Annotated in this window: 50 protein-coding genes and 1 tRNA gene (2 of these 51 running past the window's edge); 30 read left to right on the top strand and 21 right to left on the bottom strand. The window is 46.4% G+C overall.

Annotated features, from left to right (window positions below):
* Window positions 1-1,843 carry the 5' portion of a prolyl oligopeptidase family serine peptidase gene (locus J2T16_RS18045; RefSeq protein ID WP_499018952.1) on the bottom strand. Its footprint begins 179 nt before the window's first position, so only the first 1,843 of its 2,022 coding nucleotides appear in the window; its start codon is at window positions 1,841-1,843; the stop codon falls past the left edge of the window.
* A gap of 233 nt (window positions 1,844-2,076) precedes the next feature.
* Here J2T16_RS18045 and J2T16_RS18040 point away from each other — a divergent pair, with 233 nt between their 5' ends.
* The 6 genes from J2T16_RS18040 (at window position 2,077) to J2T16_RS18015 (ending at window position 5,486) form a co-directional block, all read left to right on the top strand.
* On the top strand, window positions 2,077-2,634 hold the full coding sequence (locus tag J2T16_RS18040; RefSeq protein WP_221787704.1) for an STM3941 family protein: 558 nt from the start codon (window positions 2,077-2,079) through the stop codon (window positions 2,632-2,634).
* 139 nt (window positions 2,635-2,773) lie between these two features.
* Window positions 2,774-3,169: a GntR family transcriptional regulator gene (locus J2T16_RS18035; protein ID WP_336120956.1), complete on the top strand. Its 396-nt coding sequence runs from the start codon at window positions 2,774-2,776 to the stop codon at window positions 3,167-3,169.
* Complete coding sequence (locus tag J2T16_RS18030; RefSeq protein WP_336120955.1) at window positions 3,162-3,860, top strand: ABC transporter ATP-binding protein; 699 nt, start codon at window positions 3,162-3,164, stop codon at window positions 3,858-3,860. Before J2T16_RS18035 ends, J2T16_RS18030 begins: the two co-directional genes overlap by 8 nt.
* Complete coding sequence (locus tag J2T16_RS18025; RefSeq protein WP_336120954.1) at window positions 3,857-4,594, top strand: hypothetical protein; 738 nt, start codon at window positions 3,857-3,859, stop codon at window positions 4,592-4,594. Before J2T16_RS18030 ends, J2T16_RS18025 begins: the two co-directional genes overlap by 4 nt.
* A gap of 207 nt (window positions 4,595-4,801) precedes the next feature.
* Window positions 4,802-5,299, top strand: coding sequence for an LURP-one-related/scramblase family protein (locus tag J2T16_RS18020; protein WP_336120953.1), 498 nt, complete (start codon window positions 4,802-4,804; stop codon window positions 5,297-5,299).
* A gap of 7 nt (window positions 5,300-5,306) precedes the next feature.
* Entirely contained in the window at window positions 5,307-5,486 is a 180-nt protein-coding gene (locus tag J2T16_RS18015; protein ID WP_221787709.1) for a hypothetical protein, read from the top strand.
* A 24-nt stretch (window positions 5,487-5,510) separates the two neighbouring features.
* On the opposite strand, the gene J2T16_RS18010 is transcribed toward J2T16_RS18015, so the two are convergent.
* Together J2T16_RS18010 and J2T16_RS18005 are read right to left on the bottom strand one after the other, a co-directional pair.
* On the bottom strand, window positions 5,511-6,353 hold the full coding sequence (locus J2T16_RS18010) for a WYL domain-containing protein (RefSeq protein ID WP_221787711.1): 843 nt from the start codon (window positions 6,351-6,353) through the stop codon (window positions 5,511-5,513).
* Complete coding sequence (locus tag J2T16_RS18005; RefSeq protein WP_221787713.1) at window positions 6,301-7,656, bottom strand: helix-turn-helix transcriptional regulator; 1,356 nt, start codon at window positions 7,654-7,656, stop codon at window positions 6,301-6,303. The genes J2T16_RS18010 and J2T16_RS18005 overlap by 53 nt, the downstream gene beginning before the upstream one ends.
* 201 nt (window positions 7,657-7,857) lie before the next feature.
* Between J2T16_RS18005 and J2T16_RS18000 the strand changes: the two genes are divergently transcribed.
* From J2T16_RS18000 to J2T16_RS17960, 9 genes are all read left to right on the top strand, one after another.
* Window positions 7,858-7,957: transfer RNA gene (locus tag J2T16_RS18000), tRNA-Asn, on the top strand.
* 153 nt (window positions 7,958-8,110) lie between these two features.
* A complete protein-coding gene (locus J2T16_RS17995; protein ID WP_336120951.1) occupies window positions 8,111-9,604 on the top strand; it encodes a TROVE domain-containing protein in 1,494 nt (497 codons plus the stop codon).
* A 28-nt stretch (window positions 9,605-9,632) separates the two neighbouring features.
* Window positions 9,633-10,427 carry a nucleotidyltransferase domain-containing protein gene (locus tag J2T16_RS17990; protein WP_221787716.1) on the top strand — a complete coding sequence of 265 codons (795 nt, stop codon included), beginning with the start codon at window positions 9,633-9,635 and terminating at the stop codon, window positions 10,425-10,427.
* Between the two features lie 61 nt (window positions 10,428-10,488).
* Window positions 10,489-11,997 carry a 3' terminal RNA ribose 2'-O-methyltransferase Hen1 gene (locus J2T16_RS17985; protein WP_499018950.1) on the top strand — a complete coding sequence of 503 codons (1,509 nt, stop codon included), beginning with the start codon at window positions 10,489-10,491 and terminating at the stop codon, window positions 11,995-11,997.
* Between the two features lie 59 nt (window positions 11,998-12,056).
* A complete protein-coding gene (locus J2T16_RS17980) occupies window positions 12,057-14,690 on the top strand; it encodes a polynucleotide kinase-phosphatase (protein WP_499018987.1) in 2,634 nt (877 codons plus the stop codon).
* 230 nt (window positions 14,691-14,920) lie between these two features.
* Window positions 14,921-15,475, top strand: a complete 555-nt coding sequence (locus tag J2T16_RS17975; RefSeq protein ID WP_090917803.1) for a GNAT family N-acetyltransferase — start codon at window positions 14,921-14,923, stop codon at window positions 15,473-15,475.
* Between the two features lie 229 nt (window positions 15,476-15,704).
* On the top strand, window positions 15,705-16,460 hold the full coding sequence (locus J2T16_RS17970; protein WP_499018949.1) for a pentapeptide repeat-containing protein: 756 nt from the start codon (window positions 15,705-15,707) through the stop codon (window positions 16,458-16,460).
* 175 nt (window positions 16,461-16,635) lie between these two features.
* Window positions 16,636-16,887 (top strand): RNA-binding protein, encoded by a 252-nt coding sequence (locus J2T16_RS17965; protein ID WP_090917806.1) that lies wholly within the window; start codon window positions 16,636-16,638, stop codon window positions 16,885-16,887.
* A gap of 1,181 nt (window positions 16,888-18,068) precedes the next feature.
* Entirely contained in the window at window positions 18,069-18,623 is a 555-nt protein-coding gene (locus J2T16_RS17960; protein ID WP_154959822.1) for a hypothetical protein, read from the top strand.
* A 582-nt stretch (window positions 18,624-19,205) separates the two neighbouring features.
* Here the strand turns inward: J2T16_RS17960 and J2T16_RS17955 are convergent.
* Window positions 19,206-19,391: a hypothetical protein gene (locus J2T16_RS17955; protein WP_221787721.1), complete on the bottom strand. Its 186-nt coding sequence runs from the start codon at window positions 19,389-19,391 to the stop codon at window positions 19,206-19,208.
* A gap of 202 nt (window positions 19,392-19,593) precedes the next feature.
* The gene (locus J2T16_RS17950; protein ID WP_499018986.1) at window positions 19,594-20,514 is read right to left on the bottom strand and encodes an AEC family transporter; all 921 of its coding nucleotides are present in this window, start codon (window positions 20,512-20,514) and stop codon (window positions 19,594-19,596) included.
* A gap of 120 nt (window positions 20,515-20,634) precedes the next feature.
* Here J2T16_RS17950 and J2T16_RS17945 point away from each other — a divergent pair, with 120 nt between their 5' ends.
* From J2T16_RS17945 to J2T16_RS17935, 3 genes are all read left to right on the top strand, one after another.
* Entirely contained in the window at window positions 20,635-21,150 is a 516-nt protein-coding gene (locus tag J2T16_RS17945; protein WP_339836146.1) for a mismatch-specific DNA-glycosylase, read from the top strand.
* 170 nt (window positions 21,151-21,320) lie between these two features.
* On the top strand, window positions 21,321-21,890 hold the full coding sequence (locus tag J2T16_RS17940; protein ID WP_308722374.1) for an RNA polymerase sigma factor: 570 nt from the start codon (window positions 21,321-21,323) through the stop codon (window positions 21,888-21,890).
* On the top strand, window positions 21,871-23,508 hold the full coding sequence (locus tag J2T16_RS17935) for a hypothetical protein (protein WP_308722375.1): 1,638 nt from the start codon (window positions 21,871-21,873) through the stop codon (window positions 23,506-23,508). Before J2T16_RS17940 ends, J2T16_RS17935 begins: the two co-directional genes overlap by 20 nt.
* A gap of 81 nt (window positions 23,509-23,589) precedes the next feature.
* On the opposite strand, the gene J2T16_RS17930 is transcribed toward J2T16_RS17935, so the two are convergent.
* The gene (locus J2T16_RS17930) at window positions 23,590-24,651 is read right to left on the bottom strand and encodes a LacI family DNA-binding transcriptional regulator (RefSeq protein WP_308722376.1); all 1,062 of its coding nucleotides are present in this window, start codon (window positions 24,649-24,651) and stop codon (window positions 23,590-23,592) included.
* Window positions 24,652-24,918: 267 nt separating this feature from the next.
* On the opposite strand from J2T16_RS17930, the gene J2T16_RS17925 reads away from it, so the two are divergent.
* Window positions 24,919-26,238: a glycoside hydrolase family 125 protein gene (locus J2T16_RS17925; RefSeq protein WP_499018948.1), complete on the top strand. Its 1,320-nt coding sequence runs from the start codon at window positions 24,919-24,921 to the stop codon at window positions 26,236-26,238.
* Window positions 26,239-26,301: 63 nt separating this feature from the next.
* Here J2T16_RS17925 and J2T16_RS17920 read toward each other — a convergent pair whose 3' ends face one another.
* From J2T16_RS17920 to J2T16_RS17910, 3 genes are all read right to left on the bottom strand, one after another.
* On the bottom strand, window positions 26,302-26,847 hold the full coding sequence (locus J2T16_RS17920) for a GNAT family N-acetyltransferase (protein WP_499018947.1): 546 nt from the start codon (window positions 26,845-26,847) through the stop codon (window positions 26,302-26,304).
* A gap of 22 nt (window positions 26,848-26,869) precedes the next feature.
* Window positions 26,870-27,937, bottom strand: coding sequence for a Gfo/Idh/MocA family protein (locus tag J2T16_RS17915; protein ID WP_308722379.1), 1,068 nt, complete (start codon window positions 27,935-27,937; stop codon window positions 26,870-26,872).
* Window positions 27,938-28,088: 151 nt separating this feature from the next.
* Entirely contained in the window at window positions 28,089-28,976 is an 888-nt protein-coding gene (locus J2T16_RS17910) for a sugar phosphate isomerase/epimerase family protein (protein WP_154890742.1), read from the bottom strand.
* Between the two features lie 130 nt (window positions 28,977-29,106).
* On the opposite strand from J2T16_RS17910, the gene J2T16_RS17905 reads away from it, so the two are divergent.
* Window positions 29,107-30,003, top strand: a complete 897-nt coding sequence (locus tag J2T16_RS17905; RefSeq protein ID WP_499018946.1) for a helix-turn-helix transcriptional regulator — start codon at window positions 29,107-29,109, stop codon at window positions 30,001-30,003.
* 146 nt (window positions 30,004-30,149) lie between these two features.
* On the opposite strand, the gene J2T16_RS17900 is transcribed toward J2T16_RS17905, so the two are convergent.
* Window positions 30,150-30,833, bottom strand: a complete 684-nt coding sequence (locus J2T16_RS17900; RefSeq protein ID WP_499018945.1) for a serine/threonine protein kinase — start codon at window positions 30,831-30,833, stop codon at window positions 30,150-30,152.
* A gap of 717 nt (window positions 30,834-31,550) precedes the next feature.
* On the opposite strand from J2T16_RS17900, the gene J2T16_RS17895 reads away from it, so the two are divergent.
* Window positions 31,551-32,468, top strand: coding sequence for a RecB family exonuclease (locus tag J2T16_RS17895; RefSeq protein ID WP_090917829.1), 918 nt, complete (start codon window positions 31,551-31,553; stop codon window positions 32,466-32,468).
* A gap of 157 nt (window positions 32,469-32,625) precedes the next feature.
* On the opposite strand, the gene ald is transcribed toward J2T16_RS17895, so the two are convergent.
* Window positions 32,626-33,759, bottom strand: coding sequence for an alanine dehydrogenase (ald, locus tag J2T16_RS17890; protein ID WP_154890745.1), 1,134 nt, complete (start codon window positions 33,757-33,759; stop codon window positions 32,626-32,628).
* 189 nt (window positions 33,760-33,948) lie between these two features.
* Between ald and J2T16_RS17885 the strand changes: the two genes are divergently transcribed.
* On the top strand, window positions 33,949-35,619 hold the full coding sequence (locus J2T16_RS17885) for a PucR family transcriptional regulator ligand-binding domain-containing protein (protein ID WP_154890746.1): 1,671 nt from the start codon (window positions 33,949-33,951) through the stop codon (window positions 35,617-35,619).
* Window positions 35,620-35,674: 55 nt separating this feature from the next.
* Here the strand turns inward: J2T16_RS17885 and J2T16_RS17880 are convergent, their stop codons facing one another.
* The gene (locus J2T16_RS17880; protein WP_154890747.1) at window positions 35,675-35,962 is read right to left on the bottom strand and encodes a hypothetical protein; all 288 of its coding nucleotides are present in this window, start codon (window positions 35,960-35,962) and stop codon (window positions 35,675-35,677) included.
* Window positions 35,963-36,264: 302 nt separating this feature from the next.
* Here J2T16_RS17880 and J2T16_RS17875 point away from each other — a divergent pair, with 302 nt between their 5' ends.
* Window positions 36,265-38,337, top strand: coding sequence for an nSTAND1 domain-containing NTPase (locus J2T16_RS17875; protein WP_499018944.1), 2,073 nt, complete (start codon window positions 36,265-36,267; stop codon window positions 38,335-38,337).
* A gap of 578 nt (window positions 38,338-38,915) precedes the next feature.
* Here J2T16_RS17875 and J2T16_RS17870 read toward each other — a convergent pair.
* Both J2T16_RS17870 and J2T16_RS17865 read right to left on the bottom strand, forming a co-directional pair.
* Window positions 38,916-40,856, bottom strand: coding sequence for a sigma-54 interaction domain-containing protein (locus tag J2T16_RS17870; protein ID WP_499018943.1), 1,941 nt, complete (start codon window positions 40,854-40,856; stop codon window positions 38,916-38,918).
* A gap of 510 nt (window positions 40,857-41,366) precedes the next feature.
* Complete coding sequence (locus tag J2T16_RS17865; RefSeq protein WP_090917839.1) at window positions 41,367-42,290, bottom strand: proline dehydrogenase family protein; 924 nt, start codon at window positions 42,288-42,290, stop codon at window positions 41,367-41,369.
* A 447-nt stretch (window positions 42,291-42,737) separates the two neighbouring features.
* Between J2T16_RS17865 and pruA the strand changes: the two genes are divergently transcribed.
* Window positions 42,738-44,285, top strand: a complete 1,548-nt coding sequence (gene pruA / locus J2T16_RS17860; protein WP_154890751.1) for an L-glutamate gamma-semialdehyde dehydrogenase — start codon at window positions 42,738-42,740, stop codon at window positions 44,283-44,285.
* 122 nt (window positions 44,286-44,407) lie between these two features.
* Window positions 44,408-45,712, top strand: a complete 1,305-nt coding sequence (gene rpoN / locus J2T16_RS17855) for an RNA polymerase factor sigma-54 (RefSeq protein ID WP_499018942.1) — start codon at window positions 44,408-44,410, stop codon at window positions 45,710-45,712.
* Between the two features lie 155 nt (window positions 45,713-45,867).
* Here rpoN and J2T16_RS17850 read toward each other — a convergent pair whose 3' ends face one another.
* On the bottom strand, window positions 45,868-47,301 hold the full coding sequence (locus J2T16_RS17850) for an aspartate ammonia-lyase (RefSeq protein WP_154890753.1): 1,434 nt from the start codon (window positions 47,299-47,301) through the stop codon (window positions 45,868-45,870).
* Between the two features lie 334 nt (window positions 47,302-47,635).
* On the opposite strand from J2T16_RS17850, the gene J2T16_RS17845 reads away from it, so the two are divergent.
* The 3 genes from J2T16_RS17845 (at window position 47,636) to J2T16_RS17835 (ending at window position 50,933) form a co-directional block, all read left to right on the top strand.
* Window positions 47,636-48,913, top strand: coding sequence for a methyl-accepting chemotaxis protein (locus J2T16_RS17845; protein WP_154890754.1), 1,278 nt, complete (start codon window positions 47,636-47,638; stop codon window positions 48,911-48,913).
* A gap of 223 nt (window positions 48,914-49,136) precedes the next feature.
* A complete protein-coding gene (locus J2T16_RS17840; RefSeq protein ID WP_499018940.1) occupies window positions 49,137-49,982 on the top strand; it encodes a hypothetical protein in 846 nt (281 codons plus the stop codon).
* Window positions 49,983-50,225: 243 nt separating this feature from the next.
* A complete protein-coding gene (locus J2T16_RS17835) occupies window positions 50,226-50,933 on the top strand; it encodes a stalk domain-containing protein (RefSeq protein ID WP_090917854.1) in 708 nt (235 codons plus the stop codon).
* A 148-nt stretch (window positions 50,934-51,081) separates the two neighbouring features.
* On the opposite strand, the gene J2T16_RS17830 is transcribed toward J2T16_RS17835, so the two are convergent.
* Window positions 51,082-52,056 carry a ring-cleaving dioxygenase gene (locus J2T16_RS17830; RefSeq protein ID WP_253496602.1) on the bottom strand — a complete coding sequence of 325 codons (975 nt, stop codon included), beginning with the start codon at window positions 52,054-52,056 and terminating at the stop codon, window positions 51,082-51,084.
* 310 nt (window positions 52,057-52,366) lie between these two features.
* On the opposite strand from J2T16_RS17830, the gene J2T16_RS17825 reads away from it, so the two are divergent.
* On the top strand, window positions 52,367-53,143 hold the full coding sequence (locus J2T16_RS17825; protein ID WP_499018939.1) for a YwaF family protein: 777 nt from the start codon (window positions 52,367-52,369) through the stop codon (window positions 53,141-53,143).
* 111 nt (window positions 53,144-53,254) lie between these two features.
* Here J2T16_RS17825 and J2T16_RS17820 read toward each other — a convergent pair whose 3' ends face one another.
* The 3 genes from J2T16_RS17820 to J2T16_RS17810 form a co-directional block, all read right to left on the bottom strand.
* Complete coding sequence (locus J2T16_RS17820; protein WP_154890757.1) at window positions 53,255-54,049, bottom strand: SDR family oxidoreductase; 795 nt, start codon at window positions 54,047-54,049, stop codon at window positions 53,255-53,257.
* 237 nt (window positions 54,050-54,286) lie between these two features.
* Window positions 54,287-54,553, bottom strand: coding sequence for a YqkE family protein (locus tag J2T16_RS17815; RefSeq protein ID WP_090917861.1), 267 nt, complete (start codon window positions 54,551-54,553; stop codon window positions 54,287-54,289).
* A gap of 434 nt (window positions 54,554-54,987) precedes the next feature.
* Window positions 54,988-55,650, bottom strand: coding sequence for a peptidylprolyl isomerase (locus J2T16_RS17810; RefSeq protein WP_154890758.1), 663 nt, complete (start codon window positions 55,648-55,650; stop codon window positions 54,988-54,990).
* A gap of 257 nt (window positions 55,651-55,907) precedes the next feature.
* Between J2T16_RS17810 and J2T16_RS17805 the strand changes: the two genes are divergently transcribed.
* Window positions 55,908-57,119, top strand: a complete 1,212-nt coding sequence (locus J2T16_RS17805) for an MFS transporter (RefSeq protein WP_090917867.1) — start codon at window positions 55,908-55,910, stop codon at window positions 57,117-57,119.
* Window positions 57,120-57,375: 256 nt separating this feature from the next.
* Here J2T16_RS17805 and J2T16_RS17800 read toward each other — a convergent pair whose 3' ends face one another.
* Window positions 57,376-57,552 carry a hypothetical protein gene (locus tag J2T16_RS17800; RefSeq protein ID WP_186809741.1) on the bottom strand — a complete coding sequence of 59 codons (177 nt, stop codon included), beginning with the start codon at window positions 57,550-57,552 and terminating at the stop codon, window positions 57,376-57,378.
* A 43-nt stretch (window positions 57,553-57,595) separates the two neighbouring features.
* Window positions 57,596-57,671, bottom strand: partial view of a hypothetical protein gene (locus J2T16_RS17795; RefSeq protein ID WP_186809756.1) — the end only. Its footprint extends 296 nt past the window's final position; only the last 76 of its 372 coding nucleotides appear in the window; its start codon lies beyond the right edge, outside the window; it ends in the stop codon at window positions 57,596-57,598.

Raw genomic sequence — 57,671 nt, 5'->3', positions numbered from 1 at the left:
CCTGTTCGCCATGAAGGATAAGCAGTGGTGTCTGCATATTGCCCACATAAGCCAGCGGAGAATGTTTCCACAGTTTTTCCGTGTCTTCCCATGCATTACCGCCAATCTGATCTTCCGTAAAGAAATATCCAATATCACTGACGCCATAGAATGACAACCAGTTGCAGATGGAACGCTGGGTAACAGCGGCTTTGAAGCGGTTCGTATGTCCCACGATCCAGTTCGTCATGAACCCGCCATAGCTACCGCCGGTTACGCCCAGTCTGGATGGGTCAATGAAGGCATAATGGGACAAAGCATAGTCCACAGACTCCATCAGGTCTCGGTAATCGCCTCCGCCATAATCTTCCCGACAAGCATTCACGAACTGTTGACCATATCCTAATCCTCCACGCGGATTGAGATACATCACAGCATAGCCCTGAGCGACAAGGAGCTGGAACTCATGCATAAAAGTATAACCATACATCATATGCGGGCCGCCATGAATTTCAAGAATCGTCGGAACCTTGACACCATCAACGATGCCGTGAGGTTTCATGATCCACCCTTGAAGCTGTAGCCCATCCGACGAGTCAAACCAGAAGGTTTCTGGCGTACTAAGCCAAATGTCCTGTTCTAACTGCGGGTTACTGTTCGTGAGACGGACAGATTTGATTTCGGGGTTCCACGGTTGTTCATACAGATACAAGTCACCGGGATGTTGTGTATTCGCAACAGCCGCGACGATCTGGCCCTGTGCCAGCTCTGCAAACTGATAGATCTCGCATTCATCTGGCAAAATGTAATCGGCACCACTTCCATCTAATGCGAATCTAGCTATACGCACGCTGCCATGTATCGTAGCAAGACACAGAATGGAAGAGCCATCCCGTGAATATAGCGGACCTGTCGTGACGAGGTGAGAGCGCATATCACCAACAAGGTTATGATTCAACTGTACATCCCAATCTGCACTTAGGCATTCAGGTGTTCCACCCGATATCGGGAGTGTATACAACTTCGCCAAGGTAGCATTGCCATAAGAGCGGTCACTGGCGAGAAGGGCCAGAGATTGCGCGTCAGGTGCATAACTAAGCCGATAGAAGGTATATCCTTCCGGGGTTAGTTGCTGTAGATCTGATCCATCAGGTCTGGATGTATACACATGATTGGTCAATTTAAAGTCGCTATGATCCGCGCCCTCTTCAGGCATTTCAGTAATCCAGGCGATGCGTTTTCCATCCGGAGACCAAGCATAGTCCCCGATATCATAGTGACCCGTCGTAACAGGAATAGCCTCTGCGCTGATTGGCGCGATAACAAAGAGATGAGAGCGTTTGCCATTACATAATCCGCCACTATCCGATTTCATGCGAATTCGGTCCACGATGATTTCTTGAGGCAGTGAGTTTTCCTTATGATCTGTGTTGTAGCCTTCCGCGGACATTGAATCCGGTTTTTTATCTATCATTTCCACAGAAGACTTTACAAGCAGAGTCCCGCCATCTGGCGCCCATAAGAAGGAACTGACGCCATGCTGCAGGTGACTGATCTGCTGTGCTTCTCCGCCATCCGAAGCCATGAGCCATACCTGGGATTTTCCCTGCACTTCGCGTATAAAAGCAAGCTGAGCCCCATCCGGCGACCAAGCTGGGGAATGATCATTTTCTCCAGAAGTGAAAGGTCTGTCCTTTCGACTATCCAGATGAAGTAGTCTCAGGTGTGAGCGATAACCATCGTGTTTTTCATTTACTTGCCGGCTAACATACACCAGATGTCCACCTTGAGGAGAAGGGACCGGATCATTAACCCATGTAAGCTGGTACAAATCTTCCGATGTCATGCCACGTTGCTCGTTCATCGCTTGTCCTCCCACTAGTATTCAGATTGGATAATTTCCTAAGCTTTCCATTTATATTAACGGAAAGACAAGTACAGGACAACAACTTGCCGAATGGAATGACGTTAAGTTTTTTTACAAGGAAGGAATAGACGCACAGGAAATGTTTAGGCCTAGCCCGAATGGTTTAATGTACAATGCAATTCCTGTTTTGAACTGCACATGATTTAGTCACAAGAAGGAGGAAGTTATGCTTGAATACATCTTATGAACAGCATGTGGAATATCCGAGCAGGAAACGAATGGCTTTGATTACGGCAGGGGCATCGCTTTTTGTGAGTGCCGGATTCTTTCTGATGTTTGACCGATCTTCAGGTGCAGGTACTTCCATCATATCCAGTGTTCTTGGTCTGTTGTCTGTCCTCTTTTTTGGCACGTGTTTCTTCTATAGCCTGGTAAAGATGATCCGAAAAGAACCTTCCTTTGTCATTAATGAACAGGGGTTTGTCGATTCTTCCTCTTATACCTCAGGCGGGGCAGTGGCCTGGAGGGAAATTGAACATATGTTTATGTATGAGCTGATGGGGCAAAAAATGATTGGGGTTAAACTGCAGGATGAGAAAGCATTTATGGAACGTCATAACGGGATGAAGCGCAAGCTGATGGCGGCGAATAGCAATATGGTGGATGCAACCATCAGTATTGCGCAAAGTAGTATCACTTTGCCAATCGACGAACTGTATCTTATGATGATGAATCATTGGCAGCATGGTAAAGGCGGCAGGATTTACGTTTTGAACGGGAGGAAATAATACATATGGCTTAGAACGGCAGGTCTTTGAGACCTGTTTTTTTGTGTGCTCAAATAACAACTGAAAATAGGCTTTACAATACTAACTACCTAGTGTACTATGTAACTAACACACCGATACAGAAAGGAGCGAGAACATCTTGCCTATCGAATTTGATAACAATTTACCGATCTATCTGCAGATCATGCAATATATCAAACGACAGATTGTAACCGGCGCCCTCAAGGCAGGAGATAAAATTCCTTCGGTTCGTGAACTGGCTGCCGAACTGCAGATTAATCCAAATACAGTACAGCGTACGTTCCAGGAGCTGGAGCGTGAAGAAGTGGTTGAGACGAAGCGGGGTTTGGGCAGATATGTGACAAGTGAGGAGAGGAAAATCATGATGATCAAGAAAGAAATGGCCGGCGAATTGCTGGATCGTTTCCTGACCGGAATGCAAGAGCTTGGAATCGAAGAACAGGATATTGTGTCCATCGTGACGGATGCTTTGGCAGAAGGTAGTCAGAGGAAAGGAGAGGAGACACATGAGTAACATTCTTGAACTTAATCAGGTCAACAAGACATATGGGCGTAAACAGGCGTTACACAATGTCTCCCTGAATATTGCTCCAGGACGAATTGTAGGTCTCCTAGGTAGCAACGGAAGTGGAAAGAGTACACTAATGAAACTGGTCGCAGGTTTGCTACATCCCGCTAGCGGTAGCATTCAGGTTACAGGTAAGGCGATTGGACTGGAGACGAAGTCACTCGTTTCATTCATGCCGGATCGTCCGTTAACCGAGAAGTGGATGAAGGTTCGTGATGCGATCGCGTACTACCGTGATTTTTATGCCGATTTTGATGAAGAAAAGGCACGGGAGATATTGGAGTTTATGAATCTTTCAGTGGATGAGCGTGTTAGTCATTTGTCCAAAGGCATGAATGAACGACTGCAGTTAACACTGGCATTGTCTCGCAAGGCACGGCTCTATTTGCTGGATGAGCCGATCGGCGGCGTGGACCCGGTAGCCAGAGGTAAGATTCTGGACGCGATCGTTAAATTTTACGATGAAGACAGCAGTCTAATCATTTCTACACATCTGGTGAATGATATTGAACGCATTTTCGATGAAGTGGTCTTTATTCGGGAAGGCAAGGTAGTTATGCATGAGGAAGTCGAGACAATCAGGCTGAAGCATGGAAAAAGTGTGGATGAGATGTTCAAGGAGGTCTATGCAGAATGATGACATTGTTGAAGTATGATTTTAGAAGAAGCTGGAACACCCTGCTGGCAGGGCTAGTCATCCTGATTATTGTTCAACTGGGTCTGATGATATTTTTGTCCGGTGTCACTGCAAATGTGCTTGGCATCATGGCATACGTCGGAGCAGGAGTAGCCATCTATGTGAAGACGATAAAAACCTACGCTGCGAATATCCGCTCCTACAATCGTCGTCTGATCCCGGTCACGGGTCTGTCTCATGTGTTATCACCTATCATTTTTGGTACAATTTGCGGACTGGGCTTGCTGCTGATAGGCTTCCTCCACGCTTACCTCTACATTACGATGAAACTGGGGCTTGATCTGTCTGCTTATATTGGTGTCAACATAAGTGTAGCTGAGATATGGAGTACTTTGTTTTTTGCAGGTTGGATTGTTCTGTTTATGACGATCATGATCTTTTTCTCCATTAGTGTAGCGGGAACGTTCCGCTGGAAAACAGGCCCATGGATCGGGATTGTCACGTTCATTGTTCTGATTAACCTGCTTAGCTGGTTGGAAAATGTTATTTTTTCAGGAAAGTTCAGTCCGAATGATCTGTTTCAGTTCACCGAAGAAAGCACGGGTATCTCATTTTCAGCCAACGGTGTTATATGGGCGGATGGACGGTGGGGGACCACGGTGTTTGAAATGGCACTTGCCGCGCTTCTCGTATGGGGTATTATTTATATGAACACGAAAAAAGTGGAAGTCTGATCCCTGCTTTAGCAAAAGAATACAGAATGGATACAACGGGTGGCAGAGCTGCTCGTTTTTTCTTTTGGCAGAAATGAACGGATATATGCACCCTATTCCAGTTTGAATACGTAAATATATGTATAATAACCGCGAATAGGGTAATTAAAGATGGATTCGCATGATGAGCATCATTAGACATTACAACATCGGGAAGGGGAAAGCGATATGCAATTGTACTTCAGAGATAACTTTTTCAACGCCGGATATACGGAAATCATGAATGCCGATCAGGATCGGGCGGGACACCTGGATTTAAAAAGTGTATTTGGATCATCACTCGATGTATCGGATGAAAATGGCCTGGTCTGTAGCGGCAAATTCCGCATGTTGACGAATCGCTGGGACGTGACCGCAGCAGATGGCACACATCTGGGGGTGCTAAGAGCGAGATTCAGCTTTTTTAGCAAAAAGTATGAGTACGATGCGGGCTCACGTGGCATACATGATGTATCTGCTCCTGCATTTTCGCAGGAATATGATGTGACTGATGGATCGGGCCGCGTTGTAGTAAGCTTCCGTCGTACCAGCGGTTGGTTTAGTTCAGGAGCGTTTGTGCTGGATAATCAATCCGAATACTTGGACACTTATGAATTGGTTGCTGTGGTCATGGGCGTGCACGCGATTAACAAAAGACGGAACGCAGCCAGTAGCAGTAGTTCGTAGACCCGGAATGTATAGGGATGTAGCTCTCAAAATTACGTTCATCTACAAGGACGAAGTTGAGGCGATTGATCTGTTCCATGCCGATGGAGTAGCGGTCAGGTCAGATGAATGCCTACATCATTTCGTCCTTTTTACTGTGTATCGTGCATCCAACAGAGAAGATGAGATCGAGGAGTTTGCTAAGTGATAGCTCTTAAAGCGCTGGTTCGTGCTAATCACCTTGCGCAGCCGTTTCACCACCCGGCTGTATGGACTCGGAATGCGCATATCGTGCCAGTACCTTGGCAGCAGTCTCGGACATGCGCTCCTGCAGGGCCGAATGATCGATGATCCGAACACGTTTGCCGAGAAAACGCATTTTGGACAACACGTAATCGACCTCGTTTCGCGGAATCGTCAGCAGAATCCGGTAGATATGGTTTGCTTCGTTATATATAACCTCTCTCTCAAAGCAGGAGAAGGCATACAGTATTCGGGACAACTCCGCATTGAACTCAGGCAACACCTCGATGGTGATCGACGTTTTACGTTTTTCCGTGATCAGGGCGATGCTAGCTTTGTATCGTGATGCGGCCTCCGGTTTAATGGATCTGGCCTCAAGCTTGGTGATGCTATGCAGCTTGGTAGACATTAACCTGGCAAAGTGCGGGGCATACCAGAGCACATACCATTCCTTTTTGACCATGGAATATTCCAGTTTATACGGGAACCCGAACTGCTCCTGGCTTGTGCGTCCGCTACGGATACGACCTGTCATTTGAAAACCTTCACCGTTCAGGATCATCTGCCGTAACGGCCTCAGCAGGGGATGAGAGACGCTGCTCTCCTCACTTTTGGCTTTTTCCGTCAGGTAATCTTGCAGATTCAAGTGCTTTTCCCCGTCCAGCATATGGTTTAGTTTGGTCAACGTTGGCGGGCTTAGCGCTTCTTGTGCAGCCGGATGTTCCATCATCATACGAAGCCAGGCTCGCTCCTGCGAAGTCCAGGTGAACAGTCCGGTTTCATTCAGTCTCGTCATGATCTGGTAGTTGAACATTTTCTCGAACAGGTTCATAATACGCCGCAATCTCCTTCCATTCTTCGATCATTTCCTCACGTAGCTTACGCGGAGCCAGAATCTCACAGCTTGAGCCAAAACTGCGTAGCCAAGGTTTAATCTCTGTTGTTCCGTTGACCTGAATTTCATACAAAAAGCTATGATCCGTTTCGGGCGTTATGGTTCCCCATTGTCCTTGCAGCTGGACGCGATCCAGAATAAAGTTGCGTTGACCATCTCCCGGGTGGAAAAAGCGTGCTTGCACCGTTATGGTGCGGCCTGTATCGACAAGCCAGCTGTACTGGCTGATGTCAGCCCATTCTTTTTTCAATGCAAGCATATGCTCTTCTTCAATAGGCTGAAGCTCCTCCAGCTGGGTGATGCCCTCCATCCGAAACTTCACGAATCTCCGCCGACTCTGATAACCGATGACATACCAGCGCCCATACTGGTGATCATAAACGACTTCAATCGGGATGATCCGATTGGAGCTTCCGCCAGCCTCGCGTTCAAACTTTGGATTCGTATTTTGCGAGCTATAGCTGGACGGTTTCTTCGGTGAAAAATACTGAAACTGCACACGTCTTCGCTGACGGATCGCTCCAAGCAGGGTGTACAGATGGGCTTCGTCCAGAATGCGTGAGTAATAATGATACTTATAAATATATGGCTCCGTCGCTTCTTCTTGCGGATAACTGGCTTTAATTACTTTTTTCATACTATCCCGCAATAGATATCCTTGCACCGATGGAACCTGTGTGTTCGCCATCATATCAACGAAGTCGTATAACTCCAGCTGTTCTTCCGGGGTAAGCCGTGTCAGCACATCCTGCTGTAACGAATAACGATAAGGACGTCCGCCCGGCTCTTTACGAATAACACCGACTTCCTCCAAATACTTGAGATCCGAACGGATCGTTTTCTCATCCGGCAGGGCCAGTTCTTCCGGCAAATCGGCACAGCAGGCATCCAGTAATTCCATCGCGGTCAGAGCGGAGTCTTGAAGGGTATGTAAAATGACGGATAAGCGCTCCACTTCGGTTTCTTTCATGGATTTGGCACGGAAAAGAAATAGTAGCAGAGGCTCGGCAGACTCACCGTACTGGAAACGAACAAGGTCGGTCATCTCTGAGCCCATTTCACTGTCTGTGCGTTGATTGGTCAAGCTCTGACGAATATCTCGCAGCTTGCGCTGTGTTTTATCAAAGGTATGTACAGAGATGCCAAGCCGTTTGGCATACTGCTGACGGTTATATGCGCCGCTGGTCAGAGACAGCATACGCAGGAACTGAATTTCTTTATCAAAGCTTTCTTTAGCCATGTGTCTCACTCCCGATTGGACTATGTATTTTTCATTGTATCAAGATAAACGCCTGTTTTCATGGCAAAGTTGCTTGAAATTGTTCTAAGTTACGTCAATTCACGCCAAGTTACTGCAACTCACTCTAATTCACACCAAGTCGCCATACTTTCACCATGTTCGTGGTTGATGGTTTCCATGCATAATAAGGATGTGAAGCGGGGCAGTGAATTAGCTCGGCTGATCTGATTTCCGAGGCGCCTGGGAGGGTTACTTCGACTGTTAATCGACCAGGTCGTTGGTTCGAATCCAATCGCCGCCGGTTATGGCGGTGTAGCTCAGCGGTAGAGCAGGTAAAACCTTCCCCCTTTTTCCTCGGAAACCTTTTATTAGAAACGAAGAAACGTTGACCAACAACGTTAGATGTTCCACATAGATGAAGCACAGCATTTTACGCGTAGGGAGGTTATGTGCGATGAGTAGAGCCAAATCATTATTTAATACACCTCAATCTGTAGTACATAATCATGATGGATATGCAACTTATGAGCGATTGGTCGAGGAACAATATGTACAGATGTTGACGACGAATACGCTTAACAATACGTTTTATGCGGATGAACAACAGCTGATGCAAGAAGCGGGGAGCAGCCATCAGGAGATGGCGGAACTGGATGCAAACTTCATGGCGAAGGCTTTGGTATATGCTCGAAATGAAGGTTTCATGCGGCTTCAGCCTTTGTATGGGCTCGCCGTATTGTCCAAGATTAATCCGGAGCAGTTCGCAAAAGTGTTTGCTCATGTAGTGAAGACGCCAGCGGATCTGGCCGATTTTCTGACCATCCTCAGAGGAAGCGGGCGGGGAGAGGGAGGGCGCGCAGTGAAACGTCAAGTCAATCAGTTCCTGAACGAAATCAGCGAATACTGGGCCATAAAATACAATGGACGAGGGCGTGGATACAGTCTGGGAGATATGATCGCTACTGCACATCCTAAGCCAAAGGATGAGAAGCAACAAGCTTTATTCCGTTATTTGCGGGGGCATGAGACCAGTCTGGTGGACCTTCCGCAACTTCAGGCACTGGAGAAACTAAAAACGACACGTAACCCTGCCAGTCAGCTTCACCAGATTGAAAAAGGGAAACTACCTTATTCGGTCGTGACCTCGATCCTTCAGCCGACGCGTCCGATTTGGGAAGCTTTGATGCTCCAGATGCCGATGTTTGCGCTCCTGCGTCATTTAAATGCGATGGATCGTGCCGGAGTTTTTGCCAAAAAGAAAAATATCGCTTACGTCACGCGTCGTCTGACGGATGCCGAGGCACTGCGTCAATCGCGGATATTGCCTTTTCGCTTCGTCAAAGCGTATGAGATGGTTGAGCGGTCAGAACTCCGGGAAGCGTTGCAACAGGCCGTGGAGCTATCCGTGCACAATCTGCCACGGTTGCCGGGAAGAACGGCTATTTTCCTTGATCGCTCAGGCTCAATGCAGGGAGACTACCTACGTATCGGTTCGGTGCTTGCACTGGCGCTATACAAACGAACTGAGGGCAACTCCTTGTTCTGGTTGTTCGATCAACAGGTCGAAGATGCCCGCCCCAAGCTGGACGAGGGTATTCTGGCGCAGGCATATCGAATTCGTGCACAAGGCGGAACCGATACAGGAAGACCTGTACGAGAGCTAAGAGAGTCTCAAGAGATGGTGGATCGCATCATTATGATTACGGATGAGCAACAGAATGAGGGGAGTCCAATGTATGCCGAGTTAGAACGATACCGACGCGCCATGAATCCGGGGCTGCAGGCATTCATTGTAGATATTACCCCTTACCGGCAGGCCATGGTTCCGCCGCGGGATGGTCAGACTTTTTACATCTATGGCTGGAGCGAAGCCGTACTGACATATATTGCAGAGACAGCAACAGGGTATGAGACGATTGCCGAGCGTGTGCGAAAAATAACACTTTAAATCAAGGCAGAGAAAGGGGATCCCAGATATGACCGATGTAGATCAGGCGATGAGAGAGATCATCGCGAAGCAGCTAACGCAGATCGAGCAGGAAGAGCAAGTTCGCATTATTTATGCCTGTGAGTCAGGCAGCCGGGCGTGGGGATTTCCTTCGCAGGACAGTGACTACGATGTGCGTTTTATTTATGTCAGACCGTTGGAGTGGTATCTGTCGATTGAAGATCAACGGGATGTGATTGAACGTCCGATCAGTGACCAGTTGGATATTAACGGATGGGATATACGCAAAGCGTTGAAGCTGTTCCGCAAGTCCAACCCGCCGCTGCTGGAGTGGTTACAGTCCCCGATTCAATATGATGAGCAATATAGCGTAGCAGGGCAGATTCGGAGTCTGTCGCCGCTAACGTTTTCACCGAAATCATGCTTGTACCATTACCTGAACATGGCTAAGGGAAACTTCCGTGATTACTTGCAGGGCGAGCAGGTGAAGATCAAAAAATACTTTTATGTGTTGCGCCCTTTGCTGGCCTGTGGCTGGATTGAACGTTATGAAACCATGCCGCCGATGGCTTTTGACAAACTCGTTGAGACCTTGGTTCCAGCGGGCACACCTCTGTATACGGAAATTCATGATCTGTTACGCCGGAAAAAAGCCGGAGACGAACTGGATATGGAGCCGCAGCTTCCGGCCATTCAAGCGTATATTACGGCTCAAATTGCACATGTAGAGCAACTGGCTACCGAGATTCAAGGACAAGCGACTGTGGAGATTGAGGTCTTAAATCGGATATTTCAATCAGCTGTACAAGAAGTTTGGGCATAAATGAATGGATGGGATTAGAACTCACAAAATGGGTTGAAGATCAACGAAAGGAGGAGAAGATATGCATTTGATTCTAAAAGCAAGTGGAGTGAACGCAGGGGTTGTATCCCATCTGCTCGCCAAAAATCCGAATAATGTGTATGACCGGACAGATAAAGGTGTGCGTGTTCGGATGGTCTACACCAAAGCGAGTGAGCAAGAGACGGAGGTGTTGATTCATGCCGAGCCTGATCTGGTCGATCTCGTTAGAGGCACACCGGATGGATATGATATCACACAATACATCAATGACCGTGAGTTTGTGACCAGCAGTTTATTCTGCTCTTACATACGGAATGCGCTGGGCACAGCTCTGAATGGCAAACCGAAGGAAGACTATGTGCGATGGGTGGATCATGCCTTTGAACTGGAGCTGAAGTTTGGCCCGGTTGCCTCTGATCTGCCTGACCGTGTGGTGGAGGAGTTGTTCTCCTGTTTGGGATATGACATTACTGTGGAACGGGGAGAGTCGGCGTATTCGTTTGACCTGAAAAATCGAAGTACAGTTCGTCACATCACCCTGCGAGGTAAGCAAACGATACAACAGGCTTTACGTCAGCTATTTCTGCTCATTCCGGTGCTGGATAACTACAAGCATTATTTCATCAGTGAAGATGAGATTGATAAAATCAACCGTTATGGTGAGGGCTGGTTAGACTCCCACCCCCTTAAGGGACTTATCGTTAGGCGTACGCTTCATTTTGCCGAACTGATTCGGACGTATGAACGTCAGCATGGCGCGTTGGATGATCGGCCTTCACGATTAGAACAACAAGCTGAGGAAGCAGAAGGTGATCTGAAAAAAACATTAAAATCGGAGTCGGCAATATCCAGGCATGAGGATAAGAATCCGAATGCAGACACAGTTCAGGCCACAAGTGCAGATCGAGCTGATGACTCGTCCGAAATACCTGCACGATTAAATGATCTACGTTACCGCGCGATCACGGACATTGTGGATTCTTTGCCTGAAAAACGCCGTATTGTGGACATGGGGGCAGGTGAGGGGAAGCTGTCTGCACGTCTCGCTTATATTCCGGGAGTGGAATCAATCCTTGCTGTTGAGCCATCGGGTCAATCACGTTTGCGGGCGATGGAACGTTTCGCCAAAATGCAGGATCGGGCAGGGGTTCAGGCCATGCCGGAACCGATGCTTGGTTCTCTGTTTTATTTTGACGAGCAGTTACAGTATCAGGATGTCATGATCTTGTGTGAAGTGATTGAGCATATTGAGGCATATCGTCTGAATGGCATTATGGAAACGATTCTGAAAGAGTATCGGCCGCAAGTGCTACTGGTTACTACTCCGAATAAGGAATATAACGAAGTGTATGCGATGGAGCAAGAGCAGTTCCGTCACCATGATCACCGCTTTGAATGGACACGGGAGGAATTCAATGGCCGATGTGCGGAGTGGGCAGAGAAAGGCAATTATGCTTACGAGATCAGGGGTATTGGTGAGGAAAAGGAAGGCTACGGAAAGCCGACACAATTGGCTGTGTTCACACGGGGAAAGGAGGAGCATGTATGAGAAACGAAAGGCAAACAGGTGCGGGTGATCACAAGCGTTCGCACAACGGAACAGATGGAATGCAGCGACAAATCGCAAGCCATACGCAGGATAGACAGCGAGAGATTCAACTGCCGCATACAGGCATCGTAGTGCTGATTGGTCCATCGAACAGCGGAAAGAGTACACTGCTTGCAGAACTTGTGGAAAAGGATGTCATCCGCGCTACCGAGATCGTCTCGTCCGATCAGTTCCGCATGTTGGTAGGCGACGACGAGTATGTGGAATGGAGGCATCGGCCTCGTAGTGAAGCGGATGTGTTGTATGCAGATTACCAGCAAGTATCGGCCAAAGCATTTGAAGCGATGGAAGCCATACTCGCCACACGTTGTCGTCTGAACAAGCTGACCTGGGTGGATGCGACTCATCTGTATCCCGAGGATCGCGGACGGTTAATCGAGCTGGCACGCAAATCCCATGTCCCTGTTATCGCGGTAGTACTGGATGTACCGGAGCATGTATTACTTGAACGTGATGATCAGCGTAAACATCCGCGTGGCCGTCAACGCGTAAAACAACAGGCACAGCAATTCAAACGTACGCTGCGTGCGATCCGTGATGAAGGATTCGATGCCAGTTATGTGCTGAAACATCCATATCCTGTGACCTTTGTACGCACAACGAATCCGTTGATGTTAGACATGGGAGCGGGGATTGATATCATTGGCGATATCCACGGTTGTTATGATGAAATGATAGAAGTTGTTCAACGTCTGGGATACGTCGCTGAACAGGAAGATGGCCTGATGCGCCATCCCGAAGGGCGGAAGCTCGTTTCCGTCGGGGATGTAAGCAGCCGTGGACCGGAATCGTTAAAATGTTTGCTTTTCTGGCAACAACACTGTTTCGCAGGTCTTGCTTATATGGTTGACAGTAACCATGGCTGGAAAATTGCACGTTATCTGGACGGCCGTGATGTCACCTTAAGTCATGGGGATGAACGGGTGGAAGCTGAATTGCTCCAGCTTGAACAGGAACAAGGCAGTGAAGAGGCCAAAAGGGTATGGGAATCGTTGAAGCATTTTCTGCTGAATGCACCTTCTCATCTAGTGTTTACACGGAATGGAGTAAGACAAGTGGTTGTCGCCCATGCCGGGATACGGGACCATTTTATCGGCAAACAGTCCAAACGCATTCAGGATTACTGTCGATATGGCGATGTGGAAGGAACGGATGATAAGGGCCGGCCTGTACGTAAAGACTGGTACGTGGATCATACGTCCGGTGAATGTATTGTCTGGGGACATGATCCAAGGCCATACCCTACGATTGTGAATGATACGGTGAATATCGATCAGGGTGTTGTGTTTGGCGGTATGCTCACGGCGTGGAGAATGCCGGAACGGGAGAGTGTTAGTGTACCGGCGAAGCAAGACTATGCCCAAGATCCAGACAGTCCGTTGAAACGCTGGAATCAGCAACGGTTTGCACCGCCCAACATCCGCAAGTTCAAGGACGGTTTTACCGTTCAGACGGGTTCGCGGTTGAATGTCGCTGTGCAGGGAGAAGTGGCGCAGACGGCACTGGATACCTTTTCTCATTTTACGGTGCCACTGGAGGAACTCGTCTATATCCCGCCAACGATGAGTCCACCGCCGGGTGAATGTTCGGTAGAAGGTTTTATGGAGCATCCGCGAGATGCATTCCGTTATTATCGTTCTCAGGGCGTGACCCGTATGGTAGCAGAGAAAAAACATATGGGTAGCCGAGCGATACTGCTTCTGTTCCGCGACGAACAGGTTGCATCGCAGCGAGTAGGCAGACCGATGTTGGGGAGCATCGTGACACGTACAGGCCGATCCTTTTTTGATCCCGATAGAGAACAGAAGGTGCTCACCAGATTACATGCAGACTTGACCGTAAGTGGTTATTTTGAACGGTATTCCACCGAATTTGTATTGCTGGATGCAGAGATTGTACCTTGGAACCTGAAAGCGCGGGAGCTTATTGCATCTCAATATGCGCATGTCGCTGAGGCAGCGCAGATGGATCGCAGCATTGTGATGGACAAAATTCGCGAGGCTATGAGCGCGGGCCGCCACGTTGCGGACTGGTTACAGGAAACAGAGGTTAAACTGGCGAATGCGCAGACATTCCGGGATGTGTTCCAATATTATTGCTGGGATGTGCAGGATATTGCTGACATTCGCATTGCACCGTTTCATACGCTGGCTCACAGTACGGGAACCTTCTGGGAGCGTACACATGAGTGGCACATGCTACAAAACCGTGAGCTGGCTCGGTTGTCGTCGCTGATGATGGAGACGGAATACCGGATTATTGCGGATGAAACGGATGAGGAAGAGGTCATTCGCTGGTGGGAGGAAATGACGGCTGAGGGACATGAGGGGATCGTCATCAAACCGGAGACATTCCGCAGCTGGAATGGTAACAAAATGATGCAGCCTGCGCTCAAAGTTAGAGGACGTGCCTATTTGCATCTCATCTACGGCATGGATTATTTGGCTCCTGAGCATGTGTCCCGTCTTCGCAAACGTAAAACGTCCAAAAAGGAGCGACATGCTCTACTTGAAAGTGCTTTGGGCATGGAAGGGATCGAACGTTTTGTGCGAGGAGAGTCCGTAGAACGAATTCATGAATGTGTGCTCGCCACATTATCGCTGGAATCGGAACGCGTAGATCCACGTTTATAGGTCGTGGTTCATGAACGAACTTGAAAAGGAATGTAATTGGATGATTTTCCATCCAGTTCCATTCCTTTTTTGCGTTGTACAGTTTTATCGGTATATACCGTTTGTGCTTCGCTTTCTTTCTTTGTTTGGTGAAGCCTGGTGTTGGTGTTTTTGTATACATAGCAACTTTACATGCACCGATAGTAATGGTGAGTTTTCCAATAAAAGGACTCAGAAAGGAAGCGAAGACCATGTTTAAACGGGTAGAAAATGAATTGGAGTTTGCCATGTTCAATGGGATATGGACAACGGTATGGAATGAGAAAGGATTTGAGTTTGAGTTCTCAGAGGTGTTTCTGGAAAGATATGTGGTGGTTACGGAGGAAGGCCATTATGTAGGTTCGATTGAAATCAAACCTTACGCCGAAGATAGTTCCATGAACGAAATCGGTCCCTTCCTGGAGCATCCATTGATTCAGGCAGAGATGGGGCATATTGCAGAGATCGATAAACTTGCTATTTTATCTACCTTTCGGGGGCGATATGTTACTGATTTATTATCTGCGATCGTTCATTATGCAGAGAAGCACCAGATTAGTTATTATGCCATGTTACTTGAACCGGTGCTGATGAGAGCTTTGCGCATCTCTTACCATGTGCCGATTCAGAAAGTCGGGGGAAGAGTATTCTATAAGGGGGAGGATGTGATCCCATCTATTGTGAATGCTCGGGAAGTATATATGAATAAGGAACGGTTTACATGGCTCATTGATCCAAGACATAATGTGATAAAAAAATACAAATAACTTCATATAACAACATTTATTCGACATTATTTTTGTTGTGTTTAGTGTATATTTTCATTAAAGTCGCTATTTCAGCGACTTTTTTTCGTTCCCAGACAACAGTGCTTATCTCAATATATAAATTGCTTTATGGTATAATAACGAGTTAAGAACAGGAATTTTTTGGTCAAGACGTTTTTTTTCTAAAAGTGACGGGTTAAACTCTGGATGAAATGATAGGGTGATCGGGATGAGAAGACTTGAGTCTGGTATGTCAGTGGACAACGAATGTTTTTCTGATATTTTAAGGTATGAAAACGAAACGATAAGCGGAACGACCGTAACAAACTCGAATGTTGGTTCGCCTATATTCTGGAACTGCACGCTGCATCAGCTTGTATTTGATACCTGTGATCTTACGAATGCGAGATTTTTTGAAGGTAGCACAGTGGATCAATGTACATTTATTCGGTCCGACTTGCGCTCTGTTGGCATTGGCAAGAACGAAGCCGTGTTCACCAATTGTGAATTTACCTCCTGTGATCTGAGGGGCATGACATTGGAGAATGCTACGTTTATCGACTGTACCTTTGTTAAATGTAGATTCAATGATCGGATTTTACAAGCAGCAAATATCGTCAATTGTTCCTTTACCGGCAAGTTAGTGGATATTACGTTTGAGGGAAATGGCAAACAGAAGTTAATCGTCAATTTAGAAAACTGCATCCTTGACGGTGTTCGTTTTGTAGGCTGTGACCTGACGCAATGTATTCCGCCGAAGTCCAAAAACCATCTGTATATGGAACAGGTATCTGCACGTGTGAAAAATGCTTTAATGAAGATTGATGATGACCTTGATCTATCTGATGATGATCGGAAAATACTGGTACGCAGTCTGCGCAAGCTTGACGGTATGGAACAATATATTTTTAACACGGCACATATGAAGAAAATATATGGTGATGTTTTTGTTGAGCGATTTTTCAGTAGTCTGGAATCAAATTAGTTGCATGGTATGATGAAAATGGAGGCCTAAGGGCCTCTTTTTTTGTAGCAAAGATGGGATTATGGAATCAGTCTAATAAACCAAAGCCCTATATCTAATCTTTCTATTCTAGGTAATAATTATAAGAGGATTGAATAGCATTGGAATCTCACTACGTAACGAGGGGGTAACCTGTATGGCGTCATTGATTTTGCTGGTGAAACAGACGGAGGACGATGAAAAGGTTATTTATCGATTCGGACCGAATGAGCGGAAGATGGGACTCATTGAGATGAACAAGATCAAGGAAAGTGTGAAGGAACTAGAGCCTGTGCAAGTGGATGGAATCAGTCCCAGCTTTTTTTTCAATAAGGCAGCTCAGTGGCTGGTAAGATGTTTGTTCAGAGAAGGCGGCAAGTTTCCAGACCGAACCACGGTTGAATCATAGTCTTTCGTAAGTCTTCTCATAAGAAGGCCGACAGACCATTGGGATAGTATCAGGCGATAACTGAATTGGCGTATCATAGAAGAAGTTCAAGTGCAACGACTCATCGCTGCGCTTGGACTTCTTTGTATTAGATATACTTTAATGATGAGAGACAGGGGATGCAAAGCGATCGATCCAAGTCCGCAATTTATGACGAAAGGATGGTTTGGAAATGCTTTAAATTGTTTAAAGAAATGAGGCAATCAGCTAAAGATGATGATCTTGATAGATTCACCGGATGGAAGCTCGTGGCTGATCGGATTACCGAAAAGGCATATTTGGAAGAGATGAACATTAGGAATGGATCCTATCACGGGTGGCTCACCAGTGATTTATGGTAAATGGAACGAGAGTGTGTACCGAAGAATCACTAACGTTATGTGAGTTTTTTGCTGTAAGAACTTACTTTGGGAAGTAATTGGAGATAGTGTATACATAAAATTGGAGGGGATAATTTGTTGAAAAGAAAGTCAATTAAATCATTTTTTCGTATTAAAGCTCTAACCATGGGTCTGGAAATTATCAGAGAAGATGATTCTATAACAACTGACATGAGTGCTAACCCAACCAAACTATATTTTACATTTATATAATAATATATAATATTATATAAATTATAAATTTGATTATTTAAATAAGAGCAGCTAATCCTATTGATCAGCTGCCTTTATATTTCTTGTCGAGCTAACTTTCCCGTTAGCTCAATAGGGCCACGAAAGAGTTATTTTTATATTGAACTTTTTTGTTGTGATTGGTGAAACTCTTGTTTATCTGGAACATTTTTGTATGGACAGACTAAAAACTACTTTTGGAAATTGCGGGATTTTTTCTCCCTTATGCTTAAGAACAGTTGAGTAAGCACCAGTAAAACACCAATAATCAATAGAGTTACAGGGAAAAGGGTGTATTTAAAGGCGAAATAATTTAAACTTTCTTCTCCACCAGCCCCCAAAATACCAATAGGATAAATATTAGAGAGTAACCTCAATATAAAAAACATAGAGACAGAAAAAGAAATACATACAAATCCAGAAATAAGAAACAAATTATCAATTCCTTTCTTTTACACTATTGTAATTATTAAGGAGCAATGTTATGGTTATATATGTATAATGACATATAATAATGTGAGGAGCAAGCAAATGAAGAAAAAAATGACTGTAATTGCTTTAACAGCTGTATTCTCTCTCTCATTAGGAACTTCTGTTTTTGCTCAAGAGGTACCTAGTCAAGATGCAACGTCAGAATCAATTAATTTACAAAACATTCCTACGAGAGAGGGAGGAGAGATTACAACTCTCGCTCTTTGGAATGTCGTGACCAATCAAGGATACCAAGGTTTATCATATGGTGCATGGGTTGATGGAGTTTCCGGCCCCGGACCAGGAACATTAACACTCTCAAAAACTGTCTCAGTGAGCAATACTTACTCCGGAACACTGACTGCAAAAGTTGATGATATTACTGCTGCAGTAGGTTTTAGTATCTCAGCAACCAATAGCACAACGGCTTCTTACTCTATTAAAGTACCTAATGGTAAAAAGTATAAAATTAGATATCGACCAGTATATCAGATGTACAAAGCTACTCAATATACTTACAGCACTGATGTCGGAAGCTCAGTATTACTCAGTACGGACGTTATTTACCCTAAGAAGTATGCTTATTTAGAATATGATTATGTTGAAATTAAATAATCTATAAAATAATGAAAATGAGAGTAGGGCTATCGAGCAAAAAACGCTAGCCTTACTCTCACTTATTTTTTCAAATATTACATATGTTTAATAGTGTAAAATGTTCAGAAAAAGTGATGAAAATTGTGTTGAATGTGATATGCTTCGTATTTGACTATCCTTGTAAAAAAATAGACTGTTATTAATGGGACAGAATAGTTTAAATTGTTTTTCTAAGATATTTGTTCTGTCTACTCTTCACATACTTAGAGTATACATAAAATCATAAGAATCAATGACACGTTGGTATAAGGTAGGCCATTTACCTCGAAACTCATATACTAACGATTACTCAATAACGAATACTTCTGTTGTCATCAGTCAGATTAGATATTAAAATCTGATGATTACCTCCCTTATTTTCACTCATTTTTATATATGGATAACCTTTATGAACTTGAAACTGTTCAAATCCATTGATCTACAGTTCCTTTCCATAAATTCCAATAAGTTTCATTTCTTTGTATCTGAAAGTAACCTCCTGAATCATAAATGGTATACTGACAACCTCTTTCACCCAATCCTGCGATGAAAACCTAATATTCAATTTAACCTATAACCCATCAATCTTTTGGCCATTTCTTTAGGTGGGAGATCCGGAAGTTCTTCAACGTACTGCAGCAAAGCTTTTTTCCTGCTTAATCGATTTAATTCATCCAACATTAAGTAATCTCTACAGCTCACTTTGTCCTGTTTATCCTTGCCAGTTTCAGTTAGAGGGTTATTCATATCAATAGTTCCTCCCCAAAGAAAAAAATCAGAGGTGAAACGGGATTTCACAACGAATAGTAACCTTTTGACGCGCGAAACAGTTCTAAGGTTGGATCAGAAATGATATGGCCTTAAGACTTTATGTCTATAACCGGGACGAATGAAGCTAAATGAAAAAAGCCCACTAACTCTAATAAGGATGTAAGCTTACGTTAATTATTTAGAACGTTTTGGCATACGAAATCAGTGCCGTAATCGTAATAATGTTAAGTAGAGTGGAGATCAGCACCGTCTGGGCTGCAAAATCAGGCTCGTTGTCATATTCCTCGGCAAGAATGGAAGAGTTGACGCCGGTAGGCATGCCCGATGCGATAATGAGTGCCTGAGCCGCTATGCCTTCCAGTCCGAGCAGCAGCACAATGCTGATGCCGATTGCCGGACCAATCAGCAGGCGTAAAAATGTGCTAATATACACATCAAGACGATATAAGCGAATCGGGTATTTCACGATTTGTGCCCCGAGTGTCAGTAGTGCAACGGCAACCATGCTTTGCTGTGCATAGGTGAGTGGCATGGACAGAAATGTAGGCAAAGGCAGCTTCCACGCCTGAAACAAAATCCCTAGCAAGAGCGCATACGGTACAGGCATTTTCAGAAATCCAATGATGACTGCGCGGTAGTTTCCCTTGAGTTTCGCACCTTGGATCGACAAAACACCATAAGTGAAGGTGAGCAGAGCCTGCAAGGACATGACCAGTGCCTGAATGGAAGAGGCGAGCGGGTCACCCCGGAATACCAGTGCGTTAATCGGTAGACCATAGTTGCCTGCGTTATCCAGCATGATACTATTGTTGAAGGCGGCTTTCATGCCTTTGTTCATACGGAACGAGCGGGATACCACAGAGCCTATAATATAGAAAATGAGTACATAGATCGCGTAAAAAAGCGTAACCGTGCCAAGCAGCTCACCGGACATATTTGAGTGATACATGCTCATAAAGACGGCTGCGGGGGTAATACAATAGAAATTGATTTTGGCGAGGGTGTACAAGTCCAGCTTGAACACCTTTTGCATCCAGGACCCGACAGCAATCAGGAGAAAGACGGGCAGGACGACTTCTAACATGATGTCTGCAATCATTGGTTCAGCTTCCTTTTTCATGAAAATTTCAGTTCTTTACGGAAAACACTTCGATCATTATATCATTTTATACACAGCTACAAGGAGATTTGGTCAAAAAAGTTCAGGAGGTGTTTCCTTATGATCCCGGATCATCTGGATACTGGCTTATCGATTTTGTTTATTGGATTCAATCCCAGCATTACCTCGGGAGAGACTGGTCATCATTATGCGTACAAAGGCAATCGTTTCTGGCGCATTCTGGAGCGTTCCGGGTTAACCCCGCGTTTATATGATGCAACAGAGGATGGTGAACTATTGAAGCTGGGATATGGTTTCACCAATATCGTAGCCCGTCCAACGAAAGGCATTGAGGATATTACGAAGGAAGAGTATGCGGAAGGGCGCGAGATTTTGCGGAAAAAGCTGGAAACATACCGGCCGGATATCGCTTGTTTTGTCGGCAAAGGTGTATACACCCAGTACAGCAAACGCTCCAAAGTTGAATGGGGATTTCAGGATGACCCGGTTGTGAAAGAGATTCAGGAGTTCGTTGCGCCTTCATCCAGTGGACTTGTACGCATGTCGATGGATGACATTGTGGCAATCTATGCCCAGCTTGCGGATTTTGTGGCTGAGAAGAACGGTGCAGAATAGGAAAAATCGGCGTACTTCACGATATCATTCGTAGATTTGAGTTCACCCCGTTCGGCGATGGCCGGAGAGGGTGGATTCTTTTTTTTGACGATAAAGTGAGAGATTTAGGGAACAGCTTCCGTCTATATAGTACAGAACCATGCATGGACGCTGTAGAGAAGGGGGATTACATGACACATCTGATACCAGAGGAGGAACTGATTCAGCGCATTATAGATGGGGATAAACAGCTGTTCAGCGTGCTCGTGGATCGATATAAAAATAAAGTCTACGGCATCATACGCGGAATGGGCGCAAGTCACCCGGATGCGCAGGATCTCGCACAGGACACATTTATTCGGATCTATCGATATATGCCGACCCGTAGAGAAGGCAGCAGTTTCTCGGCTTGGGTGTATACCATAGCAGTGAACATCATGAGGGATCATATGCGGAAAAAGAAACCGATGATGACCGCCGATCAGGAGATCGAATCCGTCAGTGAAGACACACCAGAGAAAAGCTTGCTACACAAGGAGATGAAGCGGGAAATCCATCTTCAGCTTGAACAGTTGCCGGAAACGTACAAGCTTGTACTGCTCTTGAAATACACCAATGAGTTGACCTATGAAGAGATCGCCACAATTACAGATATGAGTGACGCACAAGTGCGTAATGCACTCTATCGAGGGAAGAAAATGCTGAGAAAGCAGATGGAACGTAAAGGAGGTTTATCGACCTATGAAGCCTATTTCAAGTGAGCAGGACAAGAAGCAGGATCGCAAGTGGGAAGAGGAGCTGTTTCGCGAGGGGCCGGATGTAGATTTTACATTACAAGTGATGCAGAAGCTGGATCATGTGTCTATGGAAGAACCTGATGTGCAGGTACCATGGGAAACCAAAAAGTCGCATAAGAGGAAATGGATTTATCGAACGGGAATCGCCGCCGCGGTTGCGGTACTGATTGCAGGAGGAGCTTGGGCTGCTTGGGATCAAACAACGGAAAAGCCAGTTCAGCCGCCTGTAAACGCCGTAAATATTCCTCCTTTGCCCAACATTCCCGTCCCGAAAGTTCTGAGATATGCCAACTTGTCAGACGACTACAAACGGCTTCAACCGCTTGGGCTTGTCGTGAACCCGAACATTGATATCGATGATCAGGGGTACCAACTCAAGATTGAAGATGTGCTTGTAGACGGTTCCCAACTTATACTTATGTTACAGCAAACGGCACCTGATGGCACAGGAATGTATCTGCTGGGCTCGAAAGTAGAGGATATCCACATTACAGATGAAAAGGGGAATAATGTTGCTGAGCTTGCGCGTGATACAAGGCAAGGGAATGGTTCTTTGAATAAACTGGTGTTTCAGTTAGATCGAGACATCCCTGATGAAATCACGGTTCGTGGAGATTTCGGGCATTTAGATGTAGGAGATGGCTATGGCTATGATGTGAATACCAAAACCTATACGGACAAAAAGGTCTCCGTAGACTGGAGCTTTCAGTTCAAACTGGATATGACCCAAGCAAAAGTGATGTCCAAAGAAACCCCGATGAATGCGTCCTATACAACACCGGAAGGGCTGGAACTGGCTATGACGCAATTGGTGCAGACGCCAAACGGAACCCGGCTTGATCTGGAAGTGAATCTGAACGACGAGCTTCGCGCTAAAGCAGGAGAAGATTGGGCAAGGGACATGGATATTCTGTATCATATTGAAGTGAAGGACACGGGGGAGTATCGTATTTTCAACGGGGGCAGACCCAATGCGCGACAGGCCAAATTCCGTTATCGAGATTTAAGTCAAGTGAGTTCAGGAGGCCCACTTAAGATATCGGAGACGTGGGACCCGTCTTTGGTGACACTGAATGCAGACAATATTCGCTTTGTCCTGGACGGTTACACGATACCTGTGAAAGAGGGACAGACGATGGACGTTGATCTGGATAAGGCCAAGAAAGACGTCAACTTCCATACGTTTGCTTCATTTAATCACCTTGGGGATCAAATCGAATTGTACCGGTTTAATTATCAGCGTGGACTGTCATCGAATGGCCAAACAACGGGTGGATCGGGGAATGAAACTTCTCTTGTGCTGGAAGGAAGCGCTTTGTTCCAAAATGAGTTTTATGGTGATGAGTGGGTCGCAACGGACTCAACAGGGAAGGAGTATCCCGTTGAGATCATGGGGACTAGAAACCCAGCCAATCTGAATGAACAGTATGTTATCGATGAAGTGAAGCTGATTGTTATTGGTTTTAACAAGGATAAGGGGACGAAATTGACGTTGAAACGAACCGTGGTGCATCGTGATTTCGGGGATGTGGACTGGAAAGTAAAACTTGCGAGTGATTCAAGTATGCCTTGGGATCAATAAACATCTTCAATTATGAATTATAAAGAAAAGAGCCTTGCATCATTAATAATGCGAGGCTCTTTTTTTGACGTAGATAGAAAATTAAGCCGAATCCCTTGGAATCAATGTGGTTGATAACATAACCGTCTCTTTCGGTGTACCTAGGCGTTCGATTCGACGCTTCAAAGCCTCGACGGCTCGTTGCCCAAGTTCCTCTTTGCACAAATGTACCGTAGTCAGCGGGGGAGATGAGGTGGCAGCGGTGTACACATTGTCAATTCCGATGACCAAGCAATCCTTAGGCGTGGATAATCCCATATGCTGAAGTTTGTGCATCCATTGTAAGGCGATATCGTCATTCGCGCCAATCCACGCATCGGGGCGTTCTTCAGCAGGAAGTCGCTCGATGGTGTCAGCGAGCTTGTTCACCCATTCTCCGTTTTCATAGGCTACATTCCAAGCTTGAAAGTCCACTTCTTCCCTTGCCTCGGTATAAAAATGATTCAAAGCCAGCTCGATTCCAATCTTACGCTGTGCAAAACTTGCGGCACGTCCGTCATCGGTAATCAGACCGATGCGTCTGCATTGCTTCGACAGGAGATATCTGGCCGCAGTAATGCCAGCTTCCAGATTATCATGACTGATCGTATCACAGTTCAGCAAAGGCTCCTGATGATCGACCAAAATCATGGGGTGGCCTGTCTGTACCAGCGTTTGCAGCACGGTATGCGGAAAAGCGCCCATAACGATAATTCCGGCACAACGTGTCCAGTCGAGATGAGGTGCGATGGCTTTTTCAGGTGAAATCTCCTTGCCCGGTAAGTCCAGTGAAGGTGACACAATGACGTGATGCCAGCCTTGCTCGTTACAGCCAGAGATGATGCCTGACAGCACACGCTGCCAATAGTGCGGCTCACCCCGGTTAAGCTGATTCATACATATTAGGACAAATGGAGGTTCGATTGCATGAGCCTTATTGGTATTGGCAGTATGGCTCGCCGAGCCGGGTATATTCTGGCGATACCCGAGTGCACGGGCAAGTTCCAGAACCCGTGCACGCGTAGATTCGCTGACACCGGTTTTACCGCTGAGTGCGCGGGACACGGCATATTTGGATAACCCCAGCTGGTCAGCTAGCGTCTGGATCGATACTTTTCGAGACATATGATTACTCCTTTTATGTACAGATGGATAAACCTGATTTTATCAGTAGGTAAATGACTTGTGTCATATGGGTAGCCGATTGAATAGGAAACTGATTAATTGTGAATTGACGTGCTTACATGGAACAGGTAAACTTACAGGATAATAACGTTATTATAAATTATAATAACAAAAATAACAATAGTCCTATTGAAAGGTTATTCTGTCATTGGAGTGCAGATGTAAACTCTTTAGTTGGGCTAACTTATAAAAAAGGAGAGGACTCCCATGGATCAGTTCAGATTACCTAAAATTCCGATGCCCGAGTTGGAATTACCCCAAGCTGTTCGTGATGTTTTGGCTGAAGCGGATGAGCATTTGAAGCACAGACCGAAGCTGCTGGCTCAGTTCCATAATTGTTTTCCGAATACGCTCGAAACGACCACCAAGCTGTTAGATGACGGTACAACCTTTGTTATTACGGGAGATATCCCCGCCATGTGGCTCCGGGATTCGGTGGAGCAAGTGACCCATTACGTTCCGCTGGCGAAGCATGACGCGCAGTTGCAAAGGATTATCGGTGGGCTGATTAAACGGCATACGTTCTATGCAGATATAGACATCTATGCGAACGCTTTTAACGAAACGGCCAATGGCTGGCACTGGGACGCGAATGATGAGACAGAAATGTCACCTTGGGTATGGGAACGGAAGTTTGAACTGGATTCGTTGTGTTTCTCCATGAAGCTGGCTTATACATACTGGCGTGAGACTGAGCTTACAGACATCTTTGATGAACGTTTTAAAAAGGTCATGGAGCAGATCGTGCACCTGTGGGAAACGGAGCAGCGGCATATAGAGCAATCCCCGTATCGATTCATGCGGCGTAACTGCCCGGCGCACGATACACTGCGTAACGAGGGAATGGGGATGCCAGTAAACTATACGGGAATGATCTGGTCGGGCTTTCGCCCAAGCGACGATGCCTGTGATTTTCACTACAATATTCCGTCCAATATGTTCGCCGCGGTGACGCTGAGCCAGATGGGGAAGATTGCAAAATGGGTGTTCCGTGACGAACAGCTGGTGAGCCGTATGGCGCGCCTGGAGGAGGAGATCCGGCACGGCATTGCCCTGTATGGTACCTACCGTCATCCGGTGTATGGTCAGATTTACGCTTATGAAACGGACGGGTATGGCAACGTCTGTCTAATGGATGATGCGGGCACACCAGGACTGATGTCGATTCCGTATATCGGATATGTTTCCGTGGATGATGTGGTGTATCAGAATACACGGCGTTTTATTTTGAGTAAAGAAAATCCGTATTACTATGAAGGAACAGCGGCCAAGGGCATCGGTAGCCCGCACACGCCTCCAGGGTATATCTGGCATATGGCATTATCCATGCAAGGACTGACGGCAGACAATGACGCGGAGATGCTCGCCATGATTGATTTGCTGGAGAACACCGACGCGGGAACGGGGTATATGCACGAAGGTTTTCATGTCGATGATCCGGATAGGTATACACGCCCATGGTTCGCATGGTCCAACAGTTTGTTTGCGCAATTGGTGTACAAAGCGATAAAGAAGCGTATTTTGTAGGTGAATATAAACAGCCGTTCCAATGTTGGAACGGCTGTTTTCCTTATGCTGCTGGAGCCTTCGTTACTTGAATAACTTATACCAGTATAAAGTGGTATCAATATTAGGGGTATAGGACTGCTTGAGTGTGTCGGCTCCACCTAGTACGAAGCCCTGTTTCACATAAAATCTGCATGCACCCAGATTATCATTTTGTGCTTCGAGGGACATTCCAATAAGATTTTTTTGTTTTGCCCATTCTTCTGCTTTATTTAAGAGCAGCTTTCCGACTCCGCTGCCTCTATACTCTTTTTTCGTCGCAATGTTTTCAATATAACAGAAACGATTCCAATCTTTGATGATTCTAATCTGTCCTATACAAACCTGATTCATATACGCTAAAAACAACATTTTATCGTCCTGGTTGATATATTCGTCCCAATCCAGGTTGTCATCCGGAAAACGAGTTTCTTTCGGTTCATCAAAAAGAACTTCTTCATAGGACCATTGTCCAGATTGTAAACTGGGGATGATTTTACCGAATAACGTAAAATCCTCGTTTGTCGTATGGATATCATCTACTAAGTCCGCATTTAATGGAGAAATAATAATTTCACTTTCGCTATCCAATAAGTCTCACTTCCTTTCTCATTCAAGATGGCTCACCTGTTGTTTTCAATAAATCTGCAATCCGTACCTTTTGTCCGGTACGTGCGCTTTCAAGGGAGGCGAGCACCATAGCCATGCTGAACTGGTTGTCACTGCAGTCCGTTTCGGGCAGTCGATTTTCTTCAAGTGCAGCAAACATCTCTTCAAGACAGCCGTGGTGTCCGGTTTTGTCCATTACAGGCAGCTCCGCTTCGATTCGTTCAGCGCGCTGGAGGAAAGATGGCTTGCCATCAGCCTCCAGTGCGAGTGTGTTGACCACTTCAGCATAGATGTTGTCATGACCATCCCAGATGGCGGTTCCTTTTTCACCTGTCACGCGCCAGTTTGCTTCCCAGGATGTAGGCACGCCCTCGGTACACCAAGACCCCCGATAATCGAACACAGATCCGTCGGACATCTCGAAAATACATATTGCCATCGCATTGCCCTTATACCAGGAACCTGGAGGGTTGAATTCATGACAGTACACCGACACCGGATCTGCACCAAGGATATAACGAGCCTGATCAAAGGTATGTATCGCCATATCCAGCAAAAGCGGGCTGTCCATGAGGTCGCGGAAACCACCAAAGTGTGCCCCGATAAAGAAGTCCGCTCCTGCATATCCCGGCTGTCCAATCGTTCCGCTGGAAATGAGCTGCCGATAGGCACGGATGCGAGGATCGAACCTGCGGTTCTGCATCACCGCTTGAATACGTCCTGTACTGCGGGCGGTTTGCACAATGTCCGTACAGTCCGAGAAGGATTCTGCCAGCGGTTTTTCGCCAAAGACGTGACAACCTGCCTGTAGCGCGGTCATCGCAATATGATAATGGCTGGAAGGGATGGTCACATCAAATACGATGTTGGCATCGACAGCTTCAAGGGCATCACCAATATTAGTAAAGGTTGGACAGGATAAATTGTGTCGCTTGGCAAAAGATGATGAAGCTTCCTCGTAGAGATCAACGAGTCCCACGATTTCCGTATCTGGTCGTTCTTTGGCATAGTCCGCCCAAGTGTTTGCCATTGCCCCGCAACCTGCGATGATAACCCGATAAGGGTAGGTCATGTGCTCAACTCCCTCATATAGATGCATAGATGTTATTGATCCATGTTATAAGTTATTGTTCCATGCGAGAAGTGCATGTGATTGTGACGAGCATTTGTATTTTATGGGCACATGAGTAACTGAGTCTTTCAGTCTTCATGCCGTTATGTCTTTACACCGGATTGGGCACAAAGCTGCCCCCACGGCAATGTTTTAAGTAATTCAATGCATGCACTTGCCCGGTCATCTCAAGTTCGTCCCGATACACCGGATCATGCCAGCCTTCAATGTCGATCGTGCCCTGGTAGCCGTTCTGGCGTAAAATGGTGATGATATCTGCCCAATTGCTGTCCCCAAAGCCTGGGGTGCGATGCCAGACAAATTCATGCGGTCCATGCACACCATGTTCTTTGACAATATCCCAGGCGATGGTTGCGTCTTTGCCATGGACATGGAACACTTTCGGAGCCCATTTGCGAAGCTGTGGAATCGGGTCAATCAAGCTGACCATCTGGTGGCATGGTTCCCATTCCAGCCCCACATTTTCATCAGGAACGGCATTAAACATCATTTCCCAAGCGGTCGGGTTGTGAGCGATATTCCAGTCGCCGGTCTGCCACGTTCCACCCATATCACAATTTTCAAAAGCAATGCGTACACCTCGGTCTGCCGCCCGTCGCGCCAGTTCACCGAACACTTCCTTGAACCGTGGAATCGATTCGTCAATCGGTTGATTGGTCAGACGTCCGGTAAAGCCGGAGACGATATCTGCCCCAAAAAGCTGTGCGTGGTCAATGACTCGCTCCCAGCTTGCCAAGGTGTCAGCGTTATCCCCTGTGCCGGTGAGCGGATTACCAAATACACTTACAGCCGAAATGGTGATGCCTTGTTCGTCAACGATATCGCGGACACGCTTGGCGGTTTCTGCCAGATCAAGGTTGCCCGTGCTTTGCCAGAACGTCAGGTTAAAGGATTCGAAGCCATGTTGCATAATCTGCGGAATGACCCGAACGGCATCATGGCCGCCTACAAGGGTTCCGATACGAATGGATGGATTCATGGTTGTAATTCACTCCAATATTGGCTTATAGTACTTCGTGACACACTCATTATAGCCTTGGATCTATGGGAAGGCTCTAAACAATTTTGTGCTTTATTAGTCGGATTTTGTGGTGAGGGGGAAGAAAGCCATGTTAGACTTGAAAGCGCTTCATGAAGACACACGAATTGATCATAAATCCCATCCGTTTCAGTTGTTCCAAAATCGGTGTTCTGCGAAAAAAACGGAAGAATGTATATTATATCTGCACTGGCATGAGCACTTTGAATGGATCATTATGCGTAAGGGGAGAGCGGTATTTCATATTGATAGCCGACCTTATGAAATTGAGGCTGGAGAGGTTATTATCATTCCGGGTGGTGCCCTGCATGTTGGATACTCGTTGGATGAAGGAGATGTGCATTATGACTCGGTTGTGGTCAATCGTGCGTTATTCCAGGATTTTGCGAGCGATCCAGTGCATGAGCAGTATGTTGCGCCTTATCTGGAAGGCAGTGTGCGGTTTCCGGTCAAACCAGCCGCAGAGAATGCAACCTGTGCCGGGTATTATTCTTTATTAAATGAAGCGGTGGAAGAGATGGCGACGCAACCTCCGGCGTACCAGCTTGTAGTGAAGTCCAAGCTGCATGCGTTGTTTACGCTGATGGCCCGGACGTTTATGCCGCATCAGTTGCGGGATCGAGCGAATGCGGTGTATTTTCCTAACCGCGAGCGGTTCAAACAGTTGATTGCACAGATTGAGGCTGATCCCCAGGAGAAATTGTCGGTTGGTGAAGCGGCAAGCCAAGTGGGGGTGAACGTATATCATTTCTGCAAAATGTTCAAAAAGCTGACCGGACGTACGCTCGTAGAATACGTAAACGGATGCAGAATGAGTGAGGCTGAGCGCCTACTACAAGGTAGCAACCTCACAGTTACGGAAATAGCCGCTCAGGTGGGATGTGACAATGCGAACTATTTTACAAAATTATTCAAGCAGTACAAAGGCATGACGCCTTCGCAGGCACGGGGAATGAAGGAAGGGTGAGTGGGAAGGGCAGGAAGCTACTGTTGAAGGGGAGAAGGCTTGAAGAAAAGGAATGTGAAGTCAAAAACCACCCTGATCTAGCCCATTATCGGCTAAATCCGGGTGGTTGGGGGAAGGGTTGGGTTCATCGCTTGCTGCAGTGCGGTCTATTTCAGAAACCTGGAGAACAGTCGATTAGCTTTCTTTGAGAGATCTTCCATTTTGAGATTAGCCTGATCCAGTTGATTATATGCCCATTTGATCGTTTGCAGCATGCGGGGGGAGATAGGTGTACCTTTGATACGTGGATAGATGTTGTGATAGGCCCACACGAGATGCTCCCAGCGATGGTCGTCTCCCTCTTGAATATACTCCGATACGTCGAGCACTTTGCCGCGTCCATTCTGGAGAAGCACATTTTTGAGATGGATGTCGCGTGGATTCAGTCCAAGGCGACGAACCGCTTCTCGGGCTGCGTCTACATCGAGCATAACCTGCTCGGGGACGGGAATTCCTTTTTCCAAACATTCAAGTAAAGTGTCTCCAGGTTCGTAACTGATGACCAGTATATTTCGGCCGCTGCCATAATACGTCGGGAAGTAAGGTAGGCCCTGAAGCTGGGCGTAGACCTGTTTTTCATTATTTAATTTATCTAAAGCATGATCCGAATACACTTTGAAGGCATACTGTGGCAGCTGGTCATACGTAAATACAGCCGCATCCGTTCCGATACCAATGCAGTTCACTCCTGCTGCCTCGCCGATGATATTCACCAGCTCATTCCGATCGCTTCCGATGACTTGAATTTGTTGTAATGCTGCTTCTGCCTGGAACCAATCCGGCTGCTTCATGGGTGGCGCCTCCTTTTGGATATGCCTGTACATATTTTCCGTAGTTATTTACGTAATAGATTAATACCGTTCGTGCTCGAATTCAACTTTTTCTAACGATCACGAGAAAGCTTATTTCGTCCTAAACAGTCACGTTCAAATTCTAACGATCCGTAGGGACGCTATTTTGGCTAATTCGTCCGTTTTATCCCGTTTTCAGCTGAAATTCAGCTAAATAGCGTCTCTGGTGATCGTTAGATTTTGAAACTCCATCAAAATGGGCAAATAAGGTCTGTGGTGATCGTTAGCCTCTCCAGAGAGATTTTTGACGAAAACTCATCTCAACATTCTAACGTTTATGTGTCATAACCTTTTGCCTCAATACGAGATAACCTCTGTATTCTAACGCTTCACAATAGTTGGGATGCTCTCCTTTTATGAAGACGAGCGGTACTTTCCTTCATCCTGATGTAACTATATAAACGATACGTATCGTTCCTCAAACGGTTGCACGCACAAGAAAATAACGGAAGCCGGGTTGCGGCATGACGGCCAGGGCTTTATACTGTGAGCAATAAATGGATCTCTCAGCTAAGTATCATGCAAGGGCGGGCATGTAGAGCAACGTTCGCATGTTATATTTTACAGACTAGGCTTACAATATGTCCCTACAAACTCACCCTACGGCACGCAGCATTGGTATGAGTAGATCCGATATACAGAAAGGCAGATTATCATATGGCACAATACCCGCAGTGGTCTTATTCGCAGTCGCGGGCGAGTATGTTCGATGAGTGCCTGCGCAAATATTATTATCATTATTATGGTGCCCATAACGGCTGGAAAACAGAATCAGCGGATGAGATGCAGGTACGCTTGTATCGTCTGAAGCAACTGAGTAATCTTTATCTGGTATTTGGTGATCTTGCACACCGGATGTGTGAGTCGGCAGTACGAAGCAGAGAAGAGGGAAAACCGAAGCCACGGGAAGTTTTTTTGGAGAAGACGATACGTGATTTGCTGAACCAGGCATACAAAGAGTCGATGAATCCGGAGCAATGGCGACTCAATCCGAAAAATCATACGATGTTGTCGGAAATTTATTATGGCGATGATACACTGAACGACCGGGTCGCAACCATTAAAGAACGCGCAGGAGCCTGTGTAGGCAACTTGTATCAGACGCTGACGTGGGAAGATTTGTCCCGTGCAAGTACAACGATTCTGGAGATTGAGAAATGGGATACGATGCAGCTGCATGATACGCGTGTGTATGTGAAAATGGACTTATTATATCGACGCAGCAACGGCAATATTGTCATTGTGGACTGGAAGACGGGCAAGGAGGATGACTTCTCCGATCAGTTAATTTTATACGCTTCCTATGTAAGAGAGCACTACCAGGTTCCACTGGAGCAGATTGAGATTCGGGTGGAGTATCTGCTGACTGGTAAACACAAAGAATTTGCTGCAACCGAAGAGGACATTCGCAAAGTAGAGGAGAACGTAGGGCGCTACATCGAGGAAATGCGCTCCTGTGTGGCCGATGAGTATTACAACCGTCCAAAGGACATGTCCTATTTCACCCCAATGCCTTCGCACCGTGCATGCCGGGATTGCAACTTTCGTGAGGTATGCAGTGAACGAGTGGTTTAATGAGCTTGGCGCGTAACCTGTACTATAATCCATCCTAATATGCGTCCTGTATGTCAAAAAAAGAAGCGCAGTGCCCGGAGGAATCCTCCATGGGCACTGCGCTTGTGTGCGTTCCACAGGCTGGACAATTTGCTTCCAGGTGGAACGGCCAGAAGATTTATTGGACAGCGGCGGCATCTTCCAGCGCCTGTCCTGCAGGTACGTAGGCGTGCCCGAGGTCACGGGCAACCGCCTCATATGTGATATGTCCATTCAGCGCATTCACCGCGCTGCGAATGGAGGAACTACCGCGAATCGCGGTGGCTGCACCATGGTTCGCCAGTTGCAGCGCATAAGGCATGGTGGCATTGGTCAGCGCCACCGTGGACGTGCGCGGTACGGCGCCAGGCATGTTCGCCACCGCATAATGCACGACACCATGTTTCACATAGGTGGGTTCATCGTGGGTGGTGATATGATCAATGGTCTCGACGATCCCGCCTTGATCAATCGCCACATCCACAATGACCGACCCGGATGCCATGGTCTTCACAACCTGCTCGCTGACAAGTGTTGGCGCTTTGGCGCCCGGAATCAGCACCGCACAGATCAGCAGGTCCGCCCCGGTGACGGCGGACGCAATATTGGAAGGGCTGGATACCAGCGTCTGGATCTGATTGCCAAAAATATCGTCCAGCTGGCGTAGCCGATTCAGATTCAGATCCAGAATCGTGACATCCGCCCCCAGGCCAAGTGCAATTTTGGCCGCATTGGTACCTACCGTACCGCCGCCAATAATGACAACCTTGCCGCGGCTCACGCCAGGCACGCCGGATAACAGAATGCCTTTGCCGCCTTCTGTTTTCTCCAGAAGCTGCGCACCGATCTGCGCAGCCATCCGACCTGCCACCTCACTCATAGGTGTGAGCAGCGGGAGAGAGCCGCCGACTTCCAAGGTTTCATACGCAAGGGCAGTCACCTGTTTTTCGACCAGTGCTTTGGCGAGGGCCGGCTCTGCGGCGAGGTGCAGGTAGGTGAACAAAATCAGCCCTGGGCGAAAATAACCATATTCACTGGCAAGAGGTTCTTTCACTTTAAGGATGAGCTCGGCATCCTGCCATACCTGAGCGGCTTCTTCAACAATCAGGGCGCCAGCTTTAACATACTCTTTATCCGTAAATCCACTGCCAAGTCCCGCACCTTGTTCGATAAAGACCTGATGCCCGGCTGTCACAAAATCAGCTGTCCCGGCAGGAGTCATCGCTACACGATTTTCATTGTTTTTGATTTCTTTGGGAATCCCGATTCTCATAGCCATGCACCTCGTCCATTTTTTGGTTGTTAGCTTATACTACAAGTTTATGACTCCATGCGTCGTTTTGCACCTTACACAATGTCTAATTTTTAGGATCAAGACTCAACAATTCGTCGAAATAGACTGTTCAGGACACATGTCTTTGGATTATAATGTAAGAAAAAATAACACTAAGAGGGATCGACTTTGCGAAATGACCGTGTGTTTACTGTCAGAGATATCCTGCAACGTCCGGTATTTAGTCAAGCACGGCTCGCGGCAGGGAGAGAAGGGTTGGAACGTCAGGTAGGCTGGGTTCATGTGCTGGAAATTACCAATGTGTCCCCTTTTGTAAGCCCACATGATCTTATTTTATCCACGGGTCTATGGCTTCAGTCTGAAGAAGGGCGTGAAGCTTATCTGATGCAGCTGATCAACCGTGATGCAGCTGGATTATGTGTCGAGTTTGGCACCAGCATACATGCGATACCAGAGTCATTGATCGAACTGGCAAACCAGTATCAGTTTCCACTCATCGTATTTGAACAACCCGTGCGTTTTGTTGAGATTACGCAAGATATCCATTCTCTACTTATTAACCACCAACACCAGCTATTAAAGAGCCTGGAGACGTATTCCCGTGAGCTTCAGCAACGCACGTTGCAGCGTACAGATATGTCGGCGGTTCTCGACCTGCTACATGCCTATGCGTCAAAACCTGTGGTATACATCTCGTCGATGGAGGCCGGGAGTTTTGTGCCAGAACTCGCTCCAGACATGGAGCAGGCCATCTATAGCTGGTACAGCCAGGAAGTGGAACGGCTAAATCTGAACGACTCCGATACGGAGCTGTGGTTTCATATGGATGAGGAGAGGGCTTTGCTCTGTTATCCCGTGGTTTGTTTTGGCCAAGTATTTTCAGCCATAGGTATGATTGTGCACCCGTCGGCAACGGTAGAATATCTCAAGCTGTTGCTTGATTACACAGCCAAAGCTGCAGCTACGCTTACGCTTCGTTCACAATTTCTTGAAGAGAAGATGGTACGCAACCAGAATGAATTGATTCAGGATTTGATGAATGGCCACATTCAGCAGGAGGAACAGGCTAGAACACGTATGGGGCTTCGCTTGTTAGTGAAGGGACAATACTGGTTCGCGGGAGGTCTATTGCAGATTGAACATCGCATGAAGGGGCCGGGCCGGGAGCGAATGGAGGCGAATCATCAGGACATTCTCGTATTGCTTCGCTCACTTCTGAAGAAAAATCATCTAACCAGCCTCATCATGCTGAAAAATAATCAAATCTACCTCTGTTGTGCCAAGGAAGAAACACAAACTGTCTCTGAACAGCCACTGATCCAAATGTTAGAGAGCATCACTCAGGATATGAAACGGTTCGCTCGCTCGAATCTGAAACAAGTCGAAATTCATGCGGGCTTCGGCAAACTTCGAAATCAACTAACTCTTCTGAAGGATAGCCTTCAGGAAGCGGTCCAGGTTATTGAAGTGGCGAGGTCTGTCAAATTAATGAAACATGTTCACTTTTACGATCGTATGGGTATATATCAAATGTTAAAAGCCATGCCGCTTTCTTTCCTGCAATCCTTTGCGAGCGATCATCTGGGTGTGCTTATAGAGCATGATCGAAGCCATCAGTTGCGATTGGTCGAAACATTGGATGCCTATCTGGCGAATTTCGGGTGCAAAAGGGATGCGGCCGCCCAGCTGTTCGTTCATCGGCAGACTTTGTATAACCGACTGGAGAAACTGGAAGAACTGCTGGGACCAGGTTATATGCAACAGGGAAAACGTGTGTGCTTGGAGATGGCATTGTTAGCTAATGCCATGATTGAAGGTGGAGATGGACAATTGTCATGACAGCAACGTTTTTGGATATGGGCAGTGCTTGAATAGAAGGTGTTTTTTTGCTCATTTACAGCTTGTTGATCCGTCGTATACCTCGTAAGGCACGAGACCGGCGACGGGACCCTGTATTGGAGAAACGGCTCCGATAGCGTTCGAATGCACGGGAAGAGGTAGCCTGAAGTGGTGAGGTAGGTGTTACAAGGCGATATGGAAATGTCATACGCTCAGACCTTCGTTCCCGTCTGTCTTGTGGATCTGTAACAGTTAAACCGGTAAGGTTTAACCATGCCTGAAGCTTACTGGAATGGATGCCAAGTTGTCCGCTCAAATGAGAAATGTCGAGATGTTTTTTCACACAAATCCGCCTTTCCTGAATTATCGGGCTGGAGTAGGATACGAAAGGAAAGCATGAAACCAAGTCGGTAAAATCGTGTGTGCAGGCTTGCTCAGGGTGATTGGCGGAGTGTTGCGTTTTGTGATATCCATAAACGGCGTGGTTCGATAAATGTAGAAGAGGCACAGATTTGCCTTTTTCTATAAATTGGCTTTTATCAAGATTCTAACATTTCGGAAGCGATTGCGCGTCTCAATATAGTCTCATTTTTATATAAAAGTAAGCTACAGTAAAAGTACCAGTATCTAGTACGGAGGATATATATGGGGAACGGAAGTGAATCTCGAAAGCAGAAGGTTGTCAGGGACGAAAAGCGTTTCGTTGGTCGAGCCAGAGAGCTGATGATCCTAGAGCAGTGGTTTGAAAATGATGAAGCGCCTATGACTATATTTTCAGTTACGGGTATGGGTGGTATTGGGAAGTCTTCGTTACTTTCAGAAATGCTGTCCATCGCTAGAGAGCAGGAAGCAACCGCTATATGGATGGATGGACGGGCATGTGGCACAACGCCCTCCGTGTTTATGGATTATTTTAGTTCAACACTGGGACTGGAACTTGGGCTGTTGAATAGCCAGGGCAACATTCTGCTATCGTTGTTGAAAAGCATGCCCAGAGAGAAACGACTCGTTATTGCAGTAGATAACTACGAGGAACTTGCATTGCTCGAGAGCTGGTTTATGGAAGTTTTCATAGCGAAACTTCATCTAAGTGGGATACTCATCATACTTGCATCTCGTTCAGAGCTTTCAGCAACATGGCGAACGCATCCCCGGCTGTATCAGCATCTGGTTCAATTGCAGCTGCAACATTTTACCGCGGATGAGATTACGGAGTATATTGCAACCGCAGGTTCATTAAAGCCGAGTATGGCTGGAGTCATTACGAGAATGACGGATGGACATCCGCTGGGACTTGCTCTTGCAGTGGAAGCGGCTGATCAGGAGCGGAATCTTCCTCATGCCGAGTGGGCTGAACTGTCACATATGATCAGTGCCCGGCTGTTACTTGAACTCACCACGCCACGTCTGCATCCGATGGTGGAGGTGTTAACCTTGCTGGAGACAGCAAACCAGGAACTCTTATCCACGGTCCTGAATGTACCCGTTAAACAGGAAGAATATCACATGCTGAGACGGATGTCTTTCATTCGTTCCGCGCCGGACGGTCTGGCCTTGCACGATATGGCCCGGGTACATTTGATGCGGGATTTCCGGCAACGCGAGCCGCATCGTATGCAGTCCATGCGGATTCGGATTGCAGAGTTGCTGAAACCACTCCATGAACAGGCATGTGCGCTTGGGAAGCGTCAAATTGCGAGAAAGATGCTGTTACTCTGTCAGGAATCTATGCTCCAGTTTCGCAAGTATGCTGACGTCTCACGCGATTCTTTGTTCTCGCCGCTTGAACCAATGAAGCAGGCTGACCTACCATCTCTTCACAAGCTGCTAGAGCAATGGTGTGAATACAGCGTTGAGCCCTGGCAGGCCGTGAACTATGGCCCCTTCCTGGATGAACTGGCTCTCCGATATCCTGAAGGCATTGTAATAAAGCGGGATATGAAAGGCGAAACGATTGCGATGTTTATTACCGTGTTGGTGCATCGGGAGATCAGTGATTTACTTTTGAAATATTTTCCGAATGAGATGAAAGAGTGCTTTATGCCAGAGGAATTACAGAATGATCCGGATGAGAGTGATACACACTTCGCATTGCTGGCTGCGGCGAGAGATGATGTGCCTGGATATACACGTGAGGAACTTGTCGGATATATGACACTGGATCGTTTGTCGCTCCTGGGAGATGGGGCGAGAGCCATTCTTGTTGCGACCAATCCACATCTGAAGCTGTTTCTGCGGAGTATCGGCTTTCAGATGCGGAGAACGTCCACACGTGCGTGTGATCGATATGAAGATCAGGCGGATGTGCTGGAACTTGATCTGCGTAGCGGACAATTCGGTGCCTGGGTGATGTCCCTTTTGCATCCAGACCTCCCAGCTAATGCAATACAGCCCCAGATAACGGGATCCAATAACAGGGTTTGGTCTGAACAGGAAGTTCGTAAAATGCTCGGACACCTTCGCTCACCGGGAGAGTTACAAGAGTACGCAGACAGAATTACAGGTGTGAGGGACGGCATTCAGTTACAATTATATGTTCTGGATCTGTTGGAAGGCAGGATACATGGAGTGTCTCCCCAGGATCAGAAACTGTTACATGCGGCTTACTGGACCCATGCTGGCAATCCGACTGCCGCAGCGCAGGTGTGTTCGATGAGCAGGGCTACTTTTTATCGTCATATTAGAACTGCACTGATTCGTTTAGCGAGAATATTGTAAAGGGTGAAGAAAGATGGTCGCACAGAAATAGCAGAAGCCATCGGTTGAAATAACAAGAACAAGAACAAGGCAAAAATGAAAACCAAAACAAAAATGAAAAGCAACAACCAATAAACAATAAACCCGCAGTAAAACGGGAAAGATCCGTAACTGCGGGTTTTTCTAGCTGATTCATCTAGCTGTTCATAAGTAGCATCCCCGCAAACTCTAACGATCAGGAGAAACCTTATTTTGCACAAAATCGCCATGTTGAAATTCTAACGATCCGTACGGACGCTATTTCGAGCAATTTGCCCATTTCATCCCATTTTCAGCAGGACATTAGCTGAATAGCGTCACTGGAGATCGTTAGATTTTGAAACCACGCCTAAATGGGCAAATAAGGCTTGTGGTGATCGTTAGAGTCGCCAGAAACCTTATTTGCTGGTTTCTGCTCTCGGCGCTGAGCTTTCTCTGATTTTCCTCAAATTCTCTGTATTCTATCGCCTGCAACGGCAAGGGTGGAATGTTCTTCGTTTGCTAGCCGTGCATTATGTTCAACTGTAAAAGAAAGCGGTAATCACCGCGGGAGTTATAGGTTATATACCAAGCCGATTCATACGGTTGTAGAGTGTAGCTCTGGAGATGCCAAGTTGTTTGGCGAGTGTTCGTTTGTTGCCGCCTGCGGCCTTCAGGTATTGAAGCAAAAGCCGAGCCTCATACGCATCCATCTGTTGCTGATAAGAGGAGCCCGAACTTTGTTCGGGGAATGTAACACTTGGGTTAGCCGCTTCCCGAGCAACCCCTGCAAGATGGTCAGGTCTGTGACCCTCTTGTTGGGAGTCTGTCACATTGGGGTCATGCGCTACTTCTTTTTCCGCAGACTTGAGGTTGGCTACTGTCTGTTCCGGCTCAGAAGGTACGTTTACTTTCGCTGATGTCAGCGAATCAGGCAAGTATTCCGGCTTGATCTCACCATCCATCGTTAGAATGGTTAGGCGCTCAATCACGTTGCGCAGTTCCCGGACATTCCCCGGCCAATCGTACTCGAATAAATGTTTGAACAATTCTGGAGGAATCACTTCAATATGACGATTGTAGAGCAGCGAGAATTCTTGCAGAAAAGTCTGGGTGAGCTCATAGATATCTTCTTTACGCAGCCGGAGCGGCGGAATAATCAGATTGATGACATTCAGTCGATAGTAGAGATCTTCCCGGAATTGATTACGCGTAATCATGGCAGGAAGGTCTTGATTGGTTGCAGCAATGATTCGGCAGTTAGCTTGTTTGGTGCGGGTACCCCCAACCGGAAAATAACTTCGTTCCTGCAACACACGAAGCAGCTTGACTTGCAGTTCAGAAGGCATCTCCCCAATCTCATCCAGAAAAAGAGTGCCACCCTCCGCAAGCTCGATTTTCCCCTTTTTCCCCTTAGGGTCTGCCCCGGAGAACGCGCCTTTCTCGTAGCCAAACAACTCGCTCTCAAACAATGAAGCGGGAATGGCCCCGCAGTTAATCGCGATAAAAGGAGCAGTCTCTGGTTCACGAAGATCATGGATGGCTTTTGCGAAGAGTTCCTTGCCCGTGCCACTTTCCCCCATAATGAGTACCGTAGCAGGGGTGGTGCTGATCTTGCGAATAGTCTCCAGACATTGCCGGATAATTGGACTGCTACCTTTGATACGCGCAAAAGGATCGGTCTCGGGATGTAGCCGGGCAACGGCTTTTTCCAAATGCTGAATTTTGGAGGACATATGCAATAATTCCTGGTGAAGACGAATTTCAGTTGTGATATCGACCTCCGCAGCAACTGCACCAACAATACGACCATCCAGCCTGACAGGGCGGGCATTGATTAGAGCGAACAGATCAGACCTGGGTTGATGCTGTTTGCGGTAGACCGATTCACCGGAATATAACGTTTTAAGTGATTGAAGTCTTTCGGGTGGAAAAAAGTTGGCGGCAGGCTGACCGATAATATCGGTTTTGCGAATAGAAAATATATTCTCCGCACCGGATGTCCAGTACGCCACCTTGGCTTCTTCATCGATTAAAGATAATGCGGAACCGACTGTCTCAAGCGTAGTTTCCAGATAGGCTTCCATCAGTCGGTAGGCTTGATGAATTGAGTTCATGATATCGGATGCCGTGATATAGCCGATCCATTCGTCACGATCATTTTTGATGATGAGAACAGAGCTCTTGGAAAACAATGGAATAACTTGTGCCAGTTCCATAGAAAGTGAGATCAAAGGGACAGGGACAAAGAACGATGGGGTAACCGGAAAAGGGTCGGGATCTGTTGATTTAGCAGAAGATGCGGAAGGCAGGCCTTTCTCATCAGGCAAGTTTGGTTGATCCAGGAAGGAGCAATAGAGATAAGCGCTTCCTGTACCAGAACGTACAAAAACAGGTCGAGTTACGTTGATATCTGAATCCGTATACGGGCGTGGAAGAAGCTTTTCCTGAACGGAGGATTCATCGTAAATGTGCATGTCTGTTCGTGTCAGTTCTTTTAGAGTAGGTAGTAAATGTCTCATCAGGATCACCTCGATTACAACATACGGATTAAAGTGATTGGAATTAGTACTATTATATCGCTCCAACAGAGTTGTGTATATATTTTTTGACATCGATTGTTCGATTGTTTTGTTTTAATAACGCTCACCCATTTTGTAGTTTTTATGTATACGTTTTCTTTAGTTGAAGATATGAAAAAATGTTGATTTAGCTACATTTTCTAACTTATTTCAGTTTTTTTATTTATTTTTGTGTCAATTTATATAACGCTCATTATTTGTGAAAATGTATAAATATAAGAAAATATGTAAAGATGGAGACCGATGTGAGGGTAAGATACAAGATGATTAGTGTAGAATTTGTCTAAAATTTTGTACATTAAATTTTGTGTATTCTTATTTTTTAGACATATATTCTTGTTTAGAGTGAACGTTTAAGTTTGGCAGTGCTGCATCATCGGAAAAAGGAAAAACCATGCACTCCAGAATGACTGGGTTGCATGGCGTGAAGGGCTATCTCTTACATCAATTCTAGCGAAACATGTTCTTCACAACCATCCAGAGATTCGCAGGTTTCTCTGCCAGACGGCGGGTATAGTACGGGTACCACATCGTGCCATAAGGGACATAACAACGGATGCGATAACCTTCTTGTGCCAGACGCTCCTGTTCACTCATACGCAGACCGTATAACATCTGGAATTCAAAGGCTTCAGGAGAGATATCCCGATCCTTCGCGTATTGTTTCGTCCAGTTAATGATGTGATCATCATGGGAGGCCACAGCGGTATAAACACCTTGATCCAGATGATGACGAATCATCGTTTTGAACTGGTGAATGACCTCGGACGTATTTTGATATGCGACGCTTGCAGGTTCTTTATACGCTCCTTTGACCAAACGCAGCCGAATACCTTCCCGAATCATATCGCGGGTATCCTCTTCCGTTCGATGCAGATAAGCCTGCAATACGGTACCTGAGTTATCCAGCCCTTCCGCATGCAGTCTACGTACGATATCAATGGTTGCTTGGGTGAACGGACTGTCCTCCATATCAATCCGGACGAACAGTTCATGTTCCTTCGCTCGGGCGGCGACCGCACGAATATTCTGGTACCCTTCTTCCGGATCAAGTGCCAGCCCCATCTGGGTCGGTTTCAGTGAAACATTGGAGTCCACACCGCTATGCGCTATACCTTCAACTAACCTCACGTATTCATCTCTGTAAAGTGCCGCCTCGCGCAGATGGGTGATGCCCTCTCCCAGATGATCCAGTGTTGCCATAATGCCTTTGCTATTTAAAACGCGAATTTCTTCCAGCGCCTCTTCCAGCGTATTACCAGCTATGAACTTGCCAGCCAGCTTTTTGCCGTATTTGAGAGACAGGTTCTCTACGGCTTTATTGCCAGCTACGGTTAACAACGTTTTGCGATATAGTTCCGTTCCGACACTCATCGTGGTTCCTCCCTAAATATTCATGATTGTATATTTACATATCTAGCAAAAATCGTGCCAAAATCTGTTGAATGCGATTGCTGATGCCCTAATTTATTTTTATGAACATTTTTATCTCCGTGAAACAAAAAAATATTTCATGTTCTAGCGGAGTTGGCACGCTTCTTGCTTCATATATTTGAATGAGACGTAAGTGCTGCGTGAATCCGAGCAGCGATCGATATAAGTTGAACATTTTTTTACACAAATAACGGAAAGGACAGAAAAAACCTGGAAAAGCGAAGCGGTCGCATTTATCACCGGATTTTTCCCTTAGGAGAAGGGAATCCAAAAAATCTGGGGATAACAGCGAATGGAAGGTTATTCTGTCCTCGGAGTGCTCGTGTAAATTATCTTTGTGAGACTTATAAAGTGAGTAGAAACCACATCCTGAAGGAGGAATCATTGATGAATATCCCTTTTGTTAACGAACCATTTACAGCTTTTACGGTGCAAGCGAACCGGGAAGCCTTTGAGGAAGCGCTCCATAAGGTGAAATCCGAACTGGGACAGGAATATCCGATGATTATCGGTGGAAAAAAAATAACGAGCAACCGCACGTTAACTTCCGTGAACCCGGCTGCTAAGGATCAGGTGATTGGAACGATTCATCAAGCGGATCGGGAGCTGGCCGAGAAGGCCATCCAAACGGCTGCGGAAACGTTCCATACCTGGAAACATACGGACCCGAATGAACGGGCCCGTTATCTCTACAAAGCAGCGGCAATCATGCGCCGCCGCAAGCATGAGTTCTCCGCCTGGATGGTCTATGAGGCGGGCAAAACCTGGTCTGAAGCAGATGCAGATACGGCTGAAGCGATTGATTTTATGGAGTTTTATGCAAGGGAAATGCAACGTCTCAGTGAGCCGCAGCCGCTTGTACGGATTGTTGGTGAAGATAATGAATTGACTTACATTCCGCTTGGTGTTGGCGTGGTGATTCCGCCGTGGAATTTCCCGCTGGCGATTATGGCAGGCATGACCTCGGCTGCGTTAGTTTCAGGCAACACGGTGGTGCTAAAACCGGCAAGCACTACACCGGTCATCGCTGCAAAGTTCGTGGAACTGCTGGAAGAAGTGGGTCTGCCAGATGGAGTAGTCAACTTCTTGCCAGGGCCAGGCAGTGAGGTGGGGGATTATCTTGTCGATCATGCACTGACACGTTTTATCAGTTTCACAGGTTCCCGCGATGTCGGTCTGCGGATCAATGAACGTGCAGCACGCACCGCTCCGGGTCAGAAGTGGATCAAACGTGTGATCGCCGAGATGGGTGGCAAGGATTCCATTGTGGTTGACAGTGACAGTGATCTGGAACTGGCAGCCGAGTCGATCACAGCTTCGGCTTTTGGTTTCTCGGGACAAAAATGTTCAGCGTGCTCTCGTGCCATTATCCATAAGGATGTATATGATGAAGTATTACAAAAGGTGCTGGAGCGTACGAAGAAGCTGACGATGGGCAGTCCGCTTGAAGTGGGAAATTACATGGGACCTGTCATTGATGATAAGGCGTATGCAAAGATCACCGAATATATCGAGATTGGCAAAGGGGAAGGACGTCTGGTTCATGGGGGAGGTACCGGAGATCCGGCAGGATTTTTCATCGAGCCGACCATTATTGCAGATGTGGAACCGCATGCCCGGATTTCGCAAGAGGAGATCTTTGGCCCGGTGCTGGCTTTCATCAAAGCCGATTCATTCCAGGATGCGCTGGATATTGCCAACAATACAGATTATGGCCTGACAGGTGCGGTTATCTCGCGCAATCGGGCACATCTGGAGCAGGCAAGACATGAGTATTTTGCAGGTAATCTGTATTTCAACCGCAAGTGTACGGGAGCTTTGGTAGGGACACATCCATTTGGTGGATTTAATATGTCGGGTACCGATTCCAAAGCAGGAGGCAGGGATTATCTGTTGCTGTTTACTCAAGCGAAGCTGGTGTCTGAAAAATATTAAATGGCGTTTGAGACCGCATGTATGTATTGACATGCTGACAAGGGCTGAACTGTATGGTATTATTCCTGCAAATCCCAGTGTTGCAATGAATAGTATCCAGCTTGACATAAGGAGGGCATCGGATGTTAGGTGTTCAGTTGGTGCAGGAACAGCGCTTCCGGCTGTCCATCACGCCGGAAATGAAGCAGTCCTTTCATTTGCTGACCTTGTCCGGTCAGGAACTGATTCGTTATTTGCAGGATGTCGCAGCGGATAATCCGCTTCTTGAATTGGAAGAGCAGTCCGTTTATTCTTTTAAGCCATCAAGAAGAAACAATCAGCAGGTGTATCCTTCCTATGACCCTCTGCTTCAAGCCAAAGGAACAGCGCCTACGCTGGAACAAATCCTTGCTTCGCAAATTCGCACGATGAAAATTCCGCATAGGCTGGAGAAAGTGGCGGTCTATTTGGCTGGATGTGTGAATGCTGATGGTTACTTGAAGGTTGAGCTATCTGAAGTACAGGTTGAACTCGGATTGTCCATGAGCGAACTGAACGCAGGAATTGATTTGTTGCAGTCCCTGGACCCTCCGGGTGTAGGGGCGCGAAATCTGCAAGAATGTTTGCTGTTGCAGATTCAGCGTGACCCAGCAGCGATTCCTTATGCCGAGCGTATCGTGCGGGCAGGGCTGGAGGTGTTGGTTCCTTTTCATCCCGGGCGGACAGCAGGCAAGTATGGTATAACTTCGCGGGAAGCACAAGCAGCATACGAGTATATTACTCGTCTTGACCCTAAGCCTTGTCGATCGATAGGCTGTAATGAACGTGCACATTATATCGTCCCCGATGCTACTGTGGATATGGTTCATGGGGAAATGGTACTCAAGCTGCTTGCAACAGGCAATCCGCGCGTAACCGTAAATGAAGCTTGCAACAACTGGATACAGGAGTCGTCTCCCGGTGAGATCTGGATGACTCGGGCAGCTGAGGCGAGAGCCGTTATACGCAGTGTGCAACAGCGGCGCAGGACATTGTTACGTGTGATGATGGCCATTATGGAAGAGCAAAAGCGCTTTTTAAGTGAGGGCCCCGCTGCACTGGTGCCGCTTAATCTGGCCGCGGTTGCTGAGAAAGTACAGATGCATGAATCAACAGTTAGCCGGGCCGTGAACGGAAAATATATATACACTCCGTATGGGGTTTACGAGGTTAAGGCTTTTTTCGATTACGGTATTACGACCGTGTCTGGAGAACAGACGTCTGCATCGGCTGTCAAACGGCGGCTGAAGGAAATCATTCGAACCGAGCAACTAAACAAGCCGTACTCAGATAGCCAATTATCTGCTCTCCTTGAAGGCGAGGGCATCATCATTTCTCGAAGAACCGTTGCGAAATACAGGGAGGAGCTTCGAATTCTGTCATCCCTGGAACGAAAACGCTGGGCTTGAAGTGTATACGTCTTATCACGTTAAGTCTGAACGACTCTTTATAAATCTGAAATTTATCGTATCGAATTATACTTCAAATAGCCCCGTTATCCGTTGACTAACGGATAACGGGGCTTCTTTAGAATTTTTAATCTGAACTCATAAGATCAGTGTGTTTACATGCGCTCCATGTTACGCAGGAAATGTTCTCCGGCAATCCCCGGCGTGGTCATCTGTTCTGGATGTAAAATCTCTTCCAATTCTTCTGGAGTCAGCAAACCTCGCTCCAAGATGATTTCCTGCAGGGTCATCCCGGTTTTTAATGCTTCCTTTACAATCGAAGCCGCTACGTTATAACCAAGATGCGGGTTCAGAGCAGTCACGACACTGAAGCTTTGCTTCATAATCAACTCGCAGCGCTCACGATTGGCCTCCATCTCTTCGACAGCATACCGTGTGAAGACATCAATGCCATTATTCATGATTTTCAATGATTGTAACAGGTTGAATGCAATAACCGGTCCCATCACATTCAGCTCGAATTGTCCGGCTTCACAAGCCATGCAAATCGTGTGATCATTTCCCATGACCTGGAAGGATACCTGGTTGATTACCTCTGCCATGACCGGATTGACTTTCCCTGGCATAATGGAAGATCCCGGCTGACGTGGCGGCAGAAGCAGTTCGTTAAATCCGGCACGCGGGCCTGAGGCCATCATACGGATGTCATTACAGATTTTGGACAGGCTGACAGCGCATACTTTCAATGCAGCTGAGAGTTCCAAATAGGCGTCTGTATTCTGTGTCGCGTCAACCAAATCATCCGCGGTCTGTAGCGGCAGGCCAGTCACTTCTGACAGATACTCAGTAACCTTGACGATATATTCCGGTTTGGCATTGAGTCCTGTACCTACAGCTGTTGCACCCATGTTGATCATAAGCATACGTTTATTGGCGAATTGAAGACGTTCAATATCCCGTCCAATCACGCGCGCATAAGCGCCGAACTCTTGTCCAAGTCGGATAGGCACGGCGTCCTGTAGATGTGTACGTCCTACTTTGACAACATCGTTGAACTCAATCTCTTTTTTGTGGAAGGCTTCCTGCAACTTTTTCATTGTACCAAGCAGGGTCTCGGAGAGCTGATAAGCCGCAATGCGTAAGGCTGTTGGCACAACGTCATTGGTAGACTGAGACATGTTTACATGATTGTTCGGATTACAGTGGAAGTAGTCTCCCTTGTTTTTCGTTAACAGTTCGAGTCCGCGGTTGGCCAAAATTTCGTTGATATTCATATTCATGGAGGTGCCTGCACCGCCCTGAATGGAGTCTACAATAAAATGATCGAGATGATGGCCTTTCATCATTTCATCCGCTGCCATGATGATGACTTCCCCAATCTTGTTTGGGAGCATTTTCAGTTCCATGTTCGCCATCGCTGCCGCTTTTTTAACAGCAGCCAGTGCCGTAATCAGTTCGCGGTGAACCGGAACACCGGTAATCGGGAAGTTCTCTACAGCCCGCACCGTCTGAATTCCATAATACGCATAAGCTGGAATTTCTTTTTCGCCGATAAAATCTTTCTCCGTCCGTGTGGACATAGTAGACATCTCGTTCGCCTCCAGTGGCATCATAAAAATAGTTCGGCTCCAGCGTTGCTGAAGCGCACTCAGTATATCATTTAAGCAAAATAGATGCCAAGCTAAATGATTCTTTCATTGAAACCGATAATAATTTAAATTGGGGAATTTAAAATTTCATATCATGAATTACAGCTACAAGGGAGGGGTACCTAAGCTTGTCTTATTCATTATGAGCTTTATGGTATGAAAGTCATGCATGAACGATATGCAAAAGGTAAATAGAGCGTTTTCAGTGATATATGTCACATGAAATTTGGTACAAGATTGGTAAAATAGGAAAAAAGAACTACGGGGTGCGAACATGAAATGGACTTTAGGGGCGAAGACTGTCGCAGGTCTGGTACTAATTTCAATTATTACTTACGGAACTAGCGGCTTTTTTATTTTCTTTGTAAAAGATTGGATTTCGCTTGATATGCCAAACTGGCTGTACATATCTATCATTTTGCTTATGGGAGTATGTTGGAACGGGATTCTCGGCTGGATTGCTTCCCGCTATCTGACTCGTCCGATTGTTCAGCTGTCTCGTGCAGCGCAGCAGGTATCTTCCGGTGATCTCACCACGGAGATTCCGCAGCGCCGTACACAAGATGAGCTTACCGTATTATATGATGCGTTCAACGTAATGGTTTCTAATCTGAGAAGTATCGTGAACGATATTGCGGATAGTACGCGGACAACCTCTCAGAACGCACAGTCATTGAGCGAAGCCATTACACAGGCTGCAGAACAGATCGAGATGATGTCTGAGGCCGTGGATCATATTGCGGTTGGCGTAGAGGATCAGAAAGTGACTTCCCAGCATTCCCTGATTACCGCCGATGAGATGTTGAATGATTTTCAGAAAATGCAACATCAGTCTTTAGGTATGACCGAATTGTCTGGTAAGATGGGACGTTCGGTGGATCATACCAAAGAAACCTTCTCATCATTGATGAAAGGCATGAATGAACTAGCCGAGTCTCACAACCGTTCCCGCGATATTATGTTGCTCTTGGAGAAGGAAGCTTCCGATATCGAAGCGATTACACAATCGGTCAAAAATATTGCTGAAGAAACAGGGTTACTCGCATTAAATGCTTCTATTGAAGCAGCGCGTGCAGGAGAAGAGGGCGCAGGATTTGCCGTTGTAGCGCAGCAGATTCGCAAACTTGCTGATGAGAGTAAAGATTCCGTTCATCGCATTAATGAACTGATCAGTCGTGTACAACAACGAATTCGGGAAACCGTGGAGCTGAGCCATGAACAGCATGGACTTGTTGTGAACGAATCAGAACGAACGGTTTCCGTTGATCAGACGTTGCTTGAATTGACAGGCACGGTTGAAGTGTTTATGCAAGGCGCTCATGATATTGGTTCCAAAATTGCTGAGCAGACAGGGCGCGTAGAGCAAACGCATGGTCATGTGAAGAAGATCCAGGGGAAAGCCGGTTCCTTCTCTGATGAAGCGAAGCGCATCATGGATGCCGCGCATGAGGAGACCGCAATCATGGAGGAGATATCCTCTTCTGCAGAAGAGTTGAGACAGTTAACAGATCGATTACTCGATAAAACTAAAGCATTCCGGATGCAGCCTTGAGCTGCTTCCGGAGTGTTTTTTATTTTCCGGGAAATTGGGGCGTATCTTGAAAGCTAGTCAGTTTTTCAGACATGCCCTAGCTTATTATGGTAAAAGACGAACGTTTTTTCGTGTGATTGAAGATTTGTAAAGAATTTTTAAGAAAGATTAACAAAATTGCAACGCGCGGGCGATAAATGAAGATATAATAGGATTATCACAACAGAAGAAGGAGCCCAGTATATTGAAAACTTGGACAGGTATCCTGCTGATGATTATTTTGGCGGTGGCCACACTTTCAGTAACTTCAACTGCCAAAACGACAAATGAGTCGCAACAACAGCTTAATATAAATGAATCATCCAGCCAGGCCACAGCGGTCGAGGCTTCCCATATAGATCGAATGAATGATGCACTGAACAGCAACAAAGATATGATGCCGGTGAAAGCAGATGATGTTTCCGTGGCTCCAGAGAATAATGATGTTCGGGTGTACCCAATGAGTATTGGGGGCTCGGGATATATATATAATGGCCTCGTGGTTGAGGCAAACGGCAAAAAACGTGAATTTAGTGATTGGAGAGCAGAGGGGGGATCGTACAAACCTGAAGTACATGAACTGGATTTAAACGGTGATGGTAAAAAAGAGATTGTGGTGTTGTATTCAGAGGGACACGGCACCGGAATTTATCTGGGTCAGGCACACATTCTTGATCCGGTTTCACTGGATGTAATGAAGATGCAGACTCTGGATGAGATTGTGAAAGAACATGTGGATTCCAAAGTTACGGTAACCTCCGACCAGATCGAGATTGGGGTGACTTTAAATGGGGTTCCAGCCGAGCCCTCCAATGTGGAGAAGGGAGCAGGAGATGTTCTGTATCATGAGAAGTTACAATTTGGTCGTGTAACTTATTATAGCGTGGAGGATAACAAGCTTGTTGTCTCTACATCGGGTGCATATGGCGAAGGGGTTTATGCGGGCGATTTAACGTTTTCTTATGTGTTTCAGAATGGGGAATGGAAGGCGAACGACTTGAAATATAGTATGGAAGTGTATGAAGAGGAATACTACGAATCATTTGATTGAGCAAAGGGTGATCTTGTGCTGCAGCACGAGGTCTTAGATGTAAATACCTAATAAAATATAGGACATGCCATGGCAAGCGTGACCATTGGATGGGGCTGAAAAAAAAGGAGTGACTACAGCCTCATTTTGTGCTGTCTGGAAATAAAAAAAGTTGCGGAAAAATGCTGAAAACAATTGACATTCACGCTTTAGTCGTTTAAATGTATAAAGGACAACTCATTTAAACGTCTGGGAGGGAATTTGATGAAGAAAAAGGTCGTACTTGGTTTGATGGTGGGCACATTGACACTCGGTATTGGTACGGGTGCACTGGCAGCTACAGGTTTGGAGCAAATCAAAGCATATCTCAACAGCAAAATCACCCTGAAATTAAATGGTGAGACAGTGACAGCCAAGGATGCCAATGGCAAGACGGTACTTCCGATCACATATAACGGAACCACATATCTGCCGGTTCGTGCAGTAGGTACGTTGCTTGGAACAGAGATCAATTATGACGGTGCAACTTCATCCGTCCTTATCGGTGGAACGAATGGTTCTGCGCCGGTAACCAACGGAAAAGTAACGCTGAGTGCACTTGGAACATCCGTACTGGGTTCTACCGCTTGGCACACCAAAGATCCTAAGGATACCACGTACAAAGGCAAGGATTACAAGGATGTCTATCTGCATAATGACCCTGCGAAGCAGGGAAAAGATATCCAGATCAATACGGGTAAAAAGTATTCTTCTCTGCACTTGGAACTTGCCGCGCTCAAAGGAAATCAGGAGATTCATATCTACGATCAGGATCTCGCGACACTCAAAAAATTCAATATCACTCCGGAAAACGGTATGATGAGTCTTGATGTGGATGTTAAAGGCACAGACGCTGTATATGTCGAGATTGTATCCGAAGATCCAGGTTCAGCCTTGTTTGTACCACTTACAACATCGTATCTGACCAAATAAGACAGACTACGTTAAACTGGCTAATAAAAAACGATGATTCACCAGGCATCCTCTGACTCAAGTTTTGAATACAGAGTTGTGTGGTGATCATCGTTTTATTTTCATTTCATTGAAAATTCAATGCTGACTTACCCGATAGTCACGAACATTAGCGGATCATGGTATCCAGCGGTTTCAGGTTTGCTTCGATCTCAGCACGGCGTCCTTCCAGGAATGGAGGTAACGCCAGTGATTCTCCAAGTGTGGCGAAGTCCTCATCCGTATCAAATCCCGGGCCATCTGTCGCAAGCTCAAACAGAATGCCGTTAGCTTCACGGAAGTACAGGGAACGGAAGTAGAAGCGATCTACAAAACCGGAGCTTGGGAATCGGAACTGATGTACTCGGTCAACCCATTGTCTTAATTCTTCCTCATTGTCTACACGGAAGGCCACGTGGTGAACACTGCCGCGTCCTGGCCGTTCTTGCTCCAGATCATTGCGTTCCTCCAAATGAACTTCTGAACCGCTACCACCTTCACCAGATTCGAACACAAGTACATCAGGTTGACCTGGAGTAAACGCGGGGTAGCTGCCTTTTGCTCTAAACCCAAGCAATTCGGTGAGAACAGGTGTAGTGAGTGAAGCATCCCGTACGGTCAGATGAATTGGGCCGAGTCCAATGATGCCATACTCCGCTGGCACAGGGCTTCGATCCCAAGGTTTACCCCCGGCGACACCCGAGTTATGTTCATCAGAAACGAGAATCAGCCGCATACCTTCAAAGTCTGTAAATGCCAGTGTTGCACGGCCTCCACGTTGCACAATCTCGCCGTGAGTTACTTCATATTCATCGAAGCGCTGTGCCCAATACGCAAGAGCTGCATCACTTGGCACACGAAGTGAGGTGGCAGAGATGCTGTTTACACCTTCACGTGTGCGTCCAGCCATTGGAATTTCGAAGAAGGTGAGCTCTGTGCCGGGATTTCCTTTCTCATCTCCATAGAACAGGTGATAGACCGAAACGTCATCCTGATTGACCGTTTTTTTGATCAGACGAAGGCCCATGATGTCCGTATAGAAACGGTAGTTTTGATCGGCATGCGCGGTAAGCGCGGATACGTGGTGAAGTCCTTTGATTAACATAATATATTCCTCCTAGATAGAGATAAAGTTGAAGTTTTATGAACGTTCCTTAAATGTACTAGATCGCTAATGTTTTAAATAACAAGTCAGGGTAAGGAGTTAAGTTCGACTAGTATCAATTCAATATTTAAAGTTACTAACTTTTTGTATGTTTCTTTCTTGGTTTTATCTTAACATAAAGATATTTAAAATACAATACTTATTTGAATGAAGCTGGACAGGTATAGTGATCAGTGGCAGAATGAAAAAAGTTACCAATCGCGTTATAAGAAGTTACCTCTGTTAACCGGAAAAGGAGAGAAGAAAAGGCATGGCCTATCCACCTTGGCTTGACCCGTATGATGCAGAGCCTTTTGCGGCATTCTCGACTTCACATATTGCATCGATGATCATTATTTTTGTACTTGTTATTCTGTTATTTCTTTTTAGGCATCGTCTTCGTTTCATGTCTGAACGTTCAAGCAGGACCGTACGCATCGGTTTGGCAGGATTCATGGTAAGTTGTGAGATTGTACTGCAAATCTGGTATGTGTATGGAGGAATTTGGAGTCTGCAGACATCGCTACCGCTGGAGCTGTGCAGTCTGTCGTTATTATTATCAGCGTTGTTATTACTGACACGCCAAAAATGGTTATTTTCTGCCTTGCTTTTTTCAGGTATTGCAGGTGCTCTGATGGCTATAATTACGCCGAATCTTGGTTATGCTTTTGCTCATTTCCGCTTCATTCAATTCTTTGTTGCACATGCGATGATCATTCTTGCTCTTCTCTATATGACTTGGGTGGAACAACTTCGTCCTGGATGGAGATCTGTTGCAGACTCCATGATATTTGTAAACATTGCTGCGCTCGTGGTATACGGTTTGGATGTATTGCTCGATGCGAATTATATGTTCCTGAGACATAAACCGGACACACCGTCTGTGTTAGATATGCTTGGGCCTTATCCGGTCTACATTCTCGGAGAAGAGGTTCTGGCTCTGGTGTTATTCTCCTTGTTATACCTTATGCTCTTTGCGATTCCTGAGTGGCTGAAACGTATCAGTGGCAAAAAGGAAAAGCAGCCGCAGACGTATTCCAAAAACTAACTTTCCTGAATCCGAGTTTTAATTAAGATAACCCGCAAACATTCTGATCATCCAGAAAATTTGCGGGTTTGTTATATTTCTGTCATCGGAGTGGGCGTGTAAATAAATAGCTCATCCACGCAGAAGTGATTCGGCACCATCCACGTAGATACGTGTGCCTGTTACATGTGAGGCTTCATCTGAAGCGAGGAACAGTACCAGATTGGCGACTTGCTCCGATGTTCCTGGTTCGCCTTTGAGCGGGTGCTCATGTCCCTCAGGAAACTCCACTGGAATCTGAACATCTTTCAGATCATCCGATGGATACGTATTGTCATCAATGTTGGTATCGATCGCTCCTGGGCAAACGGCGTTGACACGAATCTTGTAACGAGCTAGCTCCAGTGCCGCCATTTTGGTGAAAGCCGTTTGACCTGCTTTGCTGGAAGCGTATGCAGAAAATCCGATGCCGGAGAATACGCGGTTGCCGTTAATGGAACTCGTAATGATAATACTGCCGCCGCGCTCTTTCAGATGAGGGATGGCATACTTCACTGTTGCAAACGTGCCACGCATGTTAATCTCCATCGTCTGATCCCAATCTTCGATTTTCATCGTTTCAATTGGAGCCATGGCGCCATTAATTCCTGCATTAGCAAAAACGATATCCAGCTTGCCTGCTTCGGTTGCCGCCTGGTTGATGGCTTTCTCTACATGTTCCGGCTTGGAGATATCACATTCAATCACATAAGCTTCGCCACCGGCTTTTTCGATGATCTGTTTCGTTTCCTCTGCATTCTCGGGTGTACGATCTAACATGTATACTTTGGCCCCTTGCTCGGCGAATCGAATGGCAGAGGCCTGACCAATACCGGAGCCGCCTCCAGTAACAATTGCTACTTTACCTTCCAAACGTTGTTCAGCCATTCATTGATCCCTCCATGTATGAATTGTCCTTGAACACTCTACTTCTAAATACCCGACATGGGGGAGGTGAATCATATGTGCTCATATTAAAAACAGGGCCCCATCTGGGCCCTGCTTTGTTCAGAAATTATAGTATGAAAATAATCTCATGAAGTAAGATTAGCTTCATACGTTTCATTCGTATAACTTGTATCATAGGATGTATGGACAGCTTGGTGTGACCACTTCATCTCTTGGTTACTTATGTTTCTTCCAGTCCATGGAGCTATTGTTCAGCAGATACTCAAAGTCATTGTCCCGGCGCTTCTGTTCCGCCTTACGAGCTTCCTCTGCCTGTAAACGCTCCTGCTCTTTGCGCTGTGCTTCAGCAGCTTTGGCTTCGTCAGCTTGCGCTTTCAGTTTCTCGAGCACATCACTGCTCAGTAAATCTTTCAGCGTGGTCGGTTGGTCCTGATTTTGATTCTGAGCCTTGGGTGCTGGAGTACGTCTTTTGGATTTAGCCACTTGGAAAATCTCCTTTCAAAAACATGAATCATCATCCATATCATTATTGTAGTCATAGTATATCAGGTTCGTGTTGCGCATTCCATGAAGTTGCAGAGCTCATGCAGGAAAAAGGGCATGTCACGGCGAATGAAGACAGGTATAAAACCATATAATGGTACCGATACTACGACTATTCCCTGAAGAAAGGAGTCGTTGTTCATGGAGGCAAACCGTAGTTTGTTGAAAGGGCTTGCATGGGGGATGGCTTTTAGTTTCCCACTGTGGATTGCGGTTATCGGGTGGCTGAATTTATTGGGATGGATACATTGAGGTATTATCCGAGACCGAAAAAGAGTTTTTGATCCATTTACTTATGTAAACGTTATCATTAAATAAGCTCTGCTCTGCGCCAAATGCACAGAACAGAGCTTTTGTTTGTTCTTAGAAGAGGGTTACTTTTTCTCCTCTGTAATCTTAACAGGTTCTGGATATTCCAGTCCGTGTGTATCAACGGTTACTTTCTTCATGACTTGGTCCGTAACCGGCTTGTCACCTTCGCCAATTTGCTGTGCTGCAATTCCATCAACTACATCCATTCCTTCGGTCACTTTACCAAAAGTCGCATAAGAGTTATCCAAATAATCAGCGTCAGCCAGCATAATGAAGAACTGAGATCCGGCAGAATCCAAATTATCTGATTTGCGTGCCATGGAGAGTATCCCACGGGTATGCTTCAGATGGTTTTTATGACCGTTAGAGGTGAATTCACCTTTGATCGCATAACCTGGTCCGCCTGAACCATTGCCGTTCGGATCACCGCCTTGAATCATAAAGCCCGGAATAACCCGATGGAAGATCAGGCCATCATAAAAGCCTTTGTTCGCCAGGGAGATGAAATTGTACACCGTATTGGGGGCAATCTCAGGATACAACTCAATGACGATCTTCTGTCCGTCCTGCATCTCAATCGTGGCTACAGGATTAGCACCCGCTGGTGGTGCTGGAACCGGAGTTTGTGTAGCATTGCTTGCCGGGCGTACGCATCCGCTCATAACGATCAACAGCATCGCAAACACAAGCGAGACTGCGGTTGTTTTTTTCCACCGTAAAGACATGAATATGTTCCTCCTTGGTTCGTTGTTATAACGAGTTTCATCCAATATAGTTTGGTGAATTCTTCAACTATCATACCGTTTCTTGGCTCAGAATGGCAATGCAAGCCATGTTAATTCGGTGAACTGGGGATGGTCATCATGAGAGCATGGGTGTAAAATAAGGAAAATGCTTCCGCATCAGGGGGACGTACGGGTCTGATCCGTCCGCTCCAAACACGGCAGTCCCGGCGTCAGTTACGGAAAGGACGGGCGGGTATATGAACTTCTCGTGGAAGCGTAATCTGATCATTTTATGGATCGGTGTCTTTTTTTGCAGTACGGCGTATTCCATTTCGATTCCGTTTCTTCCCTTATTTCTAAGCAGTGATCTGGGTGTGCGCAATCATCTGGAATTCTGGTCAGGACTTTCTTTTGGCATTACTTTTCTTGCAAGCGCTCTTGTATCACCCTTCTGGGGATCATTAGCCGATAAATATGGGCGCAAGCCGATGTTAATTCGTTCAGGGTACAGCTTGGCTGTCCTGTATCTGATTAATTTTTTTGTACAAGATCCGTATTCACTGATTGTGGTTCGACTGTTCCAAGGATTGCTTGCCGGATTTGTTCCTGCGGCGATTGCTCTTGTGGGCACGAACACACCTGAAGAGAAGACTGGATATGCTTTGGGCATTATGTCCACTGCTGGAGCTACAGGGGGGATTATCGGTCCACTGATCGGCGGGTTTGTCAGCCACTATTATGGCAACCGCAGTGCGTTTCTATTTTCGGCGATAGTCGTGCTGGTGTCCGCAATCATTGCAACCTTCTGGGTCAAGGAAGAGAATTTTAATCGTAACAAGGCACGTTCGCATGTTATGGATGACATCCGTGAAGCGAGAGCGAATCGTGTGTTTGTCACCGTGCTTGGTATGATGGGCATTTGTACTTTTTCTGTAATGATTCTGGAGCCGCTATTAACGGTATATGTCATGGAGATGGGAGTTCAGCCTGATCGGGCTTCCTTAAGCTCAGGGATTATTTTCTCGGCGGTAGGGGTTGCGACGGTCATTATGGCTCCGCGCTGGGGCAAGCTTGGATCAAGGATCGGTTTTGGAAAAGTGCTGGTAATCGGACTCATTGGCGGCGCGGTGGGCAATCTGTTGCAGTTTTTTACAACAGGTTACGTTGCATTTGGCATTCTGAGATTTGTCTATGGACTCTTTTTTGCGGCCGTTTTTCCTGCGATCAATGCGATGATTGTACAAGTGACTGAACCGGCTTTTCGGGGACGTGCATTTAGTCTGAACCAGTCCGCAGCCCAGATCGGAACGATGGCAGGGCCGATTATCGGCGGTGTCCTTGGCGGCTGGCTGCCGATTCGCTGGATATTTATCATTAATGGCCTTGCGCTTCTGGCTACTGCTATTGTGGTCAAGTGGTCCAGGTTGGAGCACAAGCTCCCCGGAGTGGCTAAGCCAGTGGAGAAGTGAACCTTGCAATGGCAATGGTGACTGGAGAGAACTGCGTTTAGCTATAGATTTTGGATTCAGGTTTTTGAAAGAAACGTTATAAGTATGGGAAGAAGATGACGCTGGAAATGCAATTGTCATCTTCTTTTCTGTGTAAGCTAGAGCAAGCTTTGAAGAGAAAATAAAAGAAACCCCTTGTTGAGGGGGCTTCCAGCATCACTTTATTACATTCAGCGCAACGTTTACGCATACCGATCTGCAAATCAGTTCATGAGGTTTACTCGGAGGTCTGTTCGTCGGGAATGGCATGTTTGACCGCATCGCGCTGATCTTCATCTTCCAGTGCATCAGGGAAAGAATCTTCTGTAAAGAGGCCAAAATCAGGATCGATATCCCGCTCGGTAACAAGGTTCTTATTTTCTTTAACCTGTTCTTCCTCATTGTTTTTGGTCATGTCAGCACCTCCTATTGTCAGAATACGCAAAACAAGACATCTACTAACGCGGAGGCAAGATATTCTGCTGTGGTTTAGCGTCAGCTCCAGCCCCGTTTAACAGATCTGTACCATGCAGG

Origin of the sequence: Paenibacillus intestini (assembly GCF_030803945.1) — a bacterium.
GTDB classification, from domain to species: Bacteria; Bacillota; Bacilli; order Paenibacillales; family Paenibacillaceae; genus Paenibacillus; species Paenibacillus polysaccharolyticus.
The sequence above is the reverse complement of the archived record's forward strand: the minus strand, read 5'-3'. Positions and strand labels throughout refer to the sequence as shown.

Excerpts from the sequence above, each read along its gene's own strand:
- J2T16_RS17835 (WP_090917854.1), top strand. The coding sequence starts at position 50,226 with ATGAAGAAAAAGGTCGTACTTGGTTTGATGGTGGGCACATTGACACTC.
- J2T16_RS17915 (WP_308722379.1), bottom strand. The coding sequence starts at position 27,937 with ATGACCTACCCTTATCGGGTTATCATCGCAGGTTGCGGGGCAATGGCA.
- J2T16_RS17870 (WP_499018943.1), bottom strand. The coding sequence starts at position 40,856 with ATGAGACATTTACTACCTACTCTAAAAGAACTGACACGAACAGACATG.
- J2T16_RS17845 (WP_154890754.1), top strand. The coding sequence starts at position 47,636 with ATGAAATGGACTTTAGGGGCGAAGACTGTCGCAGGTCTGGTACTAATT.
- J2T16_RS18005 (WP_221787713.1), bottom strand. The coding sequence starts at position 7,656 with ATGGCTAAAGAAAGCTTTGATAAAGAAATTCAGTTCCTGCGTATGCTG.
- J2T16_RS18020 (WP_336120953.1), top strand. The coding sequence starts at position 4,802 with ATGCAATTGTACTTCAGAGATAACTTTTTCAACGCCGGATATACGGAA.
- J2T16_RS17900 (WP_499018945.1), bottom strand. The coding sequence starts at position 30,833 with ATGAAGCAGCCGGATTGGTTCCAGGCAGAAGCAGCATTACAACAAATT.
- J2T16_RS17875 (WP_499018944.1), top strand. The coding sequence starts at position 36,265 with ATGGGGAACGGAAGTGAATCTCGAAAGCAGAAGGTTGTCAGGGACGAA.
- J2T16_RS17945 (WP_339836146.1), top strand. The coding sequence starts at position 20,635 with ATGATCCCGGATCATCTGGATACTGGCTTATCGATTTTGTTTATTGGA.
- J2T16_RS17960 (WP_154959822.1), top strand. The coding sequence starts at position 18,069 with ATGAAGAAAAAAATGACTGTAATTGCTTTAACAGCTGTATTCTCTCTC.
- J2T16_RS17820 (WP_154890757.1), bottom strand. The coding sequence starts at position 54,049 with ATGGCTGAACAACGTTTGGAAGGTAAAGTAGCAATTGTTACTGGAGGC.
- J2T16_RS17895 (WP_090917829.1), top strand. The coding sequence starts at position 31,551 with ATGGCACAATACCCGCAGTGGTCTTATTCGCAGTCGCGGGCGAGTATG.
- J2T16_RS17990 (WP_221787716.1), top strand. The coding sequence starts at position 9,633 with ATGACCGATGTAGATCAGGCGATGAGAGAGATCATCGCGAAGCAGCTA.
- J2T16_RS17800 (WP_186809741.1), bottom strand. The coding sequence starts at position 57,552 with ATGACCAAAAACAATGAGGAAGAACAGGTTAAAGAAAATAAGAACCTT.
- J2T16_RS17825 (WP_499018939.1), top strand. The coding sequence starts at position 52,367 with ATGGCCTATCCACCTTGGCTTGACCCGTATGATGCAGAGCCTTTTGCG.
- J2T16_RS17805 (WP_090917867.1), top strand. The coding sequence starts at position 55,908 with ATGAACTTCTCGTGGAAGCGTAATCTGATCATTTTATGGATCGGTGTC.
- J2T16_RS17925 (WP_499018948.1), top strand. The coding sequence starts at position 24,919 with ATGGATCAGTTCAGATTACCTAAAATTCCGATGCCCGAGTTGGAATTA.
- J2T16_RS17950 (WP_499018986.1), bottom strand. The coding sequence starts at position 20,514 with ATGATTGCAGACATCATGTTAGAAGTCGTCCTGCCCGTCTTTCTCCTG.
- J2T16_RS17910 (WP_154890742.1), bottom strand. The coding sequence starts at position 28,976 with ATGAATCCATCCATTCGTATCGGAACCCTTGTAGGCGGCCATGATGCC.
- J2T16_RS17850 (WP_154890753.1), bottom strand. The coding sequence starts at position 47,301 with ATGTCTACTATGTCCACACGGACGGAGAAAGATTTTATCGGCGAAAAA.
- J2T16_RS17980 (WP_499018987.1), top strand. The coding sequence starts at position 12,057 with ATGCAGCGACAAATCGCAAGCCATACGCAGGATAGACAGCGAGAGATT.
- J2T16_RS17905 (WP_499018946.1), top strand. The coding sequence starts at position 29,107 with ATGTTAGACTTGAAAGCGCTTCATGAAGACACACGAATTGATCATAAA.
- J2T16_RS17935 (WP_308722375.1), top strand. The coding sequence starts at position 21,871 with ATGAAGCCTATTTCAAGTGAGCAGGACAAGAAGCAGGATCGCAAGTGG.
- ald (WP_154890745.1), bottom strand. The coding sequence starts at position 33,759 with ATGAGAATCGGGATTCCCAAAGAAATCAAAAACAATGAAAATCGTGTA.
- J2T16_RS18010 (WP_221787711.1), bottom strand. The coding sequence starts at position 6,353 with ATGAACCTGTTCGAGAAAATGTTCAACTACCAGATCATGACGAGACTG.
- J2T16_RS17975 (WP_090917803.1), top strand. The coding sequence starts at position 14,921 with ATGTTTAAACGGGTAGAAAATGAATTGGAGTTTGCCATGTTCAATGGG.
- J2T16_RS17955 (WP_221787721.1), bottom strand. The coding sequence starts at position 19,391 with ATGAATAACCCTCTAACTGAAACTGGCAAGGATAAACAGGACAAAGTG.
- J2T16_RS17970 (WP_499018949.1), top strand. The coding sequence starts at position 15,705 with ATGAGAAGACTTGAGTCTGGTATGTCAGTGGACAACGAATGTTTTTCT.
- J2T16_RS17995 (WP_336120951.1), top strand. The coding sequence starts at position 8,111 with ATGAGTAGAGCCAAATCATTATTTAATACACCTCAATCTGTAGTACAT.
- rpoN (WP_499018942.1), top strand. The coding sequence starts at position 44,408 with ATGTTAGGTGTTCAGTTGGTGCAGGAACAGCGCTTCCGGCTGTCCATC.
- J2T16_RS17810 (WP_154890758.1), bottom strand. The coding sequence starts at position 55,650 with ATGTCTTTACGGTGGAAAAAAACAACCGCAGTCTCGCTTGTGTTTGCG.
- J2T16_RS17930 (WP_308722376.1), bottom strand. The coding sequence starts at position 24,651 with ATGTCTCGAAAAGTATCGATCCAGACGCTAGCTGACCAGCTGGGGTTA.
- J2T16_RS17940 (WP_308722374.1), top strand. The coding sequence starts at position 21,321 with ATGACACATCTGATACCAGAGGAGGAACTGATTCAGCGCATTATAGAT.
- pruA (WP_154890751.1), top strand. The coding sequence starts at position 42,738 with ATGAATATCCCTTTTGTTAACGAACCATTTACAGCTTTTACGGTGCAA.
- J2T16_RS17965 (WP_090917806.1), top strand. The coding sequence starts at position 16,636 with ATGGCGTCATTGATTTTGCTGGTGAAACAGACGGAGGACGATGAAAAG.
- J2T16_RS18030 (WP_336120955.1), top strand. The coding sequence starts at position 3,162 with ATGAGTAACATTCTTGAACTTAATCAGGTCAACAAGACATATGGGCGT.
- J2T16_RS18015 (WP_221787709.1), top strand. The coding sequence starts at position 5,307 with ATGTATAGGGATGTAGCTCTCAAAATTACGTTCATCTACAAGGACGAA.
- J2T16_RS17865 (WP_090917839.1), bottom strand. The coding sequence starts at position 42,290 with ATGAGTGTCGGAACGGAACTATATCGCAAAACGTTGTTAACCGTAGCT.
- J2T16_RS17830 (WP_253496602.1), bottom strand. The coding sequence starts at position 52,056 with ATGTTAATCAAAGGACTTCACCACGTATCCGCGCTTACCGCGCATGCC.
- J2T16_RS18025 (WP_336120954.1), top strand. The coding sequence starts at position 3,857 with ATGATGACATTGTTGAAGTATGATTTTAGAAGAAGCTGGAACACCCTG.
- J2T16_RS17985 (WP_499018950.1), top strand. The coding sequence starts at position 10,489 with ATGCATTTGATTCTAAAAGCAAGTGGAGTGAACGCAGGGGTTGTATCC.